This window comes from bacterium (assembly GCA_035308905.1).
In the GTDB taxonomy this organism is placed as follows: domain Bacteria; phylum Sysuimicrobiota; class Sysuimicrobiia; order Sysuimicrobiales; family Segetimicrobiaceae; genus DASSJF01.
Genome location: DATGFS010000031.1, coordinates 1 through 57,671, shown reverse-complemented (window position 1 = coordinate 57,671; position 57,671 = coordinate 1). Strand labels below are relative to the sequence as shown.

At 69.9% G+C, this 57,671-nt stretch carries 53 protein-coding genes (1 of these 53 running past the window's edge); 34 read left to right on the top strand and 19 right to left on the bottom strand.

The window, feature by feature from the left end; all coding sequences use genetic code 11:
• The 4 genes in view from VKT83_09760 to VKT83_09745 are tightly spaced (at most 4 nt apart) and all read left to right on the top strand, a layout consistent with a single transcriptional unit that may run on beyond the window.
• On the top strand, positions 1 to 1,359 hold the 3' portion of the coding sequence (locus VKT83_09760) for a gamma-glutamyltransferase (GenBank protein HLY22737.1). 252 nt of this gene lie to the left of the window's left edge; only the last 1,359 of its 1,611 coding nucleotides appear in the window; its start codon lies beyond the left edge, outside the window; its stop codon occupies positions 1,357 to 1,359.
• Positions 1,356 to 2,504 (top strand): CapA family protein, encoded by a 1,149-nt coding sequence (locus VKT83_09755; GenBank protein HLY22736.1) that lies wholly within the window; start codon positions 1,356 to 1,358, stop codon positions 2,502 to 2,504. The genes VKT83_09760 and VKT83_09755 overlap by 4 nt, the downstream gene beginning before the upstream one ends.
• Positions 2,498 to 3,301, top strand: a complete 804-nt coding sequence (locus VKT83_09750; protein HLY22735.1) for an aldolase/citrate lyase family protein — start codon at positions 2,498 to 2,500, stop codon at positions 3,299 to 3,301. Before VKT83_09755 ends, VKT83_09750 begins: the two co-directional genes overlap by 7 nt.
• A gap of 4 nt (positions 3,302 to 3,305) precedes the next feature.
• Positions 3,306 to 3,986, top strand: coding sequence for a cyclase family protein (locus VKT83_09745; protein HLY22734.1), 681 nt, complete (start codon positions 3,306 to 3,308; stop codon positions 3,984 to 3,986).
• 174 nt (positions 3,987 to 4,160) lie between these two features.
• Here VKT83_09745 and VKT83_09740 read toward each other — a convergent pair whose 3' ends face one another.
• The 7 genes from VKT83_09740 to VKT83_09710 form a co-directional block, all read right to left on the bottom strand.
• Positions 4,161 to 5,267, bottom strand: coding sequence for a M24 family metallopeptidase (locus VKT83_09740; protein ID HLY22733.1), 1,107 nt, complete (start codon positions 5,265 to 5,267; stop codon positions 4,161 to 4,163).
• Positions 5,264 to 6,988 (bottom strand): ABC transporter permease subunit, encoded by a 1,725-nt coding sequence (locus VKT83_09735; GenBank protein ID HLY22732.1) that lies wholly within the window; start codon positions 6,986 to 6,988, stop codon positions 5,264 to 5,266. Before VKT83_09735 ends, VKT83_09740 begins: the two co-directional genes overlap by 4 nt.
• Positions 6,985 to 8,076, bottom strand: coding sequence for an ABC transporter ATP-binding protein (locus VKT83_09730; protein HLY22731.1), 1,092 nt, complete (start codon positions 8,074 to 8,076; stop codon positions 6,985 to 6,987). The genes VKT83_09735 and VKT83_09730 overlap by 4 nt, the downstream gene beginning before the upstream one ends.
• A gap of 13 nt (positions 8,077 to 8,089) precedes the next feature.
• Positions 8,090 to 9,181 carry an extracellular solute-binding protein gene (locus VKT83_09725; protein ID HLY22730.1) on the bottom strand — a complete coding sequence of 364 codons (1,092 nt, stop codon included), beginning with the start codon at positions 9,179 to 9,181 and terminating at the stop codon, positions 8,090 to 8,092.
• A 40-nt stretch (positions 9,182 to 9,221) separates the two neighbouring features.
• Positions 9,222 to 10,211: a succinylglutamate desuccinylase/aspartoacylase family protein gene (locus VKT83_09720; protein HLY22729.1), complete on the bottom strand. Its 990-nt coding sequence runs from the start codon at positions 10,209 to 10,211 to the stop codon at positions 9,222 to 9,224.
• Positions 10,208 to 10,399 carry a hypothetical protein gene (locus tag VKT83_09715; GenBank protein HLY22728.1) on the bottom strand — a complete coding sequence of 64 codons (192 nt, stop codon included), beginning with the start codon at positions 10,397 to 10,399 and terminating at the stop codon, positions 10,208 to 10,210. The genes VKT83_09720 and VKT83_09715 overlap by 4 nt, the downstream gene beginning before the upstream one ends.
• A gap of 81 nt (positions 10,400 to 10,480) precedes the next feature.
• Entirely contained in the window at positions 10,481 to 10,951 is a 471-nt protein-coding gene (locus VKT83_09710; GenBank protein ID HLY22727.1) for an amidohydrolase family protein, read from the bottom strand.
• A gap of 344 nt (positions 10,952 to 11,295) precedes the next feature.
• Here VKT83_09710 and VKT83_09705 point away from each other — a divergent pair, with 344 nt between their 5' ends.
• The 8 genes from VKT83_09705 (at position 11,296) to VKT83_09670 (ending at position 20,374) form a co-directional block, all read left to right on the top strand.
• Positions 11,296 to 12,849 (top strand): NAD(P)/FAD-dependent oxidoreductase, encoded by a 1,554-nt coding sequence (locus VKT83_09705; GenBank protein ID HLY22726.1) that lies wholly within the window; start codon positions 11,296 to 11,298, stop codon positions 12,847 to 12,849.
• Between the two features lie 13 nt (positions 12,850 to 12,862).
• Positions 12,863 to 13,849 carry an aldo/keto reductase gene (locus VKT83_09700; protein HLY22725.1) on the top strand — a complete coding sequence of 329 codons (987 nt, stop codon included), beginning with the start codon at positions 12,863 to 12,865 and terminating at the stop codon, positions 13,847 to 13,849.
• Positions 13,735 to 14,985, top strand: coding sequence for a Gfo/Idh/MocA family oxidoreductase (locus tag VKT83_09695; protein ID HLY22724.1), 1,251 nt, complete (start codon positions 13,735 to 13,737; stop codon positions 14,983 to 14,985). Before VKT83_09700 ends, VKT83_09695 begins: the two co-directional genes overlap by 115 nt.
• 24 nt (positions 14,986 to 15,009) lie before the next feature.
• Positions 15,010 to 15,939 (top strand): ABC transporter permease, encoded by a 930-nt coding sequence (locus VKT83_09690; protein HLY22723.1) that lies wholly within the window; start codon positions 15,010 to 15,012, stop codon positions 15,937 to 15,939.
• Positions 15,940 to 15,946: 7 nt separating this feature from the next.
• Complete coding sequence (locus VKT83_09685; protein HLY22722.1) at positions 15,947 to 16,843, top strand: ABC transporter permease; 897 nt, start codon at positions 15,947 to 15,949, stop codon at positions 16,841 to 16,843.
• Between the two features lie 157 nt (positions 16,844 to 17,000).
• Positions 17,001 to 18,533: an ABC transporter substrate-binding protein gene (locus VKT83_09680; protein HLY22721.1), complete on the top strand. Its 1,533-nt coding sequence runs from the start codon at positions 17,001 to 17,003 to the stop codon at positions 18,531 to 18,533.
• A 33-nt stretch (positions 18,534 to 18,566) separates the two neighbouring features.
• The gene (locus VKT83_09675; protein ID HLY22720.1) at positions 18,567 to 19,541 is read left to right on the top strand and encodes an allantoinase PuuE; all 975 of its coding nucleotides are present in this window, start codon (positions 18,567 to 18,569) and stop codon (positions 19,539 to 19,541) included.
• Positions 19,538 to 20,374, top strand: a complete 837-nt coding sequence (locus VKT83_09670; GenBank protein ID HLY22719.1) for a glucose 1-dehydrogenase — start codon at positions 19,538 to 19,540, stop codon at positions 20,372 to 20,374. Before VKT83_09675 ends, VKT83_09670 begins: the two co-directional genes overlap by 4 nt.
• Here VKT83_09670 and VKT83_09665 read toward each other — a convergent pair.
• The 4 genes from VKT83_09665 to VKT83_09650 all read right to left on the bottom strand — a co-directional run bounded on the left by VKT83_09665 (position 20,371) and on the right by VKT83_09650 (position 23,058).
• Positions 20,371 to 20,769: a hypothetical protein gene (locus tag VKT83_09665; protein ID HLY22718.1), complete on the bottom strand. Its 399-nt coding sequence runs from the start codon at positions 20,767 to 20,769 to the stop codon at positions 20,371 to 20,373. The genes VKT83_09670 and VKT83_09665 overlap by 4 nt on opposite strands.
• Before the next feature lie 27 nt (positions 20,770 to 20,796).
• A complete protein-coding gene (locus tag VKT83_09660) occupies positions 20,797 to 21,513 on the bottom strand; it encodes a M23 family metallopeptidase (GenBank protein HLY22717.1) in 717 nt (238 codons plus the stop codon).
• Between the two features lie 152 nt (positions 21,514 to 21,665).
• Positions 21,666 to 22,424, bottom strand: coding sequence for an SDR family NAD(P)-dependent oxidoreductase (locus VKT83_09655; GenBank protein ID HLY22716.1), 759 nt, complete (start codon positions 22,422 to 22,424; stop codon positions 21,666 to 21,668).
• A gap of 1 nt (position 22,425) precedes the next feature.
• Positions 22,426 to 23,058 (bottom strand): mismatch-specific DNA-glycosylase, encoded by a 633-nt coding sequence (locus VKT83_09650; GenBank protein HLY22715.1) that lies wholly within the window; start codon positions 23,056 to 23,058, stop codon positions 22,426 to 22,428.
• Between the two features lie 129 nt (positions 23,059 to 23,187).
• On the opposite strand from VKT83_09650, the gene VKT83_09645 reads away from it, so the two are divergent.
• From VKT83_09645 to VKT83_09600, 10 genes are all read left to right on the top strand, one after another.
• Positions 23,188 to 24,852 carry an ABC transporter substrate-binding protein gene (locus VKT83_09645; GenBank protein ID HLY22714.1) on the top strand — a complete coding sequence of 555 codons (1,665 nt, stop codon included), beginning with the start codon at positions 23,188 to 23,190 and terminating at the stop codon, positions 24,850 to 24,852.
• 59 nt (positions 24,853 to 24,911) lie between these two features.
• On the top strand, positions 24,912 to 25,844 hold the full coding sequence (locus tag VKT83_09640; protein HLY22713.1) for an ABC transporter permease: 933 nt from the start codon (positions 24,912 to 24,914) through the stop codon (positions 25,842 to 25,844).
• Positions 25,837 to 26,748, top strand: coding sequence for an ABC transporter permease (locus VKT83_09635; protein HLY22712.1), 912 nt, complete (start codon positions 25,837 to 25,839; stop codon positions 26,746 to 26,748). The genes VKT83_09640 and VKT83_09635 overlap by 8 nt, the downstream gene beginning before the upstream one ends.
• On the top strand, positions 26,745 to 28,097 hold the full coding sequence (locus VKT83_09630; protein HLY22711.1) for a M20/M25/M40 family metallo-hydrolase: 1,353 nt from the start codon (positions 26,745 to 26,747) through the stop codon (positions 28,095 to 28,097). Before VKT83_09635 ends, VKT83_09630 begins: the two co-directional genes overlap by 4 nt.
• A 44-nt stretch (positions 28,098 to 28,141) precedes the next feature.
• Positions 28,142 to 29,503, top strand: coding sequence for an MmgE/PrpD family protein (locus tag VKT83_09625; protein HLY22710.1), 1,362 nt, complete (start codon positions 28,142 to 28,144; stop codon positions 29,501 to 29,503).
• Positions 29,504 to 29,527: 24 nt separating this feature from the next.
• The gene (locus VKT83_09620) at positions 29,528 to 30,910 is read left to right on the top strand and encodes an MmgE/PrpD family protein (protein HLY22709.1); all 1,383 of its coding nucleotides are present in this window, start codon (positions 29,528 to 29,530) and stop codon (positions 30,908 to 30,910) included.
• Entirely contained in the window at positions 30,907 to 32,274 is a 1,368-nt protein-coding gene (locus VKT83_09615) for an MmgE/PrpD family protein (protein ID HLY22708.1), read from the top strand. Before VKT83_09620 ends, VKT83_09615 begins: the two co-directional genes overlap by 4 nt.
• 89 nt (positions 32,275 to 32,363) lie before the next feature.
• Positions 32,364 to 33,284, top strand: a complete 921-nt coding sequence (locus VKT83_09610; protein ID HLY22707.1) for a hypothetical protein — start codon at positions 32,364 to 32,366, stop codon at positions 33,282 to 33,284.
• 61 nt (positions 33,285 to 33,345) lie between these two features.
• A complete protein-coding gene (locus VKT83_09605; protein ID HLY22706.1) occupies positions 33,346 to 33,747 on the top strand; it encodes a VOC family protein in 402 nt (133 codons plus the stop codon).
• Positions 33,748 to 33,784: 37 nt separating this feature from the next.
• Positions 33,785 to 35,500, top strand: a complete 1,716-nt coding sequence (locus VKT83_09600; protein ID HLY22705.1) for a thiamine pyrophosphate-binding protein — start codon at positions 33,785 to 33,787, stop codon at positions 35,498 to 35,500.
• On the opposite strand, the gene VKT83_09595 is transcribed toward VKT83_09600, so the two are convergent.
• On the bottom strand, positions 35,484 to 37,007 hold the full coding sequence (locus VKT83_09595) for an aldehyde dehydrogenase family protein (protein ID HLY22704.1): 1,524 nt from the start codon (positions 37,005 to 37,007) through the stop codon (positions 35,484 to 35,486). The genes VKT83_09600 and VKT83_09595 overlap by 17 nt on opposite strands.
• A 122-nt stretch (positions 37,008 to 37,129) precedes the next feature.
• Here VKT83_09595 and VKT83_09590 point away from each other — a divergent pair, with 122 nt between their 5' ends.
• Positions 37,130 to 37,984, top strand: a complete 855-nt coding sequence (locus VKT83_09590; GenBank protein HLY22703.1) for an amidohydrolase family protein — start codon at positions 37,130 to 37,132, stop codon at positions 37,982 to 37,984.
• A 28-nt stretch (positions 37,985 to 38,012) separates the two neighbouring features.
• Positions 38,013 to 38,717: an AroM family protein gene (locus tag VKT83_09585; GenBank protein ID HLY22702.1), complete on the top strand. Its 705-nt coding sequence runs from the start codon at positions 38,013 to 38,015 to the stop codon at positions 38,715 to 38,717.
• Between the two features lie 15 nt (positions 38,718 to 38,732).
• Here VKT83_09585 and VKT83_09580 read toward each other — a convergent pair whose 3' ends face one another.
• Entirely contained in the window at positions 38,733 to 40,334 is a 1,602-nt protein-coding gene (locus tag VKT83_09580; GenBank protein ID HLY22701.1) for an ABC transporter substrate-binding protein, read from the bottom strand.
• Between the two features lie 184 nt (positions 40,335 to 40,518).
• On the opposite strand from VKT83_09580, the gene VKT83_09575 reads away from it, so the two are divergent.
• From VKT83_09575 to VKT83_09560, 4 genes are read left to right on the top strand one after another with little or no spacing between them, the layout of a single operon-like run.
• Complete coding sequence (locus VKT83_09575; GenBank protein ID HLY22700.1) at positions 40,519 to 41,532, top strand: LLM class flavin-dependent oxidoreductase; 1,014 nt, start codon at positions 40,519 to 40,521, stop codon at positions 41,530 to 41,532.
• Between the two features lie 11 nt (positions 41,533 to 41,543).
• On the top strand, positions 41,544 to 42,464 hold the full coding sequence (locus VKT83_09570; GenBank protein HLY22699.1) for an ABC transporter permease: 921 nt from the start codon (positions 41,544 to 41,546) through the stop codon (positions 42,462 to 42,464).
• Complete coding sequence (locus tag VKT83_09565) at positions 42,457 to 43,308, top strand: ABC transporter permease (GenBank protein ID HLY22698.1); 852 nt, start codon at positions 42,457 to 42,459, stop codon at positions 43,306 to 43,308. Before VKT83_09570 ends, VKT83_09565 begins: the two co-directional genes overlap by 8 nt.
• A gap of 34 nt (positions 43,309 to 43,342) precedes the next feature.
• Positions 43,343 to 45,127, top strand: a complete 1,785-nt coding sequence (locus tag VKT83_09560; GenBank protein HLY22697.1) for a M28 family peptidase — start codon at positions 43,343 to 43,345, stop codon at positions 45,125 to 45,127.
• Position 45,128: 1 nt separating this feature from the next.
• Here VKT83_09560 and VKT83_09555 read toward each other — a convergent pair whose 3' ends face one another.
• From VKT83_09555 to VKT83_09540, 4 genes are read right to left on the bottom strand one after another with little or no spacing between them, the layout of a single operon-like run.
• A complete protein-coding gene (locus tag VKT83_09555; GenBank protein HLY22696.1) occupies positions 45,129 to 46,544 on the bottom strand; it encodes an amidase in 1,416 nt (471 codons plus the stop codon).
• A 39-nt stretch (positions 46,545 to 46,583) separates the two neighbouring features.
• Entirely contained in the window at positions 46,584 to 47,441 is an 858-nt protein-coding gene (locus VKT83_09550) for an ABC transporter permease (GenBank protein HLY22695.1), read from the bottom strand.
• A complete protein-coding gene (locus VKT83_09545) occupies positions 47,438 to 48,388 on the bottom strand; it encodes an ABC transporter permease (protein HLY22694.1) in 951 nt (316 codons plus the stop codon). The genes VKT83_09550 and VKT83_09545 overlap by 4 nt, the downstream gene beginning before the upstream one ends.
• Positions 48,389 to 48,409: 21 nt before the next feature.
• Complete coding sequence (locus VKT83_09540; protein HLY22693.1) at positions 48,410 to 49,855, bottom strand: ABC transporter substrate-binding protein; 1,446 nt, start codon at positions 49,853 to 49,855, stop codon at positions 48,410 to 48,412.
• A gap of 409 nt (positions 49,856 to 50,264) precedes the next feature.
• Here VKT83_09540 and VKT83_09535 point away from each other — a divergent pair, with 409 nt between their 5' ends.
• Complete coding sequence (locus VKT83_09535; protein ID HLY22692.1) at positions 50,265 to 51,848, top strand: amidohydrolase; 1,584 nt, start codon at positions 50,265 to 50,267, stop codon at positions 51,846 to 51,848.
• On the opposite strand, the gene VKT83_09530 is transcribed toward VKT83_09535, so the two are convergent.
• Entirely contained in the window at positions 51,790 to 52,404 is a 615-nt protein-coding gene (locus VKT83_09530; GenBank protein HLY22691.1) for a methylated-DNA--[protein]-cysteine S-methyltransferase, read from the bottom strand. The two genes, VKT83_09535 and VKT83_09530, sit on opposite strands and share 59 nt — an antisense overlap.
• A complete protein-coding gene (locus tag VKT83_09525; protein ID HLY22690.1) occupies positions 52,404 to 53,246 on the bottom strand; it encodes an isocitrate lyase/phosphoenolpyruvate mutase family protein in 843 nt (280 codons plus the stop codon). The genes VKT83_09530 and VKT83_09525 overlap by 1 nt, the downstream gene beginning before the upstream one ends.
• A gap of 137 nt (positions 53,247 to 53,383) precedes the next feature.
• On the opposite strand from VKT83_09525, the gene VKT83_09520 reads away from it, so the two are divergent.
• From VKT83_09520 to VKT83_09500, 5 genes are all read left to right on the top strand, one after another.
• A complete protein-coding gene (locus tag VKT83_09520; GenBank protein HLY22689.1) occupies positions 53,384 to 54,166 on the top strand; it encodes a 3-oxoacyl-ACP reductase family protein in 783 nt (260 codons plus the stop codon).
• Positions 54,163 to 55,053 (top strand): DMT family transporter, encoded by an 891-nt coding sequence (locus VKT83_09515; protein HLY22688.1) that lies wholly within the window; start codon positions 54,163 to 54,165, stop codon positions 55,051 to 55,053. Before VKT83_09520 ends, VKT83_09515 begins: the two co-directional genes overlap by 4 nt.
• On the top strand, positions 55,053 to 55,970 hold the full coding sequence (larE, locus tag VKT83_09510) for an ATP-dependent sacrificial sulfur transferase LarE (GenBank protein HLY22687.1): 918 nt from the start codon (positions 55,053 to 55,055) through the stop codon (positions 55,968 to 55,970). Before VKT83_09515 ends, larE begins: the two co-directional genes overlap by 1 nt.
• The gene (gene larB / locus VKT83_09505; protein HLY22686.1) at positions 55,967 to 56,776 is read left to right on the top strand and encodes a nickel pincer cofactor biosynthesis protein LarB; all 810 of its coding nucleotides are present in this window, start codon (positions 55,967 to 55,969) and stop codon (positions 56,774 to 56,776) included. The genes larE and larB overlap by 4 nt, the downstream gene beginning before the upstream one ends.
• Positions 56,757 to 57,671: LarC family nickel insertion protein (locus VKT83_09500; protein ID HLY22685.1), on the top strand; the 915-nt coding region annotated here is incomplete at its 3' end. The genes larB and VKT83_09500, both read left to right, overlap by 20 nt.

The window sequence follows — 57,671 nt, the reverse complement described above, 5'->3', positions numbered from 1 at the left end:
GCGTTCATGGGGCGCAGCGAGCGCGCGGGCCGCTATCTGATCGCGGACGACCGCAACCAGCTGGGCTACGAGTCGATCATGACGCCCGGGTTCGTGCGCGGGATGGACGCGCTGCTGGGCCTGGGGGACGGCCGCCTGCGGTGGCCGGCGCTGCTCGAGCCGGCCGCCGGCATCGCCGCGGACGGATTTCCGGTCTATCCGTATCTCGAGACCTATTACACGTTCGAGGGCGGCGACCGGCCCGGCTACCCGGACGTCTTCAGGAAGCTCGGCCCGGACGCCGCGGCCCGGGACCGGTATCTGCCAGGCGGACGCCCGATGCGTACCGGTGAGACGATGCGGCAGCCGGAGTACGGCCGGACGCTCGCGCGCGTCGCCGGCGGCGGACCGGACGAATTCTATCGCGGCGCCGTCGGCCGCGAGATGGCCGCCGATTTCGCCGCGCGGGGCGGATTCGTGACGGCCGACGATCTCGAGACGTACCAGGTGCAGGTTGTCGAGCCGGTGCAGGGCACCTTCCGTGGTCTCACCCTGTACTCCGCTCCGCCGCCCGCCCACGGGGCGGTGCTGGTGACGATGCTGAACCTGGCGGAGGAGATGGATCTCGGCCGGCTCGAGTGGAACAGCCCCGACTACGTGGAGGCGGTGGCTTGGGCGACCCGCGCGGCCTTCGCCGACTGCATGCCGTACCTGTCGGACCCAGCCTTCGTCAGCGTCCCGGTGGGGTGGCTCGTGTCGAAGGAGCGCCTTCGCGGCATCCGGCGCGACTTCGCGCTGGAGACGGGGCACGCCGGCGGGATCCCGGCCGACGGCCATACGACGCACGTGTCGGCGCTCGACACCGACGGCGACGTGGTCAGCATCACGCATTCGATCGGCTCGATCGCGGGCGCCGGTGTTGCGACGCCGGGACTCGGGTTCCTCCACAACAATTTCCTGGGGCACTTCAATCCGCTGCGCGGCTATCATAATTCGATCGCGCCCCGGAAGCGCATGGGCGGCGGCTGTCCGACCATCGTCTACCGGGACGGCGCGCCGTGGATCGCGATCGGGTCCTCCGGCGGAAGCCGGCTGATCAGCGCGGTGTTTCAGACGCTGCTCAACATGGTGCTCTTCCGGATGCCGCTCGCCGCGGCCCTCGCGGCGCCGCGGATCCACAGCGAAGCCGGACGGAAGATCTACGTGGAGCCGGCCCTTGCGGAAACGGTCGCCGAGCCGCTTCGCCGCCGGGGATACGAGATCGAAGCGACGATCTATATGGGCTGCAATCAGGCGGTCGAGTTCACGCCGAACGGTCCGGCCGCCGCGTCGGATCCGCGCGGCGGCGCCGGCATCGGCCGGTGGCCGCGCGAGGAGTGACACACCGCGTGCCGGACGGCGACCACGTTTCGCTCTGCTTCACCGGCGACCTGATGTTGGAGCACCCGCTGCTGCGCAGCGGCGCCGATGCGACGGGGCCCGCGACCCTCGAAGCCTACGCGCTGCTCCAGCAGGCGGATCTCGGCGTGATCAATCTCGAGGTCGCGCTGACCGATCGCGGCACCCCGGCCAGCAAGCTGGTTACGATGCGCGCCGATCCGAATCTCGCGAGCGAGCTGTCGCGAATCGGCTGCCGCGTCGCCACCGTGGCCAACAACCACGCGCTCGACTACGGCGCGGACGGTCTGTTGCGGACGCTCGACGTCCTGGCGGAGGCGGGGATCGCCGCGGCGGGCGGCGGCCGGGACCTCGACGCGGCGATGGCTCCGGCGATGGCGCGCGCGGGCGGCAGGCGCGTGGCGGTCCTGTCCTTCGCTACGACGCTGCCGCACGGATTCGCGGCCCGTCCCGGCGCCCCCGGGATCGCGCCGATCAGGATCAGGACGAGCTACCTGTACGACAGCGAGACGCTGGACGAGGTGCCGGGGATGTCGCCGTACGTGCAGACGGAAGCCAATCCCGACGACGTCGAGCGCGCCTGCGGGGCCATCCGGTCGGCGCGCGAAGACGCCGATCTCGTCGTCGTGGCGATGCACTGGGGAATCCCGAACGGCTGGATCGCCGCCCACCAAGGCCCGCTGGCGGCCTACCAGCGCCCGCTCGGCCGCGCGCTCATCGATGCGGGCGCCGACGCGATCGTCGGTCACAACGCCCACATGCTGCACGGCATGGAGCTCTACCGCGGCCGTCCGATCCTGTACTCGATCGGCGACTTCGTGTTCCACACGCACGCCGAGGGCCGCACGATCGTCCTTCGCCGGACGTTTCCGCCGTACAACACCGCGCCGCTCCACGCCCCGGTGACGAAGCTCACGTGCGCCGTCCGGCTGCTTGCCGGCGCCGCGGGCATCGCGCGGGTCGAGGTCGTGCCGGTCGTGCTGAACGCGTTGGGGGAGCCGGAAGTGGTCCGCGGCGATCGCGCAGAGGCCGTCCTCAATTTCCTCGACGAGCAGAGCGCGCCGCTCGGCGCGCGGCTCCGGCGCGACGGCGGGCGAGGAGTGCTGGTGGAGGCGGAGGCATGCTGAAGCCGAACCGCGTTCGCGCCGCGTTCCGGGAAGGACGGCCGTCGTTCGGCGTCTACGCGCGCATCCCGTCGACGGCCACGATCGAGCTGCTGGCGCACGCGGGGCTCGACTTCGTTCGGATCGATCTCCTGGAAAACCACATCGGTCCGGAGATGCTCCGTGCCATGATTCAGACCGCCCACGCCGAGGGCATCACCCCGTTTGTCCGCGTGCCGGCGGTGGACCCGCAGGCGATCCGGATGGTGCTGGATCTCGGCGCCTCGGGCGTGATCGTGCCCGAAGTGGAGAGCGCCGCCGACGTCGCAGCCGCGGTGCGCGCGGCCAAGCTGCCGCCGCACGGCGCGCGGCGGGTCGGGCTCACCGGCCTCGACGGACATGGACGCGTCGCACCGGACGAATACGCGGCGTGGGCGTCCGAGCACGTGCTGCTCGGAGTCCAGATGGAAACTCCCGGCGCCCTTCGGGACATGGACGCGATTCTCGCGATGCCGGGGCTCGACATGGTGCTGGGCGGCCGCGGCACGCTGGCCTCCCATCTCGGCGTACCCGGACAGCGCGACCACCCGAAGGTGCTGGAGGCCGAGGCACGGCTGATGGAGCGCGCCCGGCAGGCCGGCAAGATCATCTCCGTGACGTATCTTCCGGTGCGCGATCCCGCCCAGGTCGAGCCGGTGCGCGACTGGGTCGCGCGCGGCATCCACAGCGTGGCGCTGGGCCTCGACGCCGACTTCGTTCACGTGTACCGGCGGCTGCTCGCCGCGGTGGCGCCGGCGGCCTCGGGCGAGCGGCAGAGCTGAGCGGATGGCGACGCGCTGCGTGAACCTCGCTCAGCCCTGGTACTCCGGGATGCCGCACGGCAAACACCACGATGTGCCCGTGTTCGAGCCGAAGCCGCACACGATCACATTTCCCGGCGGATCCGCTCACGTGTCGATCACGGAGATCCGGACCGCGGCGCACGTCGGCACGCACATCGACGCGGCGCGCCACTTCTTCCCCGACGGGCCGGCGATCGACGCCTATCCGACCGGGCGCTTCGTGGGGCCGGGGGTGGTCCTCGACGCGACGCGCGAGGGGCCCGTGCCGCTGACCGCGCCGGAGCTGCGCGAGATGCGCCCGGAGATCCGGCGGGGCGACATCGTGTTCGTCTATTTCGGGTACGCGGAGCGCTTCGGGCGGGACGACTACCGCACGCACCCGTATCTGTCGGTCGACGCGGCCGAGTTTCTCATCGAGCGCGGCGTGAGCATCGTGGGCACGGACACGATCACGCCCGATCTGCCGGTCGTCACCCGGCCGCCGGGGTTCGACCATCCGATCCACCGGCGCCTGCTCGGGCACGACGTGCTGATCGTGGAAAACCTCGGTCCGGGCCTCAAGGAAGTGCTGGGACGGCGGCTGACGCTCGCCGTGCTGCCGCTGCGCATCGTCGGCGGCGACGGCTCCCCGGTCGCCGCGTGCGCGTTGCTTGACGAGGGGTAGCCGGCAATCAGGTAGTCTGCTCGACCACGTAGACCACCTCGCCTCCGTTGCCGGGATCGATCACATGGGCTTCGGCGCGGACTTCGGAGTATGGCACGGTCATCACGTGCCGGCCCTTGAACCGTGGGTGCGGGGGACGCGCTCGACGCCGCAGCGGGCCGGCAGTCGTGGACGCTACGCTATGATCAGCGGTGCGTCGGGCGCATGGTTGCTGAGCAGCGTCGCGCCGGACGTCCCGACCGCGGCGATGTCCTCCAAGTAGAGATTGCCGACATTCGGGACCGGCGCGACCGTCACCAGGATCAAGACCATGCCGGCGGCCACCTCGTCCATGGAGCCCGGCCGGAGCCGCGGCGGCTCCTGGTATTCGAGGCCGATGCCGTGGCCGACGTGGGCGGTTCGAAGCTCCAGCCCCACCGACGTCCGGAAGCGCGCGGCCCGCGTGTACACTTCGTCGCCCGTGACGCCCGGCCGCAGCGACGCGACCAGGTCCTCGCGGGCCGACACCAACCGTGCGTAAAGATCGGGCAGCCCCGGTCGCGGCGGCGCCGCGAGCGCCGTGCGTGCCACCAGCGCGTGATGGGCGCCGAGCATGGCGCGGCAGCCGACGCGGGCGACGGCGCCGCCTTCGATCGGCGTGCCGTCGGCCACGTGGTGTGTCGTCAATAGATTCCGGCCGCTCGCGACGAGGCCGACCGCCGTCCTCACGTCCGCCCCCGCGATCTCGTAGAGGTTCGAGACGATGGAGGCGGCGAGCTGCGCCTCGGGGGTGCCGGGGGCGCAGCCCGCGACCGCGTTGCAGATCGCCTGGTCCAAAGCGCGCGCCCCTCGAGCGTACAGTTCCAGCTCCGCGGCGGACTTGACCGACCGCAGCGTGCGCAGGCGCTCGTCCACCGCGGCGACCCGCACGGAACCGAGCGCCGCGCGCAGCCGATCGTAGTCGCCCGCCGGCAGGTGCTCCATTTCCAGGCCGAGGGTGCCGCCCGCTTTCAGCAGCGGCGCGAGCAGCGGCAGCGCGAGATCGATCGCCGTCTGCTCGAACTCCCGGTAGGCGAGCAGCTGGGACAGGCGGTTGTGCCTCGCCGCGAGGCCGCGCTCGACTTCCGCGACGATGAGGGCGCCGTCGCCCGCGGCGCCCAGGACGACCATGGCCTGCCGGCGCCGGATCAGGCTCTGCGTGTGCACGTGCGCGCCCGACGCGTAGAGCACGTTCTCGGGCGACGACAACAGCACGGCGTCCCACCGCTCTTCGCGCATCGCGCGTCCCAGGACGTCGTTCACGTCCCCGTCACCGATGCCGCGAGCGTATTCGCGAAACGGCCCCGCCGGATCAAAACCACAACGGCCGCGACCGCGAGGACCGAGATCCCGACCAGCAGCGACGCCAGCGCCGCGATCGTCGGATCCTGATACTGGAACATGTAGGTCAGCATGGCGATGGGGATCGTCTGATTGCCGGGGCGGACGAGAAACAGCGACGTCTCCAATTCGTCCAACGACGTGACGAACGCAAACACCAGGCTGACGAGCACCGCCGGGGCCACCTGCGGGACGACGACCGACAGGAACGTTCGGACGGGCCCGGCGCCGAGATCCATCGCCGACTCTTCGAAGACGCGCGGCACCGCCACGAACGCGGCCGACATGATCGCGGCGGCGAACGGGAGCGTGATCACCGCGTGCGCGACGATGAGGCTCGCGAGGCTGCCGTAGAGATGGAGCCGCAGCATCAGGATGAAGAAGGCCAGCCCGATGCCGATCCGCGGCATCAGGAACGGCCCGAAGAAGATCGCCCGCACGAACTCCCGGCCCGAGGCCACGTAGCGGGCCATCGCGTACGCCGCGAGCGTGCCGGCGGCGACCGCGATCGTGCTCGCGGAGCACGCGATGATCAGCGAATTCCGCAGCGCCGGCCGCCAATCGAGCGCGCTGAACAGATGCTCGTACCAGCGCAGCGAGAAGCCCGGCGGCGGAAAGACGCTGTAGGCGACGGAGTTGAACGAGTCGACGATCACGATGGCAATCGGCAGGACCATGAACGCGGCCACGAGCGCGAGCCACGCGTACATCGCGGGGTGGCGCGACGAGGCCGGCGCCGTGCCGGCGCGGCCGGTCTGCTCGTGGGCGAAGATGCGGCGGCTGAGGACGTTGACGGCGAGCAGGACCACGAGCGACAGCACCAGCAGCACGAGCGTCATCACGCCGGCGAGCGGCCAGTCGATGTCGATCGTCGCCTGATAGATGGCCGGCGCGAGCACGAGCACGTGGCCGCCGCCCAGGAGGGCCGGGGAGACGTAGGCGCTGATGCACAGGCTGAAGACGATCTGGATGCCGGCGATCACGCCGGGCAGGCTCAGCGGCACGGTCACGCGCCGGAAGGTCTGCCACGGTCCACTGCCCAGGTCGTGCGCCGCCTCCTCGAGCGACACGTCGATCTGGCGCAGCACGCTGAAGAGCGGAAAGACCATGAACGGCATCAGGATGTGGATCAGCGAGACCTCGACGCTCCAGGGCGTGTACAGCAGCCGGAGCGGCTCCCGGATGAGCCCCGCCCGCTCGAGCGCGAAGTTGATGAGCCCCTTGCTGGAAAACAGCACCAGCCAGCCGTAGGCCCGGATCACCACGCTGACGAGGAGGGGGGCGAAGAGCGCGAGGGAGACCGCCAGCACCAGCAGCGGATTCCGCAGCCGCGCCAGCGCGTAGGCGGTCGGATACCCCACGATCAGCGTGCCGAGGGTGACGACCGCGCCGAGCACCAGCGTGTTCCGGGTGAGGAGCCGGGCGTAGGGGTCGGTGAAAAACCGCGCGTAGGCGCTCAGCGTCAGCGGGTGGGCGACGGTGACCGACGGGCGGACCGTGTACGAGAGCAGGATGCCCAGCGCCGTCAGGAAGACCAACATCAGCACGGTGGAGGGCAGCAGCAGGGCGGCGGCCGGGAGCCGTCGGCCGAGGTCCCGCCATACGGACGCGGGCCCGTCGTGGGCGGGCGGCGCGGCGCTCACCGGCCGGCCGCTCCGACGGCCACGGGGTCCGACGGCTGCCAGCCCAATTCGACCTCTTCTCCGGCCGCGAAGACCTGGTCGCCGCGGGTCTTGACGGTCAGGCGCGTGTTGCCCGCGGCCACCACGTACTGCACGTCCGCGCCGACGTAGACGGCGTCGATTACGCGTCCCGCCGCGCGCTGCGCGCACGCTTTCGCGGCCGCGCCGGCGCGGATCCGCTCCGGCCGCAGGGACACGACGGCGCGATCGCCGGACTCCCGGAGCGCGAACGCGAGCGCGCCGTCCGGCGTGGCGTACCGCCCCGGCTCGCGCCGGACGACCTCGATCAGGTTGGTGTCTCCGATGAAACCCGCCACGAACGGCGTCTTCGGATGCTCGTAGATCTCGCGGCCGGTGCCGGTCTGTTCGAGCCGGCCGTCGTTCATCACCGCGATCCGGTCGGACATGGTCAGCGCTTCGATCTGATCGTGCGTGACGTAGATGAACGTCGTGCCGACGCGCCGCTGCAGATTCTTCAACTCCAGCTGCATCTGCAGGCGCAGCTTCAGGTCGAGGGCCCCGAGCGGCTCGTCCAGCAGCAGGACTGCGGGCTCGTTGACGAGGGCGCGGGCGATCGCGACGCGCTGCTGCTGGCCGCCGGACAGCGACCGGACGGCGCGCCGCTTGAACGGCCCGAGCGCGACGAGGTCGAGCGCGCGCTCGACGCGCGGCCCGATCTCGTGCGCGGGCGCACGCTTCGCCCGTAGCCCGAAGGCGACGTTCTCGTAGACGTCGAGGTGCGGGAAGAGCGCGAGCTGCTGAAAGACCATGTTCGTATCGCGCTTGTATGGCGGCACGTCGTTCGACGGCGTGCCGCGGATCGAGATGGTGCCGGCCGACGGACGCTCGAAGCCGCCGATCATGCGAAGCGTCGTGGACTTGCCGCACCCGCTCGGCCCGAGGAGCGAAAAGAACTCGCCCTGCCGGATCTCCAGCGAGAGATCGGCGACGGCCACCGTAGCGCCGTAACGCTTCGTGACGCGGTCGAGTGTCACGACGGCGGGGCGGCCTGTGACGACGGCCGCCCCGCCGTCCGTCCGTGCTGCCACCTGGATGCGCCGCCTACAGCTTGGACTTCACCTCGGCGTTCCACAGCTTCGTGTAGTTCGGGCTGTTCGCGGCGATCGCCGCCTCGTCGAGCAGGATCGCCTTGCTCAGGACCCGCTGGCTGAAAGCCGGGTCGTTGGCCAGCGCGGCCGGAATCCGCACTTCGTCCGAGACGGGCGAGGTGTAGCTGCTGGCCGCGTAGAGGCCCTGGTAATACGAGCTCAGCAGCAGGTTGATGATGTCCTGGGCCGCCCGCACCTGCGCCGGGGACGATCCTTTGACAACCGTCAGGAAGAGCGGGAAGGCGACGGCGCCCTCCTTGGGGACGGCGAAGGCAAACGGCAGGCCCTGCTTGGCCCAGACAGCCTGGTTGGCCTTGGGCCACGCCGTCAGCCACGCGTCGCCGGTCTGGAGCAGGTTCTGCATCTGGTCCGTCGAGGTGATCAGCGCCCGGATCTGGTCGGCGTGCTGGCTCCACACCTTGATGCCCGGCTCAATGTTCGTTTCGCTGCCGCCGTTCAATCTGGCCGCCATGACCAGGCCGTTGTACTCCCATAGATAGTCGAACAGGACGACCTTGTGCTTAAAGGCGGCGTTGGCCCACAGATCGGTCCACGACGTCGGCGGCGTCTTGACGTACTTCTCATTGTACAAGAGCCCGATCAGGACGATGCCGACGCCGACGCCTTTATCTTGGGCCCGCCGGTACTGCTTGATCACGTGCAGCGCGTTCGGCACGCGCGCCGTGTCGAGCGGCAGCCACATGTCCGCGGTGTACCCTTTCGGCCACGTCGGCGCGTTGATGTAGGCCATGTTGAACAGCGGCTGGTCGGGGGTCGTCTGCATCGCCGCGAGCATCTTGGGGTAGTAGTTGGCGTTGCTGCCCGCGACGATCGTCACGCTCACGTTGGGGTGTTCTTTTTGGTACACGGCCACGGCCGCCCTCGCCGCGACGTCCTGGCCGGGCCCCTCCGGAATGAGGAAGTTCAGGTGCACCGCGTCCGCGGCCTGCGACAGCGTCCCTCCGCCGAAGGCCGCGATCGCCAATCCCGCCAGCACCGCCAGTGCGAGCGGGCGCAGTAATGTTTCGGTTACGATGTGCCGCATGTCGGCTCCACCTCCGCTTTTCTTCAAAATGCCGGGTGCTTCAGGAGCGACGCGCCGGGTCGTGCGTGATCGCGCCGAGCGAGATGACCCACTCCCCCTGGGCGACGCGCTTGAGCCGACGCGTCGTCAGCACCAAGGCGTTGTCCACGGGGCTCACGCCCGTGTGGAGCGTCCCGCCTTTGGCGTCGAGCACGTCGAACAGCTTCGCGCCGCGGTTCACGCGGGAGCCGGGCGTCACATACTGGACCACGACGCCGCCGCGCTCCGCCACCACCCAGCGCGGATCGAGCACGGTGTAGGGCTCGCGCGCCTCGAGGGCCGGAACGGGCAGCATCTCGGCGAAGGCCAGCATGTTGAGTCCGCCGGCGACCGACCCCTCGAGACCCGGCGCGACGTCCAGGTCCCCGACGTCCAGCAGCGCGGTCGGGACGCCGTGCTGGACGGTCCAACAGTACAGCGCGTTGGCCATGTAGTCCCCGGAGCTCTCCCAGATCACGTCGACGCACGCACGGCGCGCGAGCGCCTGGGAGCGCCGCGACACCTCGGTGTCCGCCGCGAAGTAGAGCGCGTGCGACAGGGCAAGAAACGTCTCCGTCGACGAGTGGACGTCGATCACGTAGTCGGCGTGCGCCTCGATCGACGACCGGATCGCGTCCGCGAGCTGCTCGCTGTACGAGCCGTCGGCCCGGCCTGGAAATTGACGATTTGAGTCCTTGCGGTCGGCCGGGCTGTCGCGCTGACAGGCCACAAAGGCGGCGTTGTTGACCACCGGGACGGCGATGAGGGTCCCGCGCAGCCGCGCGGGGTCGATCGCCTGGATGAGCTTCTGCACAAAGATGGCCGAGTCGATCTCATTGCCGTGGATGGCGCCTTCCAGCCACAGCGTGGGGCCGGGCCGGCTGCCGGCGACGATCGCGACCGCGACCTCGCTCGTGGGATCGCCGGCGAGCGGGTGCCAATTCTTCCAGACGACCCCGCCTCGAACGGCGCCGCCGGGATCGAACCTGGACGTGACGGCCGCCGTGCTCAACGGCTGGGTTGAGCGCTGCGCGGGCGCGACTGCTGGGCGGCGGCCCGGCGACGCAGCCGGGCACCGAGCTTGAGCGCGCCGGCGACGACCATCGCCGCCGCGATCGCGACGCCGGCGACAATGCCGACCTCCACCGAGCCGTTGCCTCCGTCCGGCGCAACGTGAAAGAGCCTCTCGATCCAATCCATCGTGTTCTCCCCCTTCAGCTAGTGCAATCTGCGGACGTCCCGCCTATGGGATTGGGAGACGCCGGTGGTTCTCCTGTAGGCCTAGGGCAGCGGCGGGACGGGCGGTTCGGGAACGTAGTGCACGCCGGCTTTGAAGACGTGACGGATCCGCCGCGTCGCGCTGATATCGTCGAGCGGATTCCCGTCCAGCAGGACGACGTCGGCCTCCTTGCCGGGGGTCAGCGTGCCGAGCCGGTCCGACCACCCCAGCAGGTCGGCGCAGCTCACCGTCGCGGCCCGCAAGGTCTGCTCGGGCGTCAGCCCGACCTGCACCATCAGTTCGAGCTCGAGCGCCAGCTCGTGGTGGAAGACCCGCGGCGCGCCCGTGTCGGTCCCCGTCGCGAACTTGACGCCGGCCTTCGCCGCCCGCATGAAATACTCCATCTTCCTGTCCCACACCCGCCCGGCGAGGTCGACGAGCCCCTGGTCGAGGCCGATTTCGCGCCCTTCGCGAGACAGCTTCCAGTACGCGGCGAACGTCGGGACGATGTACGCGCCGCGCGCGAGGAGCAGGGATGCCCGAGTCCTGGTCGATGGCCGTTGCGCTCACGCATGTCCTCCGATGGTCGACCGGCTGCGAAACCCGCGGCGATCGCGCCGCGCACGTCCACGGCTTCGCGCGACCGAAGTATGGCGGCCCGTTGCGACGCTCCTTGAGAGATGGCCGAGGGGTCCGGATATGGTTCCATGGCGGCCCCTCTGTTGCCTCTGCGCCGACGCGCCGCCCCGAGTTGCCTCCAGAATGTCAGAAATATCTACAGAATGCTGTGGGGCGGGGGCAAGGGGACCGCCGATCCGTGCGCGAACCGCGTCAGAACTTACGAGTGGACTCCTTGGCGTCGGAGGGCGGGCGGACGATGACCGATGCGTATGACGCGATCATCGTCGGCGCGGGGCACAACGGCCTGGTGTGTGCGGCGTATCTCGCGAAGGCCGGGCTCAATGTGCTCGTCCTGGAGCGCCGGGACATCGTGGGCGGTGCCTGCATCACGGAGGAGCTGTTTCCAGGCTTCCGGTTCTCGGCGTGCTCCTACTACTGCTACCTGCTGCAGACCAAGGTGATCGAAGACCTCGAGCTGCGCCGGCACGGGTTTCGGGTGTCGCCGCTCGATCCGTTGAAGTGCTGCCTCTATCCGGACGGCCGCGCGCTGATGACGTGGGACAGCGTCGAGCGGACGCAGGACGCGATCGGGCGCTTTTCCAAGCGCGACGCGGAGGCCTATCCGCGCTGGGTGGCGTTCTGGGAGCGCGCCGCGAGCCTGATTCACCCATATTTTCTCGCGCCGCCTCCGACGCTCGCCGAGCTGGCGGCCGGGCTGCGCACGCCGGACGATCGGGCGTTTCTTGACCGGCTGCTGACGGCGAGCGTCGAGGACGTGGTCACCGAGTTCTTCGAAGACGAAGCGATTCGCGGCGCGTTCATCCACGCGCACGACGCGGGCGACGCGGCCGCGCCCGGCAGCGCCTGGTGCTTCACGTACATCCGATCGAGCGCGTTCACCCCGCGGGAGAACACCGGCATCGTCCTGGGCGGGATGGGCACCATCACGCAGGCGATGGCGGCGGCGGCGCGGTCTTACGGCGTGACCATCAAGACGGGCGCCGCCATTTCGAAGATCCTCGTCGAAGACGGCGCCGCGGCCGGCGTCCGTCTGGCGGACGGCACGGAGATCCGCGCGCGGGCCGTGGCGTCAAACGCCGACCCCAAGCGCACGTTCCAGCAGTTCGTGGACCAGGACCATCTGCCCGCGGACTTTCGGCGAAGCGTCGGGCGGCTCAAGACCAACACGGCCTACTTCAAGTTCCACGCGGCGCTCAGCCGCCTGCCCGACCTGTCGCGATACTTCGGCGGCGACTTCGATGTGCGCTCCCTCGCCTACACGAAGATCTCGCCCTCGATCGAGTACTTCAAGCGGGCATGGGATGACGCCAATCACGGCCGGCCCCCGCGGGGACCGGTGATGGATATCCAGATCCCATCGGGCTACGACCCGACGATGGCGCCCACCGGCAAACACGTGATGTCGATCTGGGCTTCCTACGCGCCGGTGCACCTGGCGGAAGGGACGTGGGACGAGCGGCGCGGTGAGATCGGCGAGCACTTCATCGACACGCTGGCGGGCTACGCGCCGGACATCCGGGACTGCCTCGTCGATTGGCAGCTTTTCACGCCGCCGGACATCGAAGCGCGCGTCGGTCTCACCGACGGCAACATCCGGCATCTCGACATCGTGCCCAGCCAGTTTCTGGCCGCCCGTCCGATACCCGGCTGGGCGCACTACCGGACGCCGATCAAGCACCTATATCTCTGCGGCGCAGGCACGCACCCGGGCGGAGAAGTCACGGGCGCGCCCGGTCACAACGCGGCGCGGATGATCCTCGTGGATCACACGCGCAAAGCGGCACACTAGGAGGCAGCATTTCGTGCAAACGCGGCGGCTCGGCAAGGAAGGGCCGGAGATCACGGTTCTCGGCTTAGGATCCTGGGTGTTCAGCGGCGCCGGCGGGCTTGGGCTGGGGCCGGCCGACGATCAAGAGTCGATCCGCACGGTGCACCATGCGCTCGGGTCCGGTATCAACTGGATCGACACCGCGCCCATCTACGGAATGGGGCATTCCGAAGAGGTCACCGGCCGCGCCCTCCGTTCCTGGAAGGCGCGCGAGGACGTCTACATCTTCACCAAGTGCGGCCTGACCTGGCCGGCCGGCGGTGGTCCGGCCGCGCTCGCCGCGGTCAAGCGCGACCTGCGTCCCGCGTCGATCCGCGCGGAGTGCGAGCAGAGCCTCCGGCGCCTCGGCATCGAGCGGATCGACCTCTACCAGTTCCACTGGCCCGACGACGCGACGGGAACGGCTGTCGAGGACTCATGGGGCGTCATGGCGGAGCTGATCGGCGAAGGTAAAGTCCGGTGGGGCGGCGTGTCGAACTTCGACGCCGTGCTGCTGGAACGGTGCGAGGCAATCCGCCACGTCGACTCCAATCAGGTGCCGCTCAACCTGATCAACCGCGCCGCGCTCGCGCAGACGATCCCGTGGTGCGCGGCGCACGGCACGGGCGTCATTACCTACGGGCCGCTCGCGACGGGTCTCCTCACCGGTACGCTGGACCGGAGCCGGATCGGCGATCTCACCGAGGACGACCGGCGCCGGAGTCTGCCCCGCTTCCAAGAACCGGCGCTGTCGGCGAATCTCGCGTTCGTCGAGTCGCTGCGGGAGACGGCGCGCCGGCTTCGCGCCGGCCTGCCGCCGCTGGCGGTCGCCTGGGTGGTCTCCAGACCCGGCGTCACCGGGGCGATCTGCGGTGCGCGGCGGCCGGATCAGGTGGACGGCTGGCTCCCGGCCGCGGGCCTCCCGTTGAGCGACGCGGACTTGGCGGAGATCGACGCCGTCATCAGCCGTTCTGGGATCTAGCGCTCGGGACTGAGAAGGGGGGTACGGACATCTCGAACTCACGGCTTCGCGTTGCCATCGTCGGCGCGGGATCATGGGGCGTGCGGGCGCATCTCCCCGCGCTCGCCGCGTCCGACGGGGTCGAGGTGGTGGCGCTGGTGGACCCGCGCACGGATCTCCTCGGCGAGGCGGCGGCGCGGTATCGCGTGCCCGGGACCTTCCGCGATGTCGACGCGATGCTGCGCCAGGTGGAGTCGCTCGACGCCGCGGTCGTGGCCGTCCCGACGGACGCGCACCACGCCGTCGTGATGCGGCTGCTCGACGCGGGCGCGCACGTGTTGTGCGAGAAGCCGCTCGCGTACACCGTGGCGCAGGCCGAGGAAATGGTGGGCTCGCTCCGCGCCCGCGGACGCATCGGCAAGATGGGTTTTCTGTTCCGGTGCTCGCCGGTGGTGTCGCGGATGAAGCAGCTCGTCGACGAGGGCTACATCGGCGGCGTCGTGGCGTTCGAGAGTTCGGTCGTGAACGCGCAGTTTGTCGACCCGGAAAAACCGCTGCACTGGAAGATGCGCCGCGAGCGCGCCAACGGCGGCGTCTTCATGGAGTACGGCGTGCACAGCATCGACCTGGCGCTGTGGCTGGGCGGTCCCATGACCCGCGTGGTGGCCCACGGGCTGACCACGGTACCGAAGCGTCCCGCGACCGACGGACACTCCGTCGTCGACGTGGACGACATCTCGGCGTGGATCGCCGTCTATCGGAACGGCGGACAGGCGCTGTTCAAGGCCGGCTGGGCGTCGCTTCCCGTCGGCGGCGGCGGCCTACGCGTATACGGCCGGACGGGCTCGCTCGCCTGGCACCTCGATCCCACGACCCGCCGCACGGAACGGCTTCTCGTCTCGACGGTGGCCGAGCCCGAGCCGCGGGTGCTGCTGGAGTTCGACGCGCCGCCGGTCCCGGAGGACGAGACGGGGTGGGCGCCGCTGGGGCTGCTGGCTTACTACAACGCCCGTCTCGACGCGGGGTTCATCGGCGACATCCGGAGCGGGCGGGCAACCGGCCCGACCTTCGACGACGGCCTGGCGGCGCAGCGGGTGGTCGCGGCGATCCGCACCTCCCTCGACGAAGGCCGCTGGGTCGACGTCGGCGCGGCCTGACGGCCCGGCGGATCGGCGCGCGAGATGGGAGCATACATCGTCCGGCGGCTGGTGGCGACGGTGCCGATCCTGCTCGGCGTGTCGGTGCTGGTCTTCGGGATCCTGCACGCTGTGCCGGGCGATCTCGTGCGGCTGATCGCGGTGCGCGAATCCGCCGCGATCACGCCGGCGCAGGAAGCGCGCATCCGCCATCAGCTGGGGCTCGATCGTCCGCTGGCCGTGCAGTACGCCGGATTCCTCGGCCGCGCGGCCGTGGGAGATCTTGGGCGCTCGTTCTACACCAACCGGCCCGTTGCCAAGTCCGTCCTCGAGCAGTACCCCGCGACGCTGGAGCTCGCCGGCGCGGCGCTGGTGTTCGCGGTGGTGGTCGGCGGCGGCCTCGGGCTCGCGGCGGCGGTGCGCCACAACACCTGGATCGACAACGCCGCCATGGTGTTCTCGCTCGGCGGCCTCTCGATCCCCATCTTCTGGTCGGGCCTCTTGCTGATCTACCTGTTCGCCGTGCAGCTTCGGTGGGTGCCGATCGTCGGCGGCCTCGGATGGAAAGCGCTTGTTCTGCCGGCGGTCACGCTTGGCTACGACGCGGCGGCCTTCATCGCGCGGATGGTGCGTTCGAGCGTGCTCGAGGTGCTGCGCCGCGAGTACGTGCTGATCGCGCACGCTAAAGGCCTCAGCGAGCGCACCGTCATTTTCCGGCACGTGCTCAAGGCCGCGATGATTCCGATCGTGACGCTGATCGGGCTCCACGCCGGCCGGCTGCTCGGCGGCGCGGTGGTCGTCGAGACCGTGTTCGCCCGCCAGGGCATCGGCCGGCTCGCGGTCGACGCGGTGTTGTACAAGGACTATTTCCTCGTTCAGGGGATCGTGCTGCTGGCGGCATTGACCTACGTGCTGCTCAACCTGGCGATCGACGTCTCGTACGCGTGGTTCGATCCACGCATCCACTACCAGTAGCCGCGCGATGAGCACCGATGTGACGGCCTCGGGAATCCCCACGGCATCGCGGCCGGCCCGCGCGCCGGCGGGACGCCTTTCGATGTTTGTCCGCCGGCTGCGGCGCAACCGGGCCGGCCTGGCCGGCGGTATCATCGTGCTCGCGGTCTTTCTCTCCGCGATCTGCGCGCCGGTAGTCTCGCCCTACGCGCCGAACGGCCTGGACTTTGCCGCGTATCTGACCCCGCCCGGAGTCGCGCACCTCTTCGGCACCGACGAGCAGGGGCGCGACGTGCTCTCGCGGGTCATTTACGGCGGCCGCATCTCCCTGCGTATCGGGTTCATCGCCGTGTCGATCGCGATGGCGTCGGGCGTCGCGCTGGGCCTGATCGCCGGTTATTACGAAGGCTGGACCGGCACCTTCATCATGCGGTGGATGGACGTGATGCTCGCCTTCCCCAGCATCCTGCTGGCGCTGGCGATCGTCTCCGTGCTGGGCTCCGGGATCACACCGTTGATGGTCGCCGTGGGGATCGCGTCGATCCCGCAGTTTACGCGGGTGGCGCAGGCGAGCGTGCTCTCGACGAAGGAATTGGACTACGTCCAGGCCGCCCGGGTGGTGGGCTGCTCGCCGGCGCAGATTCTCGTCCGGCACATCCTGCCGAACATCTTCGCCCCCATCATGGTGCTCGCCACGACGGGCGTCGCGGCGGCGATCATCACCGGCGCGGCGCTGTCGTTCCTCGGCCTGGGAGCGCAGCCGCCGACGCCCGAATGGGGCAGCATGCTCAGCAACGGCCGGGTGTATATGGAGAAGGCGCCCTGGATGATGGTGTTTCCGGGGCTCGCGATCATGGCGACGGTGATGTCGATCAACCTGTTCGGCGACGGCCTGCGCGACGCGTTGGATCCACGGCTCAAGTAGGTCAAAAAACGGGCCCGGGATGGCCCCACGGGGAGGGACTCGAGTGAGCGATGCATCATCGAGGATAGGAACCGGTCGGCGGTTGACCCGGCGCGCGGCGATTCGCGGGGCCACGGCGTTCGGATTGGCGGCCGCCGGCGCCGGAGCGTTGAGCGCCGTGCCGTTGCCCGTCAGAGCGGCGGACTACCGAGGCGGAAAGCTGACCGCGTGCATGTTCCTCGAGCCGAACAGTCTCGACCCGGCGGCGGCGACCTACATCCCCGGTATCGTGGTGCTCAAGAATGTCATCGAAGCCCTCATCGAGCTCGACACGCAGGGACGGGCGCATCCGCGCCTGGCGACCAACTGGCAGGTGTCCAAGGACGGACGCGAGTGGACGTTCAAGCTGCGCACGGGCATCGCGTTTCACGACGGAACGCCGTTCGACGCCGAGGCGGTCAAGTTCAGTTTCGACCGTATCCTGGATCCCGCGACGAAGTCCCAGACCGGGCTGTCTGAGATCGGCACCTACCAGTCGAGCCAGGTCCTCGACTCCAGGACGATCAAGATGACCTTCAAGGAACCGTACGCCCCGTTTTTCAACAACCTGCACGACGTCGTCCTCGGCGTCGTGTCGCCGACGGCCGTGAAGAAGTACGGCGCGGACTTCGGGTCGAACCCCGTCGGCACCGGCCCGTACCGGCTCCAGGAGTGGGTGCGCGGCGACCACGTCACGCTCGTCCGAAACGACAAGTACGTGAACACGTCCGACCTCGTCTCCCACAAGACCCCGCCGTACCTGGACACGCTCACGTTCCGAATCATCATGGAAGACGCGACGCGGCTCAACGCGCTCCGCAGCGGCGAAGCGGACTTCATCTATCGCGTCCCGGGCATCAACGTTGACAGCGTGCAGAGCGACCCCCGGTTCCAGGTGTACAAGAACATGTACGCCGGGGAGCCGGTCATGTTTCTGATCAACCGGTCCAAGTTCCCCACGGACGACGTCGCCGTGGCGCGGGCGATGCAGTTCGCCGTCAACAAGGAAGTGGTCACCCGCATCGCCACGGGCGGCATCTCGCCGGTCGCGTACGGTCCGCTCAAGCCCGTCGTGTGGGGCTACAACGCCGAGGTCGAGAAGATGTACCGGTATGATCCGCCGAAGGCGCGCCAGGTCCTCGAGGAGGCCGGCTGGAAGGCCGGCGCCGGCGGCGTCCGCGCGAAGAACGGGCAGGCCTGCAAGATGGTCTGCGCGGTCAAGTCGGACCCGGTTACGGTCTCGATGCTGACGGCGATCCAGGGGATGTTGCAGGCCGTCGGGATCGACCTCGAGATCCAGACGATGGCGCTCCCGGCGTCCGAGGAGCTCGCGCGCCAGGGCAAGAGCAACATGACGTTCATGGAGTGGCGCGGGATCGATCCGGACATTCTCACCGTGCAGTTCCACTCGAAGAACATCGGCGGCTGGAACATGGGGCACTTTCGAAACGCCGCGGTGGACCGGATGCTCGACGACGGCCGGGCGCTCGTGGACCCGAAGCAGCGGCTGCCGCTCTACCAGAAGGTACAGATGACGATCATGGACCAGGCCGCGACGCTGCCGCTCTACAATCTGATCGCGGTCGACGGCGCGAAGGCGTCGCTGACCGGCGTGCGGTACGACGTCTACCATTACTATCCCGAGTGGTACGATGTCCGCTTCAAGTCCTAGGCGCGCGCGGGCGGTCCCGACGAGGGGCCGCCCGTGACCGAATCGCTGGCGGGTGCCGGGCGCACGCGCAATTTCGTCGGCTACGGGCGGGTCCCGCCCACGATCGAGTGGCCGGACCGGGCGCGTGTGGCCGTCAACATCGTCGTCAACTACGAAGAGGGCGCGGAGCGCAGCATTCCGGACGGGGACAAGGCATCGGAAGGCTTCGGCGACATCCGGTATCCGGTGCCGGACGGCGTCCGCGACCTCGCGGCCGAATCGAACTACGAGTACGGCAGCCGCGTCGGGGTCTGGCGCCTGCTGGACGTCTTCGCGAAGCACGGCGTGCGGACCACGTTCTTCGCGTCCGGACGGGCGTTGGAGCGCAATCCGGAGCTGGGTCCGTCGCTCCGTGAACTCGGTCACGAGCCGTGCAGCCACGGCTACCGGTGGGACGATCACTTCCGGATGAGCGAAGTGGAGGAGCGGCAGGAGATTCAGAACGCCGTCTCCGCGATCGAGCGCTGTACCGGCGAGCGGCCGGTGGGCTGGTACTGCCGGTACGGCCCGAGCGAGCGGACCCGAGGATTGCTCGCGCAGGAGGGCGGTTTCATCTACGACTCGGACGCCTACAACGACGAGCTTCCATATTATGTGCCGGTGTTCGGACGCCCGTGGCTGGTGGTGCCGTACGCCACGGACACCAACGACGCGCGCTACTTCACGGCGCCGGGATTTGGCACGCCCGACGATTTCTATCAGTACCTGACCGTCTCGCTCGACCGCCTCCACGACGAGGGGGCCCGCACGCCGAAGATGATGTCGATCGGCCTGCACTGCCGGATCTCGGGACGGGCCGGCCGCGCGACGGCGCTCGACCGGTTCATCGAATACGCGAAGAAGCGCGGCGACGTCTGGTTTGCCCGGCGCGACGAGATCGCGCGGCACTGGCTGCAGCGCTATCCGCCCGACGCTCGCGGCCGCGTGCGCGCCGAGGCGCCCACGTCGTTTGACCGGGGGGATGGATGATGTTTTCGCTGGCCGGGAAAGCGTGCGTCGTGACCGGCGCGAGCCGGGGGCTCGGCCGCGCGATCGCGCTGGCCTTCGCCCAGCAGGGGGCGAGCGTGCTGCTGGCGGCCCGGAGCCGCGCGGACTTGGAGACGGTCAAGGGCGAGATCGCGGCGGCCGGAGGGCGCGCGGTGGCGCAGCCGACCGACGTGACGGACATGGCGCAGCTCTCCGCCGCCGCCGCGGCGGCGGTCCGGGAGTTCGGCACGATCGACGTCTGGGTCAACAACGCGGGCGGATTCACCGCGGAGCCGGGCAGCACGTCGGAGTGGCTGGATGTTACCCACGCCGGGTGGGAGCAGATGCTCCGGCTGAACCTGACGGCGCAGGTGTTCGGCGCGCAGGCCGCGGCGCGGGTCATGCGCGGACAGCCCGCCGGCGGCGTCATTCTCTTCATGTCGTCGATCGACGGCCTCTACGCGGCGCCGGGGGGCGAGGGAATCTACGGCGCCTGCAAGGCCGCGCTCAACAACATCACTCAGACGATGGCGGTGGAGTTGGGGCAGTACCGGATTCGCGTCAACGCGATCGCGCCGGCGGTCGTCGAGACGCCGCTCACCGCGCCCTGGCTGGCGACCGAAGAAGACCGCCGTTCGCGCGCGGCCCTGTATCCTCTGCGCCGGGTCGGCCGGCCGCAGGACGTGGCCGCGGCCGCCGTCTATTTCGCGTCGGACGAAGCCGCCTGGGTGTCCGGCGCGGTCTTGTTGGTGTCGGGAGGCGCGGTCGTCACCAGCGATCCGTACCGGTATCTGATGCGCGTCAACCAGGGACCATCCGCGGGCGAGGGTGATTAATCCGACGAGGGCCGCACGCTCTCTGTTTTGATGGTCCGCACGCCCCGCCGGGCGTCGTGGAAATGGCGGATGGCCTGGATGCCGAAATAGACGGTCCCGAGGGTGAGCGCAAACAGCGCCCACACAAGCGCGACCGTCTTGTTGCTGAGCTCCTGAGTCAATAGTGAAATGAGAAATGCCAGCGACGCCCCGAACGCGATCCCAAAGAAGACGAGGTGGACCGCGAGCGAGCCCGACGCCCGGCCGAGTTGTTCCAGTTCGTGCTCGCTGACGCTGTACATCTCAATGACACGTGAAACCGGCACGATGGTGACGTCTCCCACCGACGTGCGCTCCGGAAAGTGCGGGTGGACTTTCGACGTCAATTCGCCGTTGATTTGCGGCTCCACGGCCATCTGCTCTCCTCCTTTGGCCCCGCATCCTCAGTTCAAATAGCCGGCCGGATCCCGCGCGACGCCGTTCTCGAAGATTTCGAAGAGCAGGTGGGGCCCGGTGCTCCATCCGGTGCTGCCGATGCGGCCGATTTCCTGCCCTTGCTCCACCCGCGCCCCCGGCTGCACGGACGCCGCGGAGAGGTGAGAGTAGGCGGTCTCGAGCCCATTGCCGTGATACACGATGACCAGTTGGCCGTACCCGCCCTTCCATCCAACGAACCGCACGGTTCCCGGATACGCCGCCGCCACGGGTGCCCCCAATGGGCCGGCGATGTCTATCCCGGTGTGAAATTCGCGCGTCCCGAAGATCGGATGGATTCGCCACCCGAAGGGCGACGTCACGATCCCGCGCGTGGGCCACACCAGCCGCAGCCGTGTTCCCACGTGCCCGAGCCCGGCCGCGCGCGTCGCGGTGGTTGAGGCCGCCGCCCGTGCCGCTCCGATGGGCGAGGGTCCCTGCCGGGACACAACGGCTCCCGCCGTGGGCGCGGCCGCCGCGTGGTGCGGCGGCCGCGCACCTGTCAACGCATCCGGAGCGACATCGAGTGAAAGGTTGATCTGACGCAGCCGGGCCCGATCGGGGTCCGGCCGGGCGGCGGCAGGTGCGGCGCTCCCGGCGCTGGTCGCCGACAGCGTGAGAGGAAGGACGCCGAGGATGACGACCAGCAGCATGCCCGCCGGCGCAAACAGCGCCGCGCAGGGCATCGGACTCCCCCGGAGCCCGGGAACGTAGGTTCGCCTGCCTGTTCCGTCGCGCATGAGTTGCAAACCTGAATCGGTATCATGCACATCGCCGAGGCGGATCATGACACGCGGTCGAGTAGCAGTTGCCCGCGCGGGAGAGTGTTCCCGGAGTCTTAGTGGAAGATCAGTCCGCCTTCCACGTTGATGGCCTGCCCGGTGATGTACCGTGCGTCGTCCGAGCAGAGAAACGCGACGGCATCCCCGACCTCTTCGGGCTTTTCCATCCGTCCGAGCGCAATCGTGCTGACGCGATTCCGCGTGAACTCTCCCGCCTGCAGTCCCATCAAGGGAGCGGCCTCGCGATCGATCTTCGCCCACATCTCGGTGTCCACAATCCCCGGGCACACGCAGTTCACGGTGATGCCGCGCTTGCCATAGGCCACGGCCAGATTGCGCGTGAGCGCGACCACGCCGGCCTTGCTGACGTTGTAGTGGATGAACGCGGTGCTGCCCGCTTTGGCCGCGATGCTGGCGAGGTTCACGATTCTGCCGGCGCCTCGCTCGAGCATGTGCGGCAGGACGGCCTGGCAGGTGAAGTAGGTCCCTTTCACGTTGACCGCCTGGATGAGGTCCCACTCTTCCTCGGTAATCTTGAGCGGATCGCTGACTCGGACGATCCCGGCGTTGTTGACGAGGACGTCGATCTTCCCGAACTTCGCGAGCGCGGCGTCGACGAGCGCGCGGCGGTCCTTGTCCCGGGCGACGTCGGTGCGCACGACGAGGGCCCTGCCCCCGACGGCCTGCACTTCATCCGCCACCGCGGACGCCGTCGCGGAGTTCAGATCCCCAATCACGAGGTCCGTGCCTTCCTGCGCCAGGCGCAGCACGATCGCGCGGCCGATCCCTTGGCCGCCGCCGGTCACGATTGCCACCTTACCTCTTAGACCGCGCACATCGCTCTCCCGGGATTGACGTAGCGGTGCTCACACGAGGTCCGTCGCCTGAGAACTTCGCCAACCGATCGTACCATCGGATCTGGTCCGCGACCGTGAAGTGCGCGTTTGCCGGGCTCGGGTTTGGTGCGACAAACAACCGAGAGCGTCCGACGGTCAGCCGCTGCGGTCCCAAGACGATGCCCTTCGGATCTCCGCCGAGCGCAAACTGGACGAACGGGCGGAACCCCGTGAGCCCGTGGAAGCAGGCCACGCGCGGCTGGTATTTCTCGAGGCGCCGCAGCAGCCGCGGCGCCCACTCGCGGAACATGCGCGGCGAGAGTTCGGCCGCGTTCCGGCTCGGGACTTTGACCACGTCCGTGAACCCGATGCCGAACCGGAGGAGGGCGCCGTCGTGTTCCGGCCCCAGCACGTCCAGGCCCAGCGCCCCGCGGATCGGCGCGGAGAGGACGGAGCGCGAGAACGCCGGCCAAAACCGGCTCGTCGTCCGCGCGAAATAATGCCCGCGCTCCACCGAATAGACTCCCGGGTTGATGCCCACGAACACGATTCGAAGGCCCGGCCCGAGATAGTCCGGCAGCGTGCGGAACGGAGAGCGATCGGCGGCCGTCACCACGAGCCTCGCTTCTCCGTATTCTCGGGACGTCCCTGGCCGCACGGTTCCGCGGGGACAGGGCGGTCTTCGCACGGCGTTGAATTCAGTATTGGGGAACAGGTTCCAGAAATCGGGGGTGGCTTGGCGATGGGCAAACGCACCAGCGCGCATTCACTGTCCCGCCGCAAGTTCGTGAAACTGCTCGCGGCCGGCGCCGGATCGGCGCTTCCGCTCTCGGCGCTCGGAGGTCCCGGCCGGCTGCTGCGCCCGAATGCGGCGGCCGCCGCGGCGGCTCCGCCTCACCCGGGCGGCGAGCTGACCATCGGCATGTACCGCACGCTCGACAAGCTCGATCCGGCCGTCTACTGGGGGCCGCCCGAGACGATGGTGACCCAGATGGTGTTCGACTCGCTCGTCTATCTGGGCAACGACCTCAGCATCTATCCGGGTCTGGCCACCTCGTGGACCGCCTCCAAGGACGGCACACAGCTGACGTTCAAGCTGCGGCAGGGCGTCAAGTTCCACGACGGGACCGATTTCAACGCCGAGGCGGTCAAGTTCCATTTCGACCGCTGCGTCGATCCGGCCACGAAGTCGCAGTACGCGCGCTCGCTGCTGGGGCCCTACGACTCGACGGTCGTGATCGACGACCACACCGTGCAGCTGCGCCTCAAGGAGCCCTTTGCGCCGATCTTCGACTCGCTGAGCCAGGGGTACCTCGGCATTCCGTCGCCCGCCGCGGTGAAGAAGTACGGCCAGGACTTTCAAAACCACCTGGTCGGGACGGGGCCCTTTACGTTCGTGGAGTGGCAGCGCGACACGCATATCACGCTGGCGCGGAACCCGAACTACAAGTGGGGCACGACGTTCCCCGGCAAGACCAACGCGGGGCCGCCGTACCTCGACCGCCTGACGTTCAAGTTCGTGCCGGAGCAGGGCACGCGGGATGCGCTCATGAACGGCCGCAAGGAGCTGCGCGTCGAGGCCTGGCCGGGGCCGCTGCGCCTGCGGGACTGGCGGCGCGACTCGGCGTTCGCGATGTACGAAGGGGTGTCGCCGGGCACCACGTGGTTCAATTTCATCAACACACAGAAGCCGCCGACGAACGAATTGGCGGTGCGGCAGGCGATCAACTACGCGGTCAGCAAGGACACCATCGTCAAAGTCTTCTACCCCGGGTTCGCGCGGCCGACGTGGAACCTCATCGGTCCGACGAGCTTCGGCTACGATCCGGCGCTCGACCATCTGTACGCGTTCAATCCGGGGAAGGCGAGACAGCTGCTCGAAGAGGCCGGCTGGAAGCGGGGCCCGAACGGCGTCCGCGTGAAGGACGGCACTCCGCTGCATCTCGACGTGTTCACGAGCGGGTTCATGACGGAGAACTACAAGCAGCTCATGCTGACGATGCTGCAGGACGTCGGTTTCTCGACCAAGCTGATCGCGGGCACACCCGCGGATCGCACCGTGGCCGGCAGCAAGGGTCTTTACCACCTGGTCAACCGCGAGTTCGAGGCCAGCGACCCGCACTACCTCGTCGACCTCTTCGCCTCGAAGAACGTGGGCAGCTTCGCCTGGTCGATGAACAAGGACCCCGAACTCGATCAGGTCCTCGCGGAGCAGGACCTGACGGTCGACCGGAAGGCGCGCCAGGCGCTCGTCTCGCGCGCGACCCGGCGTATCCTCGAGCAGGGGTATGTCGTCCCGATCTACATCACGCTGTTCGTCTGGGTGACGGACGCGAACGTCAAGAACTTCCACATGGACGCGCGGTCCTGGTATCCGTACTTCCAGGATGCGTGGATCCAGTCGTAGGCGGCGCGAGGCGAAGGTGTGACGCCCGGGCACGGGCGCCGCGTCCGTAGACCGCCGCCGTGTTGAAATTCATCGGCCGGCGCGTGCTGACGACGCTGCCGGCGCTGCTCGGCGTCTACACGCTCGTGTTCGTCGTGCTGCACGTGCTGCCGTCCGACCCGGCGCTCTTGATCTCCGAGGGCAGCGCGTCGAAGTCGCAATTGGAATCGCTGCGGCACGAATACGGCCTCGACCGGCCGCTCTGGCGCCAGTACACGGACGAACTCGGGTCGCTCGCGCGCGGCCGCCTCGGCCGCTCCATCCGCTACGGCGAGCCGGTGAGCCGCCTGATCGGCCAGTTTCTGCCGCCGACGCTCGAGCTCGCGCTGGTGGGGCTCGGCATCGCCGTCGCCCTCGGGGTCGCGCTCGGCACGCTGGCCGCGCTGCGGCCGCACGGCTGGGTCGACAATGTGAGCACGATCGCCGCGCTGTCCGGGGTGTCCATTCCGAGCTTCTGGCTCGGGCTCATGCTGATCTTCGTGTTCTCGCTCTGGCTCGGCTGGCTGCCGGTGACGACCGGATCGGGGTGGCAGCAGCTCGTGATGCCGGCGGTCACGCTCGGCCTCTATAGCACCGGCGTCATCAGCCGGCTCGCGCGCTCCAGCCTCGTGCAGACGCTGCATCAGGAGTATGTCGTGACGGCGCGGGCCAAGGGCCTGCCGCCCCGGTCGGTCGTCTTGAAGCACGCGCTGCGGAACTCGCTCATCCCCGTGGTGACGATCGTCGGCGTCGAGCTCGGCAACCTGCTGTCCGGGACCGTCGTCGTGGAGACGGTGTTCGCGCGTCCCGGGCTCGGCCGGCTGATCGTGGAGTCGATCACCTACCGCGATTACCCCGCGCTGCAGTCGACGCTCCTGGTCGCGGCCTGCGGCTACGTCCTCGCCAATATGCTGGTCGACGTCTCCTACTGCTACCTCGATCCGCGGATCCGGGACGCCGGGGCCTATGGCTGAGGTCCTCGCGGCACACGCGATCCCCGAGCCGGTGCCCGCGCCGCCGCGCCCGCCCGCGACGTCCGAGTCCCGCACCGCGGAGGTCGCACGGCGGTTCTGGCGCAACCGGAAGGCCGCGCTCGGGGCGGTGCTGCTCGGCGTGATGGTGGGCGCGGCGCTCCTCTCGCCGCTCGTGAGCCCGTATCCGCCGACGCGGCCGTCGCCGGAAGACATCTTCTCACCGCCCGGGCCGCGGCACTGGATGGGGACGGATGAGATCGGCCGCGATGTGTTCAGCCGGGTGCTGGCAGGGTCGCGCATCTCGCTGGTCGCGGGGCTCGCGGCGAGTGCCTTGACGTTGACGGCCGGGGTGGTGTTCGGGCTGCTGAGCGGCTACCGCGGCGGATGGATTGACACGGTCATCATGCGTGCCGTCGACGTCATGCTGGCGGTGCCGACGCTCCTGTTCGCGCTCGCCATCGCCGCGGCGCTCGGCTCGGCGCTGTCGAACGTCGTGTTGGCGGTGGGCATCGCGAGCGTGCCCCGGTTCACGCGGTTCGTGCGCGGCTGCGTCATCTCCGCGCGCGAGAACGTGTACGTGGAGGCGGCGCGGGCCGGCGGGTGCAGCGAGGCGCGGGTGGCGGTGCGGCACATCCTGCCGAACATCTACGGGCCGGCGCTGATCCTCGGCACGCTCAACGTCGGCGTGGCCATTCTCACCGCGGCGACGCTGAGCTTCCTCGGCATGGGCGCGCAGCCCCCCACCCCCGAGTGGGGTCTGATCTTGGCCCAGGGACGCGACTATCTCCAGAACGCATGGTGGATCAGCACGTTCCCCGGCGTGGCGATCGCGCTGACGGTGCTCGCGGTCAACCTGTTCGGGGACGGGCTGCACGACGCGCTGGATCCGAGGCTGCGGCTGTGACGGCGAACGCGCTGCACGAGTACGTCGAGGGTCACCGGGACCGCTACGTGGAGACGCTGCGGACCTTCTGCCGCATCCCGAGCGTCTCCAACCAGGCCGTGCCGGAGGCGGTGGGGTTCCTGACCGGGCTGCTGCGCGGCCTCGGCGCGGACGTCGTCCTGCGCGAGACCGCGGGCGCGCCGCCCCTGATCGTCGGCACCATCCCCGGCGCGTCGGCGAGAACGCTGCTCCTCTACAACCACTACGACGTCGTGCCGGCGGAGCCGCTCGACGCCTGGACGTCGCCGCCGTTCGCCGCGGAGATCGTCGACGGGCGCCTCGTCGCGCGGGGCGCGAGCGACAACAAGGGCGAGCTGGCCGCGCGGTTGTGCGCCGTCGACGCCTGGCGGGCGGTGCACGGGACCCCGCCGCTCACGATCAAGTTCGTGATCGACGGCGAGGAAGAGCTCGGCAGCCCGCACCTGCGCGAGCTGGTGCTGGCGAACCGTGACCTGCTGCGCGCGGACGGGGCGCTCGGCGAGGGCGGCGGCCGGGACGATCTGGGCCGGCCGACGATCAGCCTCGGCTGCCGGGGCCGCATCCTCTTCGAGATGGAGCGCACCGGCGCGCGGCAGACCTTTCACAGCAGCCTGACGTCCGTGGTGCCGAATCCGGCCTGGGAGATCGTGTGGGCGTTCACGAGCATGAAAGGGCCCGACGAGCGGGTGACGATCGCCGGGTTCTACGACGACGCCGTCCGGCCGTCGGAGGCGGAGGTGAAACTGCTGGACGACCTGCGCTTCGACGACGAGGGGCTCAAGCGGCGCCTCGGACTCTCGAAACTGACGCTCGACGTGCGCGACCGCGACGCGATCCGGCGTCTTTTGTTCGAGCCGACGCTCGAAGTTTCAGGGCTCGGCGCGGGGCGCACCTTCGACGGCAGCAGGGGCATGCCGCGGCGCGCGGTCGGTGTGGTGCGCTTCGGGCTCGTCCCCAACCAGGATCCGGCCAAGATGGAGGGGATCTTAAGACGGCACCTCGACGCCCACGGGTTCACCGGCATCACGCTGCGCCCGCTGAGCGAGCGGTATCCGGGCAAGGTGCCGCTCGAGCATCCGATGGTCGCGGCGATCATCCGGACCGGCCGGGACTTCTACCGGACGTCGCCGGCGATCTACCCGGTGGCGCCCTGGATCGGGGCGCCGTACCACGAGCTCGCGGACCCGCTCGGGATTCCGCTCATCAACGCCGGCATGGGCTCGGCCGAGTCGCAGTTTCACGCGCCCGACGAGGGCATCAAAGTCGACGACTACTGCGCGGGCGTCGAGTTCACGGCGCGCCTCATCGGCGAGCTGGCCGGCGCGATCTAAGCACGCGCACGAAGCACGCGCACGAAGACAAGGGGGAGGCACCGATGACCGGCGTGACCGAACGGCTCGCGGCATACGCGGGCGGGCTCCGCTACGAGGACCTGCCGGCGGGCGTCGTGGCGCGGGTGAAGGATCTGGTCCTGGACACGCTCGGCACCCTGCTCGGCGGCGCGCGGTACCCGGCCGGCCGGCTCGTCACGCGCTACACGGAAGGGCTCGGCGAGTCCGGCCCGTGCACGGTCGCCGGCTCGGCGCTGCGCGTCTCGCCCGTCGCGGCCGCGTTTGCGAACGCGACGATGTCGCACTGTCTCGAACAGGACGACAACTACAATCCGGCCAACGCCCACGTGGCCAACGTCGTGCTGCCCGCCGCGCTCGCGATCGGCGAGGCGGACCACGCGGGCGGGCGCGAGTTGATCGCATCACTCGTCGCCGCCTACGACGTGGAGGGCCGGGTGGGGATCGCGCTCGATCCCGTCCGCCTGTACGCCCGGTCGTTTCACCCGTCGTCGATCGACGGCAACTTCGGGGCCGCGGCCGCGGCCGGCCGCATGCTGCGCCTTCAGCCCGCGGCGATGGTGGACGCGTTCGGGCTGGCGGGGTGCCAGGCGTCGGGCCTGCTCGCCTGGGTGACCGAAGCGTCGCAGCTCAGCAAGGCGTTCCAGATCGGGATCGCCTCTCGGAACGGAGTGACGGCGGCCCAACTTGCCCACCTGGGATTCACCGGGCCGCCGCACATCCTCGAAGGCAAGCACAACCTGTTCCGCGCCTTCAGCGGTCTCGAGGACGATCAGGCCGCCGTACTGACCGACGGGCTCGGGGAGCGGTTCGAGCTCATGCGCACGAGCCTGAAGAAATACGCGGCGTGCCGGCAGATTCACGCGCCCCTCGACGGCCTGTTCACGATCATGCGCGAGCACGGCGTGGCCGCGGACGACATCGCCGAGGTCCACACGCGGGTCGCGACGTCGATGGCGGACATCATCGACAACAACGAGCTGCCGTCGCATAATGCGCAGTACGTACTCGCCGTCGCGGCGTACGACGGGCGGGTGGCGGTCGACCAGCTCGACGGCCGCCGCCTGGAGGATCCGCGCATCGCCGCGCTGTCCGCGCGCGTCCGGGTCAGCGGCAGCGACGAGCTGGAGCAGCGGTTCCCCGAGCAGTGGTCCGGGATCACGACGGTCCGGACGAACGACGGCCGCGAGTTCACGGAAACGGTCTACTATCCGACGGGCGATCCGGAAAACGCGCTCAGCGCCGCCGATCTGAAGGCGAAGTTCCGCACGCTGTCGCGCGGGGTCGTGCCGGACGGGCGGCTCGACGAGATCGAGACGCTCGTCGCCGGACTCGACTCGCTGGACGACTGCGCCGCGCTGGCGCGGTGCCTGGCGGCCGGGCGCTGAACGAACACTGAGAGGAGCCGGCAGATGCCGACGCAGGATCCGCAGCACGGGCCCACCGCGGTGCTGACCGCATACGCCACGCAGTTCACGTTCGCCGATCTTCCCGCCGCCGCGGTCGCGGAGGCGAAGACGGTCGTGCTCGATACGCTCGGGGCGCTGCTGCTGGGATCGGCGCCGCAGTACACCGCGTCGTGGCTCACCGGCGAGCTCGGGCGGCGCGCCGGCGGCATGCCCGAGTGCACGGTGATCGGCCGCGACTTCAAGACGTCGTGCGAAAGCGCGGCGCTCGCGAACGGGACCATGGGCTACGCCGCCGACATCGAGGGGGCGAGCGTCTCGAGGCAGCACGTGCCGGCCGTCCTCGTCCCGGTGGCGCTCGCCGTCGGGGAGCGCGAGCGGTCGGACGGCAAGGCGTTCCTCGCGGCGCTCGCGGTGGGCTACGAGATCGCGAGCCGCGCGGGTGAAGCGTGCCGGACCGCGCACTCGTACCCGCATTCGTTCCATCCCTCCGCGGTCTTCGGCTACTTCGGCGCCGCGGCCGTCGCGGGGCATCTCTTGCGCCTCGACCGGCCGAAGTTCGCGAACGCCCTCGGCATCGCCGGCAGCAACGCCTCGGGCCTGATGACCTGGGTGGACGATCCGACCGAGAACTCGCGTCCGCTGGTCATCGGGATGGCGGCGCGCGGCGGGGTCACCGCGGCGCTGCTCGCGCAGATGGGATTCGGCGGGCCGCCGGCGATCCTCGACGGCGGCAAGTACAGCATCTACGACGCGTACGCGGGCGAGATGCATCTCGACCGGCTGACCGAGGGGCTCGGCGAGACGCTGTGGATCACCCAGCACTACGGGTACAAGCGGCATCCCTGCTGCGGGGACATCCATACGGGCGTGGACGCGCTGCTTGCGATCCTCGACGAGCACCGGATCACCGCGGACGACGTCGCCGCGGTCGTCCACCGGGTCAAGGCGGACCGCGCGCCCGTGATCGACGACAATCCGTTGAAGTCCCACTGCGCGCAGTACATCATGGCGGTGGCGGCCGTCCGCGGGAAGATCGAATCGGCCGACATTCTGGAGGACCGCCGTGCCGATCCCCGGATCAAGTCGCTGTCCAAACGGGTGCGCCTCGTGGGCGACGCCGCCATGGACGCGTGGCCGGCGCACGCGCCCGCGGTCGTCGAGGTCACGACGCGGGACGGGCGGACGCTCACGGCGCGCGTGGACGAGGCCAAGGGCCGCCGCCAGAACCCGATGACGAAGGCCGAGCTGGAGCAGAAGTTCATGGATCTCGCGACGACCCGCATCTCCCGGAGCAACGCGACGCGCCTGATGGAGCTGGTGTACCGTCTCGACCGCGTCGCGGACGTCGGCGAGATCGCGGCCCTCTTACAGGTCCACGCGCGATGAGCGCAGCCGCCGGCATGACCGACCGCTTCGCCCGGTTCGTCGAGACGTTCCCGTACGAGCGCATCCCGGCGGACGTCGTGGACCGCACCAAGGAGATCCTCTACGACGGCCTCGGCGCGCTCCTGTCCGCGACGTCCCCGCGCTACGACATCGGCGCGGTGCTGCGGCGCTTCGTGCAGGAGACGGGGGGGACGCCGGAGGCCCAGGTCTTCGGCACCGATCTCCGCACCAACTGCGCCACCGCGGCGCTCGTCAACGGCACGTTCGGCTACTACTGCGACATCGAGAGCCACCACGCCGGCGCGATCATGCACGCGATCGCGGTCGTCGGACCGGCGGCGCTCGCCGTGGGCGAGCGCATGCACCGCTCGGGCAAGGACGTGCTGGCGGCGATCGTCGTCGGGATCGAGAGCGCCTGCCGGGTCAGCTACGCGCTCGGCGGCGCGGCGCTGTACGCGCGCGGGTTCCACCCGACCTGCGTCGCCGGAACGTTCGGGTCGCTGGCCGCCGCGGCGCGCCTGTACGGCCTCGAAGGGCCGCCGCTGCGCCACGCGTTCGGGCTCGCCGGCACGGAGACCTCGGGGCTCCTCGCCTGGGTGAGCGACGACACCGAACACTCCCGTCCGTTCAACATGGGCCTGGCGTCCCACCACGGGGTGTCCGCCGCGCACCTCGCCTCGTGCGGGTTCGGGGGCCCGCCGGCGATTTTCGAAGGCAAGTATCCGCTCGGGCACGCGTTCACCGGCCGGTGGGACGAGGCGGCGCTCTTCGACGGGCTGGGCACGACGTTCAAGGTGATGGAGATCGCGATCAAGCAGTACGCCTGCTGCGCGTTCATCCATCCGGGTCTCGATGGGCTGCTCGACATACAACAGACGGAGGGCGTGCGCGCCGCGGACATCCGCCACATCACGCTGCGCTATCCCGCCGGCGGCTACCACGTGATCGACGGAAACCCGCTGCGATCCCACTGCGCGCAGTACGTGCTGGCGCTCGCCGCGCACAAGGGGGTCGTCGATTTCGAAGATATCCTGCACGACCGCCGGACGGACCCGGGGATTCGGGCGCTGTCCGAGCGGGTCGACGTGGTCGGCGACAAAGAGCTCGACCGGACGTATCCTGATCTGTATCGTTCGATCGTCGAGGTCGAGACATCCCGCGGCCGCTACAGCCGCGACGTATCCCACCCTAAGGGCGCGCCCGAGCGGCCGCTGCCGCGCGACGAGGTGCACCGCAAGTTCGCGCGCCTCACCGAGGACGTGATCAGCGCGCGGCGCCGCGGCGAGATCGGTGAGATGGTCGGCAGGTTCGAAGAGGTCGCCGACGTCGCCGACCTCGCGCGCCTGCTCCGTCGCGATGGATGAGGCGTAACGGTTGACGTGTGATGGCTGACGGGGCCGGCGGTCGTGCCGCCCCGGTCCTTTGGCTATCCCGCGACGATGTGACGGCGGCGTTGCCTGCGGTCGAGGAGCGCCTCGCCTGCATCAAGGAAGCGCTCGTCTGGCACGCGCAAGGTCTGGTCGAGATGCCGCCCAAGTTCGGCGTCCACCCGCCGGGCGCGCGCCACGCGCACGCGATGCCGGCGCTCCTTCCCGAGAATCGCGGTCTCGGGATCAAGTGGCTCGGCGACTATCCGAAGAACAAGGCCCTCGGTCTTCCGACGATCCCGGCGTTGATTGTGCTCAACGACCCGCCGACCGGGATGCCGATCGCCGTGATGGACGGGACCGTGGTGACCGCCGCGCGCACGTCCGCGATGACCGGAGTCTCGCTCGAAGCCTGCGCGAGGTCCGGGACGGCGGTCGCGGCCGTGGTGGGGGCGGGCGTGGAGGCGCGGGCCCACCTCGAGGTGCTGCCGCGCGTGCTGCCGTCGCTTGCCAGGATTTGGGTCGTCGGCCGCGAGACGCCGGCCGCGGAGCGGCTCTGCGCCGTGATGGCGCCGCGCGTCGTGCCGGCGCTCGTCCCGACGGCGAACCGCGAAGAGGCGGTGCGGGAGGCCGACGTCGTCGTGACCGTGACCACCAACACGACCACCCCGCTGCTCGAGATTGCGTGGCTCAAGCCCGGCGTGACGACGGTCGTGCTCGACAACGGCGGCAAGGAGACCGGCATCCTGTATGCGGTCGACCGGGTCCTGGTCGACGACCGCCGCGCCTTCGGCACGCCCGAGGTGATCGGCCGGTTTCCGTCGGGCGTGCCCTCGTTCGCCGCGGAGATCGGCGAGGTGCTGCTCGGGCGCGCGGCGGGCCGCGCGAGCGAGCGCGAGCGGATCCTGGTGCTCAATCTGGGCATCGCCGCGTGCGACATCGCGATGGCCGCCGCCGTCTACGAACGCGCGAGAACGCTCGGCCGCGGCACGCCCCTTACCCTGTGAGCCGTCTCCGGAAAGCGCCGACGATCTTCGTCGCATCCGTCCCGATCGCGAGGTGCCCGTAATGGTGGTTTTCGATCACGTGGCCATAGCGGTTCGCCGCATCCTGGACGCGGAGCCGTTCTTACAGGATCTTCTCGGCGCCACTCCCGGCGAGAGCGGAGCCGGGAACAGGTTCACGTTCCAGCAGTATGTGCTGCCGGGCGGCGTTGTCGAGCTGCTGGAGCCGAAGGGGGACGACAGTTTTCTCCTGCGGTTCCTGCGCGACCACGGCGAGGGTCTGCACCACATCACGTTCAAGGTCACGGGGCTGCGCGCGTGGGCGGCGAAGCTGCGCGCCGCCGGATACCGCGTGGTGGGCGAAAACTACGACAACCCGGCGTGGCGGGAGCTCTTCGTTCACCCGAAGAGCGGGCACGGCGTGCTCGTTCAATTCGCGGAGACGCTGGAGACGCAGGACAGGTAGAATCGGCGGCCGGGTCCGCCGGCGGGAGGGACCGGACATGCCAAAGATGACCGGGTGGCAGGCCGTCGTGGAAGCGCTTCGGTCGGAGGGCGTCCGGCGCGTGTACGGACTGCCCGGCGATCCCACCCACCTGTACGACGCGCTCTACGACGCGCCTGAGATCGCGCCGATTCTGGTTCGGCACGAAGGCTCCGGCGCGTTCATGGCGATGGCCGAGGCACGCCTGACGAACCGCGTCACGGTCGCGCACGGCAGCCCCGGGCCCGGCATGACCAATCTCGTCTCCGGGATGCTCGAGGCCTACTCGGCGTGCGCCCCGGTCATCTTCATCGCGACCGGCGCCCCGAGCCGGTTGACCGGCATGGGGGCGTTTCAAGAGAACGACGCGGTCGGCATCGCCCGGCCGATCACCAAGTGGAACGTGCGGGTCGAGCGTGCGGACCGGATTCCGTGGACGATGCGGCGCGCGTTCTCGGTGGCGGGCACCGGCAAGCCCGGGCCGGTGTTCGTGGAGATCCCGTCCGACGTCGGCACCGCGTCGGTCGAGATGGAACCCTACCGGCCGTCGCCCAGGCCGCTTCGCTGCGCCGCGGACCCGGAGGCCTTGACGCGGGCGGCCGAGATGATCGCCGCCGCGGAGCGTCCGGTGCTCGTGGCGGGCGGCGGGGTCGTGCTCTCGGCCGCGGGCGCCGGCCTCCTGGCGCTGGCGGAGCAGGAGCATCTCCCGGTGATGACCACGTTCTCAGGCCGCGGCTCGATTTCCGAGGAACATCCGCTCGCGTTCGGCCTCGTCGGACTCTACCGGACCCGTCCCGGCAGGGACGTGTTCAACGGCGCGGATCTGTTGATCACCGTCGGGTCCCGCATGGAAGGCTTCCAGTCCGGCGATTGGAAGATCTTCCCCGACCGCGCCCGTTTTCTGCAGATCGACATCGACCCGTTCGAGATCGGCCGCAACTGGGTGCCCGACGCGGCGGTGATCGGCGACGCGTCGGTGGTCCTCCGGCAGCTGCGCGGGGCGCTGGCGGAGTCTCCCGGGGCGCGCCGGAGCCGTAAGGCGCACGCCGACGAGCGCGTGCGCGACAAAGACGCCTTCGCGCGCGAGGTCGACGCGGAGTGCGCGGCGGCGAGCTCGATCCCGCTCAAGTCGAAGCGCATCGTGCACGAGCTGAACGCGGTCTTCGGGCGCGATACGATCCTCATCAACGAGAACGGCGGCCAGGACTTGTGGAGCTACTTCCACCCCTACTACCGGGTGCTCGACGCCGGCGACCACGTGGCGATGGGCGAGCAGACGTGCATGGGCGCCGGCATCACCGGCGCGATCGGCGCCAAGCTGGCGCGGCCCGGGAAGAAGGTCGTCTGCGTCGCCGGCGACGGGGCGCTGTTCATGATGCCCCAAGAGCTCTCGACCGCGGTGCAGTACAAGGCGCCGGTGACGTGGATCGTGCTCAACACGCGCAGCCTCGGCTGGCCGAAGTGGCACCAGGAGCTGCACGGACGGCGCTACATCGCCACGGACTTCACCGCGGCGCCCGACATCCCGGCGCTCGCGCGGGCGCACGGCTGCGCCGCCGAGCACGTCGAGCGGCCCGAGGAGATCACGCCGGCGCTGCGGCGGGCGCTGGACGCCAATCGCGCCGGCACGCCGGCGGTGGTCGAGTTTGCCGTCGACACGTTCGACTACTACGTCGGGTTCAAGAACTTCCCGAACAAGGAATGGACGGAGGAGGGCCTTACTCCCCGAACTTGATGCCTTGCGCCAGCGGCAGCTCCCGCGACCAGTTGATCACGTTGGACTGCCGCCGCATGTAGCCTTTCCAGGCGTCCGACCCCGCCTCGCGGCCGCCGCCCGTCTCCTTCTCGCCGCCGAACCCGAGGCCGATCTCCGCCCCGCTGGTCCCCACGTTGACGTTGGCCATCCCGCAGTCCGAGCCCACGGTCGAGAGGAACCGCTCGACCGTCAGGAGGTTCGTGGAGAAGATCGCGCTCGACAGTCCCTGCGGCACCTCGTTGTGCAGGGCGATCGCCTCGTCGAGCGTCTCGTACTCGATGAGGTAGAGAATCGGCGCGAACGTCTCTTCGAGTACGATGGGCGTCTGCCGCGGCATCCGCACGAGCGTGGGGGCGGCGAAGCAGCGGCCCTTCTCCGGCAGGCGAGTGCCGCCGAACAGCACGTCCCCGCCCTGGGCCTTGACCGTGTCGAGGGCCGCCATCATGGCGTCGACGGCCGCTTCGTTCACCAGCGGCCCCATCAGGATCCCATCCTCGAGCGGATTGCCGATCGTCACCTGTTCGTACGCCTTGATCAGCCGGCGCGTGAGGGCGGGGGCGATGCCGCGCTGCATGATGATGCGGCGGGTGGACGTGCACCGCTGGCCCGCGGTGCCGACCGCGCCGAAGACGATGGCCCGCACCGCCAGGTCGAGATCGGCGTCCTCGGTCACAATGATGCCGTTGTTGCCGCCCAGTTCCAGGATCGTGCGTCCGAGGCGCCCGGCCACGGTCTCCGCGGCGTGCCGGCCCATCTTCACCGAGCCGGTAAACGAGATCAGGGGGAGGCGGGCGTCGTTGAGCATGCGCTCGCCGACGTCTTCGCCGCTGCCGACGACGACGTTGAACACCCCGCGCACGCCGTGGTCGGCGGAGACCCGGTTCGTGATCTGCTGGACCGCGAGGGCGGTCAGGGGAACGGCTGAGGCGGGCTTCCAGACCATGGTGTCGCCGCACGCCGCGGCGATCGCCGAGTTCCACGACCACACCGCGCACGGGAAGTTGAAGGCGGTGATGATGCCGACGACGCCGAGCGGGTGCCACTGCTCGTACATCCGGTGCCCGGCGCGTTCCGACTGGGTGGTCACCCCGTAGAGCTGTCGCGACAGCCCGGCGGCGAAGTCGCAGATATCGATCATCTCCTGGACCTCGCCCATGCCTTCGACCTTGATCTTGCCCGTCTCGAGCGACACCAATTCGCCGAGCGGTTCCTTGGCCTCGCGCAGCGCGTTGCCGAGGTCGCGGACGATCTGTCCCCGCACCGGGGCGGGCGTCGCGCGCCAGGTGCGGAAGGTTTCGCCCGCGGACTGCACGACCGCGTCGTAGGTTGCCGCGGTGGCCTGGATCACCTGGGCGATCGGTTCGCCGGTGGCCGGGTTGTACGAGACGAGCGCCTTGCCGCGGGGGTCGTTGAGCCAGCCGTCCGGGCCGGTGCACGCACCGGGGTTCACGTCGCTGAGGTGGAGCTTGTCCAGCAAGGCCCTCATGGTTTGCCTCCTCGGAGACGCCGCCGATATCAGTCTAATCCTAATCTTCACCAAGGAAAGGCTCCGGCCGCGGCGCCCCGAACCATTTGTCACCATTCCTCACCACGGCCGCGAGGACGCCCATGATCCCAACCGACCTGCTGGCGATCGACGTCCACGTCCATCCGATGAGCGCGGAGGCGCGCGGCGTCTTCGGCGACGAACTCGCGTCGATGGCCAAGTATTTCAGCCGCGAGATCCCGACGGTCTCGATGGACGAACTCGCGGATCAGTACCGGTCGCGCAAGATGATGGCCGTGCTGCTCGGGATGGACACGTCGACCGCGTCGGGGAAGCCGCCCGTCCCGAACGACCACATCGCCGCCGCGGTGCGCGCCCACCCCGACGTCTTTGTCGGCTTTGCCGGCGTCGATCCGTGGAAGGGGGCGTCCGCCGTCGACGAAGCGCGGCGGGCCCGCGAAACGCTGGGCCTGCGTGGGCTGAAACTGCATCCCGGTCTGCAGAAATTCGCACCGAACGACGAGCGGTTCTCTCCGCTGTGGGCGGCCGCCGCGGAGATGGGCCTCGTCTGTCTCTTTCACTCCGGGACGATGGGCAGCGGCGCGGGCGAGCCGGGCGGCGGGGGCTACAAGCTCAAGTACGTGAACCCGATGCTGGTGGACGACGTGGCCGCGGATTTTCCGTCTCTCCAGATCATCCTCGCGCACCCCGGCTGGCCGTGGCAGGCGGAGCAGCTGGCGATGGCGCGCCACAAAGCCAATGTCTTCATCGATCTGTCCGGCTGGTCGCCCAAGTATTTCCCCGCGGAGCTCGTCGAGCAGATGAACGGCCCGCTCCAGAACAAGTGCCTCTTCGGCTCGGACTGGCCGTTTCTCACGCCGGAGCGCTGGATGTCCGACTTTGCGACGCTCGCGGTGAAAGACGCGGTGCGGCCGAAAGTGCTGCGCGACAACGCGCAGCGCCTGCTGCTACAGTGATAGCGGACGCCCCACCTAGGAGGATCCCATGGCACGGATCGGCATGGTGACGGTCGGCCAGGCGCCTCGCGACGACCTGGTGCCGGCGATGTCGGAACTCTTCTCGCATCCGGCGGAGATTCTGCAGGCCGGTGTGCTCGACGGCCTGGCCGAGGCGGAGATTCGTGCGTTCGGGCCGGAACCGGGCGAGCCCGGGATCGCCGCGCGGCTCCTGGATGGCACGGAGCGGCTGCTGTCCCACGCCAAGATCTTCCCGAGCGTGCAGCGGTGCGTAGACGGGGTCCGGGCCGGCGGCGCCGAGTTCGTGGTCATCCTGTGCGGGGCAGACTGGAGTGGCATTCGCTCCGACGTGCTGGTCGTCAATCCCGGGCGCGTGTTTCCCGCTCTGATCACGGCGCTCGGTTCCGGACGGCGCCTCGGTGTGATCAAGCCATCGTCCGGACAGATTGACGGCGCCCGCCGCCAGTTCGCCGAGTGCGGTATCGACGCGGTCGTCACGGCGGCATCGCCCTACACCGGCACGCGCCGTCTCGAGGACGTCCGGAGGGCCGCGGAAGAGCTGAAGGCGGCGAAGGTCTCGATGGTGTGGATGACGTGCGTCGGGATGGACGAGCCGATGCGGCGGGTAGTCGGCGAGGTAACGGGGGTGCCGGTCGTGCTCGCACGGTCGCTGCTGGCGCGCCTCGTCGACGAGCTGCTGGCCGCGGGGCGCATCCCGGCCGCGGCGCGTTAGCGTCGGCGTCGCGGCTCAGCAGACCTTGGCGTTCTTGATCAAATTGGCGTCGTCTCCTCGGACCTCTACGCCGCAGATGTCCGCCCGCGTGCCGCTGAACGAGACCGCGGTCTGCAGCAGCAGGTACGGCACGTCCTTCGCGAGCAACGCCTGCAGCCCGTCGTACGTCTTCGCCCGGACCTTGGGGTCGATGCTGGAGCGGCCCTGGACGATCAGCGCGTCGGCCGCGGAGCTCGAGTAGCGGCCCGCGTTGTTGAAGCCCTTGCTCCACGTAATCGCGGTGAAGGTCCCGTCGGCATCGAGGTTGCCGGGCGCCCACGCGGTCAGGTAGAGGTCCCAGTCCGTGCTGTGGGCGACGACGGTGTTGTACTTGGCCCAGTCACCGGAGAGGTGGATCTGGGGGGCGAGGCCCACCGCCTGCAGGTAACCGGCGACCGCCTGCACCATCTCGGCGTCTCCGGGCCAGCGTCCCTGTGGGCCCTCGATCACGATGGGCGTCCCCGGCTTCACCCCGGCCTCGGTCAGCAGCTGTTTGGCCTTGGCGGCGTTGTAGTCGAACCGGTACATCGGCTGGTAGAACTCCATGTTCGCGCCGAGGATGGAGCGCTCGCGCCGGCCGTACCCGTTCAGCACCGACGTGATGATGGCGTTCACGTCAACCGCGTAGTTGAGCGCCTGGCGCACCCGCACGTCGGTCATCGCGGGGCGGCCCATCTGGATGCAAAAGAACGTGGAGCGGATCGAGTTGCTCTCGATGACGCGCACGGCGGAGTTTTTCTTCAACCGCGGGACGTCGGCGAGGGGGAGCACGGTGGCCACGTCGGCCTGTCCCTTCTCCAGCATGATGGAGCGGGTGGACGCGTCGGGCACCGGCTTGTAGACGATCCGCCGGAAGTACGGCTTGGGCCCCCACCACGCCTCGTTGCGCTCGAGGACGAGCTCCTCGCCGGGCTTCCAGTCCGCCAGCCGGTACATGCCGCCGCCGGCGTCCACCGGCTTGGAAAGGTCGTTGCCGTGCGCCTGCACGACCTTGGGGTTGAGGATCGCGAGCGCGATCTGGTGCCCGACGTTGCGCATCATCGGCCCGAGCGGTTCTTTGGTGGTCAGCCGCACCGTGCGCGCGTCCGGGGTCTGCACGTCCGAAATCGCGGCGAGGTAGGTCTTGCTCAGTGAGGCGCCGGTCCCCGGACCGATCGCGCGCTCGATTGTGAATTTGACGGCCTCGGATGTGACCGGCGTGCCGTCGTGGAACTTCGCATCGCCCCGCATGTGGAACGTCCACGTGCGGCCGTCGGGTGACGCCTCCCAGGACGTCGCGAGCCACGGCTTGATCTTGTTGTCGTAGTCGAGGTAGACGAGGCGGTCGTACATGTCGGCGACGGCGACGATCGCGTCGATGCCGAGTGTGCGCTGCGGGTCGAACGTGGGAACGTCGACCGTCTGCGCGACCGTGAGGGTGTCCCGCGCCGCCGCCACCGCGAGGCCGGCGGGATCGAGGCGGCTGAGGAGGCCGCCGAGCGCGGTCGCTCCCGCCCCATATCCGAGCAGCTGGGCGAGCTCTCTCCGCGTCAAGGTGCCGTGCCGCTTCATCGTGGGGTCGTCTCCTTTTCCCGCCACGGTTCGCCGCCGCGAGGTCGCGGCGACGATCGCTGGTTCGGGGCACCGCCGTGCCGGCCCTTCCCAGGGCAGGAACCGCGCGCGCTCGGACGAGAACGGAGCCGTGCCCGGGCCGCGCAGAACGCCCGGGCGCGTTTTGCGGGCGCGCTCTCGAGCGCGGCATGCCGGCTGGTCCGATGAGGGTATGATGGCGGCTCCGGTGGGCTTCGCAACCGGGTACGAGGCAGCGGTGGGCGTCCGCGGCATGGCCGAGGACGTCCGGCGGGCCGAGGACCGCGGCTACGACGTAGGCTTCTTCTCGGAAACCAACAACCTGATGCGCGACGGCGTCAGCGCGATGGCGGCGATGGCGCTCGCCACGCGGCGCATGACCCTCGGCTTCACCCAGATCGTCCGGCTGCGCAGTCCTGTCGTGATGGCGCAGTCCGCGGCGACGCTCGACGAGCTGACCGGCGGACGGATCGTGCTTTGCGCGGGCGCGTGCACGCGCGGCCAGGCCGTCCACCACGGGCTTCCCGAACTCGATCCGCCGCGCGCGCTCGCGGAGTGGGTCGAAGCGATCCGTTTGCTGTTGACGGGCGACGCGGTGACCTATGCGGGTGAGGTGGTGCGCCTCAATGGCGTCCGCCTCGGATGGACGCCGGTGCGCCGGCGCGTGCCGATCTGGATCGCCGCGATGAGCCCGACCGGTCTCCGGCTGGCCGGCCGGATCGGGGACGGCGTGCTGCTCAACGCCGTATCGTCGCCCGAGTACACCGCGAACGCGGTCGCGATCCTTCGCGAGGCGGTGCGGGCCGCCGGACGGTCGTGGGACGATTTCGAGGTTGCGCAGATCGTCAACTGCTCGGTCGAGGACGGCCACGAGGCCGCGATCGACGCGATCCGGTGGGAGGTCGCGAGCAAGTTCCATCCCGGGAAGCCGTCGTCGCAGATCGGGCCGCGCACGCGGGTTGGCGAGCCGCACATCCACGAGGAAGACCTGCCGCTGCTGCGTGAGGCGTACGAACGGGGCGGCCTCGAGGGCGTGACGCGGGCGTTTCCCGCGTCGTGGATCGAGGGGCTGACCGCGAGCGGGACCCCGGATGAGGTCGTCCGGCGGGTCGCGCGCTACCGCGAGGCAGGGGTTACACTGCCGATCCTCCGGCCCGCCGCCCGGCGTCAGGCGGCCAGGCTGATCGAGTTGTTCGCGCCGCAGTAGGGACGGCCGCATTGGGAGCCTACGTCGTCCGCCGTCTCCTGCACATGGCCCCCGTGGTGCTGGTCGTGGTGACGCTGGTGTTTCTCATGCTGCACCTGATCCCCGGCGATCCCGCACAGTTGATGCTCGACCCGTCGGCCACGCAGCAGGAGGTCGCGGCGCTCCGCCATCAGCTCGGCCTCGACCAGCCGCTCGGCCGGCAGTACGCGGCGTTTCTCGGCCGTCTCCTGCGCGGCAGCATGGGGACGTCGTTCAAGACGGGCCGCTCCGCGCTGGCCGATGCGTGGCCGTCGTTTCAGCACACCGTCGAGCTCGCGGCGGCGAGCGTGGTGTTCGCCGGGCTGGCCGGCATCGGGCTCGGGGTGCTCGCGGGGGCGCGGTCCCGGTCGCCCGTGAGCGCGCTCGTGATGGTGCTGGCGCTGCTCGGCGTGTCCGTGCCCACCTTCTGGCTCGGCCTCCTGCTCATCATCGTGTTCGCGCTCAAGCTCGACCTGCTGCCCGCCGGCGGCGCCGGTTCCTGGCAGGCGCTCGTGCTGCCGACGATCACGCTCGGATCGTTCTCGCTCGGCGTCATCGCGCGCATCACGCGGGCCGGCGTCGCGGAAGTGATGCACGCGGACTACGTGCGGACGGCCCGCGCGAAGGGCGCCTCCGAGCGCGCCGTGGTGCTGCGGCACGCGCTGCGCAACGCGCTCATCCCGGTCATCACGATCACAAGCCTGAGCTTCGGCTACGCGCTCGGCGGCGCCGTGGCGACGGAAACCGTGTTCGCGTGGCCGGGCCTCGGCCGGCACATCGTCGACGCGATCCTGGCGCGGGACTATCCCGCCGTCCAGGCGAGTCTGCTGCTGTTCGCGATTTCCTTTCTGATCGTAAATTTGTTGATGGACCTCGCCTACGCGCTCGCCAACCCGAGAATTACGTATGGCTGAGCCGGCCCGCGTGGGCCTGCTTCGGCGGCTGCTTCGGAACCGCGCCGCGCTGGCAGGTCTTGCTGTGATTGCCGCGTACGTTGCGCTGGCGGTCGGGGCGCCCTGGCTGGCCGCGTACGATCCGAGCCAGAACAACCTGGCGCTGCGGCTGCATCCGCCGTCGCTCCGCCACCTCCTCGGCAACGACGAGTTGGGGCGCGACATCCTCAGCCGTTTGGTGTGGGGCGCCCGCACCTCGCTGGCGATCTCGTTGGGGGCGGTCGCCTTTGCGGCGGCGGTGGGGGTGCCGCTGGGACTGGCCGCCGGCTACTACGGCGGCCGGCTCGATGGCTTGATCAGCGGCGCGGTCGAGGTATTGATGGCGTTTCCCGGCATCCTGCTCGCCCTCGCCGTCGTCGCGATCTTTGGCTTCGGGGTCTTCCGGCTGATCCTCGCGATCGGCGTGTACTCGGTGCCGACGATGGCGTGGCTGGCCCGCGGGAGCACGCTCGACGTCGCGCACATGGAGTACGTGGAGGCAAGCCGCGCGATGGGCGGCCGGAACCGCCGGATCATGCTCCGGCACGTCCTCCCGAACATCCTGACCCCGATCATCGTGCAGGGGACGCTGCGCCTCGCCACCGCCGTGCTGACCGCGGCCACGCTGAGCTTCCTCGGCCTGGGGGTGCAGCCGCCCGAGCCAGAGTGGGGCGCGATGATCGCGTCCTCGGTCGCCTACATCCGCGTGGCGCCGCACGCAACGGTCATCCCGGGGATCGCGCTGATGCTGGTCGTGCTCGGGTTCAACGTGGCCGGCGACGGCCTGTCCGAAAGCCTGGATCCCGCGACGTCACGGCTCGGTTGAAGGAGGCTGGAAACATGATGGGGAGGCTACGGACGTGACAGGGACGCGGAAGAATGGGGTCTCGCTCGACGACGTGCTGCGCGAGTTGTCGGTCGACAACGCGTACGCGCACATCGTGCACATCACGAGCCAAATTCCCGCGCGGCTGGCCGGATCGCCCAACTCGCGGCGGATGGCGGAGTACGCGCATGAGGCCTTCACCCGCGCGGGACTTGAAGCCCGGATGCACGAGTTTCCCGGGCTCGTCTCGTTTCCGGAACCGGGTGAAGTGCGCGTGCTGGCGCCCGAGGCGCGGACGATCGCCGCCAACACCCTTGGCCATTCGGCCTCCACGGACGGCCTCGAGGGGGACCTGGTCTACGTTGCCTCCGGCGCCGACTCGGAGTACGAGGGCAGGGACGTGCGCGGGAAGATCACGCTGTCCGAATTGTCGTACTCGCCCGCCCGGCACGAAAAGGCGTACATCGCCTGGAAGCGCGGATCCACCGCGCAGATCATGATGAACTGGGGCGACGAGACGAACTCGGTGCTGCCGTTCGGCTCGATGAAGTCCGCGTGGGGCAACCCCACTCCGCAGACGCTGGCTTCCGAGATGCCGGATCTGCCGTGCGTCGGGATCGCCCGCACGGAGGGCCTGCGCCTCAAGCGGCTGTGCGGGGCGGGACCGGTACGCGTCCGGGTGCGCGCCCGCGCTGAGAACGGGTGGAAACGCCTGACGATGACCACCGCGGAATCCGGAGTCTCCGCGGACCGGCAGTTCCTGCTGCTCGGCGGCCACATGGACTCGTGGCCGGGTCCGCAGGCGACCGACAACGCGGCGGGCGACGCCTGCATGCTGGAACTGTCGCGGGCGTTCCACCGCGTCCGCGACGGGCTGCGCCGCGGCCTGGTCACGGGCTTCTGGATGGGCCATGAGACGGGTACGATGATCTCGTCGTCCCGTTTCGCCGACGTCGGGTGGGACCGGCTGCGCCGCGCGTGCGTCGCGTACCTCCAGATCGACCAGCCCGCGATGGCCGGCTCGTCGACGTGGCACCTCCACTCGACCGACGACATCCAGAACTACGTCGTGGGCGCCACCCGCGAGATCGCCGGCGAGATGCCGATCCACTGGCGGCGTCAGCAGAAGAACGGCGATTCCTCGTTCTTCGGCGTGGGCCTGCCTTCGCTCGCGGGAGAGATGTCCTTTACGGACGACGAGATCAAGCGGACCGCGCTCGCCAACCTCGGGTGGTGGCATCACTCGATCGAGAACACCCTCGACAAGGTGGACAAGGACCGCCTGGCGCTGCACCTCCGGGTGTACGCACGCTGGATGTGGGGCCTGCTGACCGAGCCGGTGCTCCCGTACGAGTTCCGGCCGATCGCGGCGCGCTTCGTCGAGCGGCTGGAGCAGCTCGCCTCTCTCGACGTGCCCGACATCGACATGCGGGGCGCCGCGGAGCGCGCCCGCGAGTTCGCGCATCTCGCGGAGCGGCTCGACGAGGCCCGCGGCCGGGTGCGCGAGCAGGCCGCTTCCGGCGGCGACGGCGCGGCCGACCTCCTCAACCGGACGATGCTGCGACTCTCGCGCCTGCTCGTTCCCGTCGCGTCCACCGCCGTCGGCGCCTATGGACAGGACCGGTACGGCCACGCGTGGCAGACGCAGATGATCCCGTCGCTCGCGCCGTACCCGGCGCTCGCGGCCTACCCGAGGGATTCCGAAGCGTTCCAGGTGTGGTGGGTCGCGATGATCCGCGCGCGCAATCGCGTCGCGGACGCGCTGCAAGAGGCGAGCGACCTCGTGAGGGAGATGTTCGCGGCGCTGCCCGTGCGCTGATTCAAGCTCCAGCCGACGCCGGGGGACGCCGGAGGTGCCAGTCCGTCCGCGTCTGGAACGCGTGTCCGGCCCGAAGCACGAGGCCGTCTTCGAAGTCTCGTCCCACGATTTGGAGGGCGATCGGCAGCCCTTCGGATGAGAAGCCGCAGGGCACCGACAGCGCCGGTGTGCCGAGCAGGTTGAACGGCGCCGTGCGGCGCATGCGGGCCTTCAATTCCTCGACGTCGGGCGGCGCGGACGCGGATCCGCCGAGCGGCGGAGCCGGCATCGGCGTGGTGGGCAGCACGAAGAGGTCGATCTCCTGTTGGAGCGCCCGGATCCGCGCGCGCAGACGTTCCCTCATCCGCAGCGCGGCGACATAGGCGACGGCCGTCGTTCGCGTTCCGGCCTCTAACCGCGTGCGGACCGCATCGGTGTAGTCGGCGGCGCGCGTCGCCAGCCAGTCCCGATGGCAATAACTCGCTTCAGGCAGCAGGATCCTCATGTGCGCCTCGAGCGCCTCCCCTGCGAGCTCCGGCACGGCGATCTCGCGAATGCGCGCGCCGGCGCCGGCCAGCACGTCCACGCTCTGCCGGACGGCCGTCCGGATCTCCGGGGCCGCATCCGCGTCCATCAAGTTTGTCAGGACGGCGACGGTGACGCCGTCGAGGCGCTCGCCGAGGGGAGCCGGAGCATCGACGGGCGGCGCGGCCGACGTGCTCTCATCGCGCGGGTCCCGGCCGGCCACCCCCTGCAGCAGCAGGGCGACGTCCGCCGCGGAGCGGCCGAGGACTCCGGGATGGTCCAGCGTCCACGACAGGGGGACGAGACCAAAGCGTGAGACGAGCCCGTACGTCGGCTTGAGTCCGGTGAGGCCGCAGAACGCCGCCGGGATTCGGGTCGATCCGCCGGTATCGCTGCCGAAGGAGCCGAAGTCGAGCCCCGCGGCGACGGCGGCCGCGGACCCGCTGCTCGAGCCGCCGGTCGCGCGGGTGGTGTCCCACGGGTTTTTCGGCGGACCGAAGTCGGGATGCACGGAGGCGTACGCGAACTCCATCGTGTTCGCCTTCGCGACCAGGATCGCTCCCGCGGCGGCCAGCCGGTCCACCACGGCCGAGTTCTCCGCCGGGACGAAGTCGGTCAGGATCCGCGACCCCGCGGTGGTGCGAACGCCGCGCGTCCAGTAGATGTCCTTGACCGACACCGGAATGCCGTGCAGGGGTCCCCGGTAGCGGCCGGCTTCGATGTCGCGCTCCGCGGCGCGCGCCGCGTCCAGCGCGGCCTCCCGTACGACCGTAATGTAGGCGTTGAGCACCGGGTTGAGCCGGTCCGCGGCCCGCAGCGCGGTGTGGACCAGCTCGACCGGAGAAATTTCGCGGCGGGCGAGGCCGCGGGCGGTGTCCGCCAGACTCGGTAGCGCCGTGTGCCGCACCGACATCGTGTCACGTCCCTCCTTGTCGCGATACCTGTCTTGACGTCAGCGCAACCGCGGGTCGAGCGCGTCGCGCAGTCCGTCCCCCAGCAGGTTGAATCCGATCACGGTCAGGAACATCGCGAGCCCCGGGAACGTCGCCAGGTGCGGCGCGACCGCGATGTAGCTTCGCCCGCTGGCCAGCATGTTGCCCCAATCGGCGACCGGCGGCTGAGTACCCAACCCCAGGAAGCTGAGTCCCGAGGTGGCGATCATCTTCGCGCCGATGTCGAGGCTGAACATGACGATGGTGGGCGCGAGGACGTTCGGCAGCACGTGCCGGCGGAGCACGCGGCCGTCGGTGGCGCCCGCCACGCGCGCCGCATCGACGAACTCCTGCTCCCGCAACCCCAGCACGGTCGCCCGGGACAGCCGCGCGTACGGCGGGATGCCCACCAGCGCGATGGCAAGCATGGCGTTCACGAGTCCTGGGCCCAGCGCGGAGACGATCGCCAGCGCCAGCAGAATGTACGGGAACGCCATCACGACGTCGATCGTCCGCATGATCAGTGTGTCCGCGCGTGCCGCGAGGTAGCCAGCCAGCAGTCCCAGCACGACGCCGGCGGCGAGCGCGAGCACCGCCGCGCTGGCGCTGACGATCAGGGAGATCCGGGCGCCCCAGATCACACGGCTCAACAGGTCGCGGCCGACCTCGTCGGTGCCGAGCACGTGTCGCGGAGAGAACGGCGGCTGGAGCGTGTTCAGGGCGTCCACGCTGTACGGATCGGCGATCGGAAGGAGCGGGGCGCAGGCGCCCAGCCCGATGAACCCGGCGATCATCGCGGCGCCGATCAGCGCAAGGCGGTGACGCTGGAAGCGGCGCCAGACCCGAGTCCGCTCCGAGACGGGGGCCGCCGCGCTCATTGGTAGTGGATCCGGGGGTCGAGGTACGCGTACAGCACGTCGACGACCAGATTCACGAGCACGAATGTGCACGCGACAAACAAGACGGCGCCCTGCACCAGGGGATAGTCTCTGGCCAGGATGCCTTTCAAGATGAGCGAGCCGAGGCCCGGCCAGGCGAATACCGTCTCCGTCAGGACCGCGCCCCCCAGCAGGTATCCGGCCTGCACGCCGATGACCGTCAGGACGGGGATCAACGCGTTCTTGAGCGCGTGGCGAAAATTGATCGTGCCGGTCGAGAGCCCTTTCGCCTGCGCCGTTCGCACATAATCCTGCCGCAGCACCTCCAGCATGCTCGAGCGCGTGAATCTGGCGACGACGCCGATCGACGCAGCTCCCAGGGTCACGGCCGGCAGCGCGAGATGCTTGAGCAGGTCGCCGGTCCCGCCGCCGGCCGGAGCATGCATGCCGGACGCCGGCAGCCAGCCCAGCGTGACGGAAAACACCATCACGAGCATCAGCCCCAGCCAAAAGACGGGCAGGCTGACTCCGGCGAGCGACAGCAGCATGACGAGGTAGTCGAGCAGGGAGTACTGCTTCGTCGAAGAGACGACGCCGGCGAGAATGCCGAGGAACACCGACAAGAGGAGGGCGCCGAGCGCCAGAACCGCGGTGGCTTTGATCTTGAGGATGACCTCGGGCAGCACGGGCGACCGCAGCGCAAGCGAGCGGCCGAGGTCGCCGTGCAGCGCGCGCCACACCCAGGTCGCGAACTGGACGTGCAGCGGCTGGTCGAGTCCCAGTTGATGGCGGAGTTGCGCCACATCCGCATCGGTGGCCGGGGATCCGGCGAGCATGATGGCCGCCGGATCCCCCGGCGTGATATGGATGATCAGGAAGACGACCACGGTGATCCCGAAGAGTACCGGGACCAGCATCCACAGCCGCTGAGCGATGTAAGTCTGCAACCGCCCGCCGGTCGAACGCCGCTATCCGGGGTAGGCTGTCTCCGTCCTCAGGTCGTAGTTGGCGATGAGCTTCAGCCCCTGGACGTTCTTCTTGGTCGCGACGATCTGAATGTCGTGGTCGACCGGGATCCACGGCGCGTCCTGCGCCAGAATCTCCTGGACCCGCCGGTAGATCGCCACGCGCTTTGCCTGGTCGAGCTCCGCGCGCCCCTCGTCCAGCAGCCGGTCGACCTCGGCGTTGCTGTAGCGGTTGAAGTTGGGCGCCGGCGCGGACTTGGAGTGCAGGTTCGGGTACAGGGTCAGGTCGGGATCGTCCGTGCGCGGGAACCATGAATCCTCGTACATGTCGGCCTCGCCGGATCGGAGCTTCACGAGGTACGCGCCCCATTCAAAAGTCTGGATCTTCGCCCGGACGCCCACGGCCGCGAGGTTGGCCTGGATGAGCGTGGCCATCTCCTGGGGCCGCTGCATACCGGACCCCGATTCCGGCACCCAGAAGTCCATCTCGAAGCCGTTCGGATACCCGGCGTCGCGGAGCAGCTGCTTTGCCGTGGTCGGGTTGTACGTGTAGCGGTCGACGCCCGTGTGGTAGAACGCTCCGGGGAAGCCGTATCCCTGCTCCACGGTTGCGGTGCCCTTCAAGATGCCTTGGACCAGGGCGGGGCGGTTGACCGCGTAATTGAGCGCGCGCCGCACGCGGGCATCGTTCAACGGTTTCTTGTTGACGTTCAGGCCGGCCCACCAGAAGTGGAGGCTCTGCTTCTTCAACAGGGCAAACCTGGAATCTCGCGCCAGTTTCGGCAGCGCGTCCGGCAGCACGTTGACGATCACGTCGACGTTGCCGGTGAGCAGTTCGTTGACCCGCGCCTGATCGTCGGTGACGAACCGGAAAATAAGCGCTTCGGCGCAGCCCTTGCCGCCCCAGTAGTCGGCGTTCCGCTCGATCACGATGCGGTTCCCGGATTCCCACTTGGAGAAACGGAACGGCCCCGTGCCCACCGGGTTCCGGACGAAGTCCTTGCCGTACTTCTGCTGCGCCGCCGGACTCACGATCGCGGTCGTCAGCGTGCCGAGATACGCCAGGAACGGCGCGACGCGCGCCTTCAGCGTGAGCCGGACGGTGTAGGTGTCGACGACGTCGATGGACTTGATCGGGGCCACGTAGTTCGTAAACGACCAGGCGCCCAGTTGATGGAACGGGTTGTCAGGGTCGATGGCGCGGCCGAGACTCATCTTGACGGCCTGCGCGTCGAAGGCCGTGCCGTCGTGGAACTTGACGCCGCGCCGCAGCTTGAACGTGTAGACGAGGCCGTCGCCCGAGATGGTCCACGATTCCGCGAGCCGCGGCGTAATCTTGAGGGTGTCCGTGTCGAACCAGGTCAGGCCCTCGTAGATGCGGAACATCGGCCGGTAGCTGTGAAGGCCGAGGTATTGACCCGGATCCAGGTTCGGCGGCTCCGCCTCCATGCCCACGACAAGCGTCCCGGTTCCGGGACACGCCGGTGCCGCGGCGTACGCAACCGACCGGACCGTGTCCCACGCCGCCGATGCGCCGATGCCGGCGGCAGCGGCCAGTCGAAGCGATTGGTCGAGGAACGTTCTGCGCGTTGTCCGTGTAACATCCGCACCGCCGTGGGCCCGTGGCACGCTTTTCCGACGCACGCTCCTCATTGAAGTCCCCCCCGTTGTGCCGGTGTGTGTGCGGTTCGCGACGCGCGGGCCGTGTCCCCCTCACCGCCCGCGCGTCGCATTCGCCGGACCGTAGGACATCCTTTTCGAACGCTGGAACCACGAATCACAGATGGCGCCGGCGCGCGGCCACGATCGGCGGACGGGGCCGCCCGACGGGCTCAGTCACCGATTGAGGAGGGACGCGATGGCGCAGGTATCGGTGGAAAGGCAGACCGCACTCGCGTGGGTGGAGGCGAACCGGCCGCGGCTCTCGCGCTTCTGCGAGGAGATCTGGCGCTACGCCGAGCCGGCGTGGCGAGAGTACAAGTCCGCGCGCGCCTACCGCGACCTGCTGCGGGCCGAAGGCTTCCACGTCGAGGAGGGCAGCGGCGGGATGCCGACGGCGTTTCTCGCCACATTCGGCGAGGGCCGGCCCGTGCTCGGCTCGTACGCCGAGTACGACGCGGTGCCGGAGAACTCGCAGCAGCCGGCGCCCCGCCGGGCGCCGCGCGAAGGCCTGCATCCGTACGCGGCGGGGCACACCGATCCGCACTCCGCGCTCGGCGTCGCTGGACTGACCGGCGTGCTCGCGGCCAAGGCCGCGATGCAGACGCACCGCCTGCGGGGCACGCTCCGCTTCTTCGGGGAGCCGGCGGAGAAGGTCTGCGGCTCCAAGCCGGTCCACGCGGCCAAGGGCTACTACGACGGCGCGGACGCCTACATCGCGTTCCACCCGAATCCGAACAACACGGTCGCCTGGGACACGCAGTGCGGCGCCTACTGGAGCGCGCAGTACACGTTCGAGTGCGACGAGCCGGAGACGTGGATCGACCAGTCGCTGATGCCGGTTCGCCACTCGCACGCGACGGCGCGGTGCCCGGGGGCGCTGGACGCGGTGTGCCTGATGTACACGAGCAGCAAGTACTTAAAGGAAGCGATGTTTCCGCACACCGGCACGTGGACGCTCAACGAGTTCATGATGGTGGGCGGGCAGTGCACGTCCGACAACCTGCCGCCGCGCTACGCCGCGATCCAGTACGCGTGGCGCTCGCCGAGCCTCGGCATCCAGGAGCAGATCGCCCGAGTGCTCGAGCGGAACGCGGCCCACGCGGCGGCGATCGCGCACTGCCGGCACGGCGTTCGGTGGATCACCAAGACCCGCGTGGGGCTGCCGAACCGCGCCCTCGCCGATCTCATGTACCGCAACCTGGAACTGGCCGGGCCCCCGGTGTTCGGCGAGGAGGCCCGCCGCTTCGGGCGGGAGATCCAGCAAAACCTCGGGATCGCGCCGATGGAGGATCCATTCATCGAGTCGTGCGGCCGGCTCGTGCCGCCGGCCGAGAACGAAGCGCGACTCCGGGAGGCGCTTCCCGCCTGGCAGGAGAGCTTCACGTCCGACGACTACGTCGACTACACGTGGCACGCGCCGACGGCGCGGCTGTTCGTCGGGCGGCCGCGCCTGCGGCCGGCGCAGCCGGGCTACGAGTATCCGGCGTGGACGTCAAACGCGATCGGCGGTGTGCCGGCGTGCATCGATCCGATGACGTTCACCGCCGGCAAGACGATCGCGGCGAGCCTCGTAGATCTGCTGACGTGCCCGGACGAACTCGCGAACGCGCGGGCGGAATTCGAAGAGCGAACCGGCGGCGGCGTGGGTGGAACGCGCTGGGTCGCGCCGCTCCTGCCGCGGGACTTCGCTCCGCCGGTCGACCTGCGCTGGCCGGAATACGTTACGACACCGCGCGGCGAGGAGTGGTGGATCCCGACGCCCGCGCATCCCGCGGGCTAGTCACCCAGCGTCCTCCGTCGTCAAAGAGCCGGCCGGCGCCGCGCTCGAAGTCGAGCAGCGCGCGTTTGATCGGGAGCCCGCCGCCGTACCCCGTGAGCGACCCGTCGCTCCCGATCACGCGGTGGCAGGGCACGACGATCGGCCACGGGTTCCGGCCGTTCGCGGCGCCGACGGCGCGCACGGCGCTGGGCGCGCCGATCTCGGCCGCGATCGCTCCATAGGAGCGAGTCTTGCCGTACGGGATCGCGGCCACCGCCTCCCAGACGCGCCGCTGAAACGGCGTGCCCTGCGGCGCCAGGCGGACCTCGAACGTCCGGCGGGTGCCGGCGAAGTACTCCGCAAGCTGGGCGGCGAGGCGGATCTCGCGCTCATCGACGAGGCGCCACGCCGGGTCGAACCGGCGACGCCGTCGCATACCGACGGCTAGTCCCGCGTCAGCGGGGCGGCGCCTGCGTCCCTCTTCGAAGTGGATGGCCACCACGCCGTCGTCCGTCTCCGCGACGAGGATGGGGCCGACTGGTGTCGCAAGACGCGCGTATCGCACGTCCGCCGGCATCACCGCCTCCTCCGCTTGGCGTCCTCGGCGAACAACGCGTTCAGCTCACTGCCGGGCGCCGCATCCGCGAAGGCGTCGAAGGTCCCCGCCACAAGGCCCTTCGCGGCGCGGATGAATCCGCCCCAGGCGGCTCGCGCGAGCGCGCCGCCGACGCTGATCCGGCGCACACCGAGCGCGGCCGCGTCCGCGAGCGTGAGCCCGATCGGCGCCCCGATCAGGAGGTTGACCGGCTTCGGCGCCGCGGCGTCGACGACCGCGCGGATCTGCTCGCGGGTGCGGATGCCCGGCGCGTAGAGGCAGTCGGCGCCGGCCGACGCGTAGGCCCGTAGGCGCCGGATCGTCTCGTCGAGGTCGGGTCGTCCCACGATGAAGCCCTCCGAGCGGCCGACCAACAGCACGTCGCCGCCGGCGCGATCGATCGCGGCCCGGGCCGCGCGGATGCGGGCGACGGCCAGGTCGAAGTCGTAGAGCGGCCGGGACGCGTCACCGGTCGAGTCCTCGATCGACAGGCCGGCCACGCCGGTCTCGACGCACAACCGCACGTTATCGCCGACGCCCGCGGGATCGTCCGCGTAGCCCGATTCGTAATCCGCGTTCACGGGCAGGTCCGACGCCTCGACGATCGCGCGGATGTGCGCCAGCATCGGATCGCGGGTGAGCGCCCAGTCCTCATCGGGCAGCGCCATTGACCACGCCGCGCCGGAGCTCGTCGTCGCGATCGCCTTGAAGCCGAGATGCTGCAGGTAGCGCGCGGTGCCCGCGTCCCACGGATTCGGAATGATGAAGCAGCCGGATTCGTGGAGTTGCCGGAACGCGCGGCGCTTCTCGGCGATTGTCGGCATGGCAGGCCGGACCTCCCCGCGGGGGTGGTGCTGGGTTGAGACGCTCTGCCGTTGGCCGTGGTACCTGGCGTCTCCTCCCGTAGGTCGCGCCGTCCGGCTCGCCGAACCTCCCGGCAACACGCGCGATCCACGCGATCGTGGCCGAATCCGGCGCGGTGGAGGGGTTCATGGGCAGGCTTGCCGATCGAGTTGCGCTGATTACCGGCGGCAGCCGCGGCTTCGGCCGCGCGACCGCGCTATGCTTCGCGGCGGAGGGTGCCGACGTCGTGCTCGCCTACCGGGCCGCGGAGTCCGAGGCGGCATCCGTCGTCGCGCAAATCGAACGGACCGGACGCCAGGCGCTGGCGGTGCGGGCCGACGTGGCACATGCCGGCGACACGGCCGCGCTCGCGGAACAGGCGCTCGGCGCGTTTGGGCGCGTCGACATCCTCGTGAACAACGCGGGAATCATGGACGTGGCGCCGTTTGCGACACAGGACCCCGCGACATGGACGGCGATGATCGACGTGAACGTCTACGGCATGCTCACGCTGACGCGGGCGCTGCTGCCCTCGATGACCGGCCGGCGCGCGGGACGCATCATCAACCTGTCGTCCCAGCTCGGCCACGTGGGATCCGAGAACTTCGCCGTTTACTCCGGGACCAAAGGGTTCGTGCTGGCATTCACGCGTTCGCTGGCGCGAGAGGTTGGGCCGCACGGCATTACCGTGAACGCGATCTGTCCCGGCGCGATCGTGACCGACATGAACCGGTCGATCTATCCGCCGGAGCGCCAGCGGACGCGGGCTGCGGAGCTTCCGGTGCGCCGGATGGGCGATCCGGACGACATCGCCAAGGCCGCGCTGTACCTTGCCTCGGAGGACGGCCGGTTCATGACCGGCCAGTGCCTCGACGTGAACGGCGGCTCCGTGATGGTATGAGCCGCCGCTCCGGCGGCCGGTTTCACGTCGAGCCGTTGCTGGCCGTCGTGCTTTGGGGCGGCATCTATCCCGGCGCCCGCTTGGCCCTGCGCGAGATCTCCGTCGTCGACTTCACGTTTCTTCGCCTCGTGCTGGCCACCGCGGTGCTGGCCGCGATATGTCTGCCGCGGCGGCGCTCGGTGCCGCCCGGACTCCGGCAGCCCATCTTGCTCGCCGGGATCGCCCAGGCGGCGTTTCAGATCCTGCTCGTGGGCGGCCTCCGCTGGACGACGGCCGGACAGAGCGCGATCCTCCTCGCGGCGTCCCCGCTCCTGACCGCGGCATGGCTGGCCCTGCGCGGCGGCGAGGCGCTCGACGGCCGCCGGTGGACGGGGCTCGCGGCCGGCATCGCGGGCGTGGCATTCTTGGTCAAGGGAGCGGCGGGCGCGCTCGACGCGCCGCGGATGCTCGGCGACCTGCTCGCGCTCGGCGCGGCCGCCGCGTGGAGCTGGTACAGCTTCGCGGTGAGCCCCGTCGTCGCGGCGGCCGGGACGTGGCAGGCGACCGGGTGGGCGATGGGGATCGCGATGTTGCTCTTTGCGCCGCTCGCGCTGTCCGACGTCGCGCGGCACCCCTGGGGCGCGGTCTCGTGGCCGGCGTGGGCCGGGCTCGTGTACGGCGGCACCGCGGGGATGGTGGTGGCGATGGCGCTGTGGGGCCGGTCGCTGCACCGGTTCGGACAGCGGCAGACGATGGTGTACGTCTACCTGGAGCCGGTCTCGGCGGTGGTCATCGCGGCCATCGTACTCGGCGAGTCGCTGAGTCCTCTGCAGGCGGCGGGCGCGCTGCTCACGCTTGCGGGCGTGTGGCTGGCGTCCGATCCCGCCGGCGCGGTCACGGAGGCGTAGTGCGGACGCCGGTCGAAGGACGTCGAGGGGACGCGGAGGGGATGCGCGGCGTGAACACGCTCGACGATAAGCAGGCGCGGCTCGAGGCCGGTCTGCGGGAGCTCGGCGGCGCCGTGGTCGCGTTTTCCGGCGGCGTCGACAGCGCGTATCTTCTCGCGGCCGCCTTCGACGTGCTGGGCGAGCGGTGCGTGGCCGCGACCGCGGTTTCCCCGTCGCTCGCGCGGGACGAGCTGGCCGTCGCGGAGCGGATTGCCGTATCCCTCGGCGTGCGGCATCTCCGCGTGGAGACCCGTGAGTTCGAGGACGCCCGCTACCTCCGCAACGACGCGAACCGCTGCTATTTTTGCAAGCACGCTCTGTTCACTGAGCTCACGCCGCTCGCCGCGGAGCTCGGTCTGCCGGCGCTCGTCTACGGGGCCAACGCCGACGACGTCGGCGACTACCGGCCCGGGATGCGCGCGGCCGGAGAGTTCGGCGTGCGCGCCCCGCTGCTCGACGCGGGTCTCGGCAAAGCGGAGATCCGCGCGCTGGCGCGCCGGCGGGGGCTCGAAGTGTGGGACAAGCCCGCCGCGCCGTGCCTCGCGTCGCGCCTGCCGTTCGGATCGCCGGTGACCGTCGCCGCGCTCGGCCGGATCGAGGCGGCGGAGCGGATCGTCCGGGGCCTCGGTTTTCGCGACGTGCGCGTCCGCCACCACGGCGCCGCGGCGAGCGTCGAGGTGCCGTCGCCGGAGGTCGAGCGCCTGACCGCGTTGTCGGACCGGCTGACCGATGCGCTGCGCGCGATCGGCTTTGCGACCGTGCGGATCGCGCCGGACGGTCTGCGATCGGGGCGATTTTCCGCGGGACTGGCCGCGGCGGGCGGCGTCCGCCGGGAGGCGGCGGGCGCGGCCGCACCCGCGGACGGACGGGGCGCGTGAACGAAGAGGCGCTTATCCGCCTGCTGGACGACGTCCGCTCCGGGCGGGTCTCCATCACGGACGCGCTCTCGGCACTGCGCTGGCTGCCTTTTGCGGATCTCGGCTTCGCCAAAGCGGACACTCACCGGCCGCTTCGGCGCGGCGCGCCGGAGGCGGTGTACTGTCCGGGCAAGTCCGTCGCGCAGATCATAGAGATCGCGACCGTGCTCCGCCGTGGCGGCGGCCCTGTGCTCCTGACCCGCGCGCCGGCCGACGTCGCGGCCGCGGTCGCCGAGGCGCTGCCGGGCGCCACGTACGTCGCGGACGCGCGCCTCATCGTGCTCGGTGAAGCGCCGCGCTCCCGCACCGGCTGCGTCGGGGTGCTGACGGGCGGCACGGGTGACCTGTCCGTCGCCGAGGAGGCGGCGTGGACGGCGGAGGTGATGGGCGCCGAGGTCGTACGCGCGTACGACCTCGGCGTGAGCGGGCTGCACCGACTGGGCGCGCACCGCGACCTGCTCGAGCGGGCGCGGGTGCTGGTCGTGGCCGCCGGCATGGATGGGGCGCTGCCCGCGGTCGTGGCCGGCCTCACGCGGGTGCCGGTCATCGGCGTGCCGACGAGCGTCGGCTACGGCGCGCATCTCGGCGGCCTCGCGCCGCTGCTCACGATGCTCAACGCGTGCGCCCCGGGGGTCGCCGTCGTGAACATCGACAACGGCTTCGGCGCGGGCTACCTCGCCGCGTGCATCAACGGGAATGCGGCCGGCGCGAATGCGGGCGGTGTGACGGAGGTCTCCGGGGAGGCGCATGCGTCTCGGGTACCTTGACTGCGGGAGCGGCGCGAGCGGGGACATGCTGCTCGGCGCCCTCGTCGGCGCGGGATGGCCGGAAGCGGCGCTGCGGCAGGTCGTTGCCGACCTCGGCGTGCCGGTGCGCCTCTCGGTCGCGCCCGGCGCCCGTCGCGGAGTGCCCGCGTTGCGCGTCGAGGTCATCGAGGAGAATCCGGCCGACGAGCGTCTCTATCCGCAGCTCGCCGCGATCCTCGACGGCTGCCGCGTAGCGGCGCCGGTCCGCGCGCGCGCCGCGGGGGTGCTGCGCCGTCTGGCCGAGGTCGAATCCCAGGTGCACGGCGTGCCGGTCGAGCGGGTGCATCTGCACGAACTGGGCGGCCTCGATACCCTCGTCGACGTGGTGGGAGTGCTTGCCGGGGTGGAGGCGCTCGGCCTCGACCGCATTGTCGCGTCTCCTGTGACGATCGGGCGCGGCTGGGTGCGCATCCGGCACGGCGTCGTGCCGGTGCCCGCCCCCGCGACGCAGGCGCTGCTCGAAGGTATGCCGGTGTCCGCGGGTGAGATCGAGGGCGAGTGGCTGACGCCGACCGGCGCCGCGCTGCTGCGAGAGATCGTGTCCGCGTGGGGGCCGCTGCCGTTGATGCGCGTCGAGCGAATCGGCGCCGGCGCCGGCCGCGACGATCCGGAGCGGGCGAACGTGCTGCGTCTGTTCGTCGGCGAAGCGCAGGAGATCCGGGACGTCCCCGGCGCGGGTGGCCGTGCGGGCGTGATCGGCGACGGCGCGGGGGTGTTCGGGGACGCGGCGCGGACCGAGCGGCTCGTGATGCTGGAGACGTCGATCGATGACATGAATCCGCAGTTGTACCCGCACGTCACGGCGCGTTTAATGGAGGCGGGCGCGCTCGACGTCGCCGCGGTGCCGGCGGTGATG

Coding starts and splice junctions, on each gene's coding strand:
- VKT83_09750 (HLY22735.1), top strand. CDS start 2,498: ATGCTGAAGCCGAACCGCGTTCGCGCCGCGTTCCGGGAAGGACGGCCG.
- VKT83_09745 (HLY22734.1), top strand. CDS start 3,306: ATGGCGACGCGCTGCGTGAACCTCGCTCAGCCCTGGTACTCCGGGATG.
- VKT83_09725 (HLY22730.1), bottom strand. CDS start 9,181: ATGCGGCACATCGTAACCGAAACATTACTGCGCCCGCTCGCACTGGCG.
- VKT83_09715 (HLY22728.1), bottom strand. CDS start 10,399: ATGGATTGGATCGAGAGGCTCTTTCACGTTGCGCCGGACGGAGGCAAC.
- VKT83_09705 (HLY22726.1), top strand. CDS start 11,296: ATGACCGATGCGTATGACGCGATCATCGTCGGCGCGGGGCACAACGGC.
- VKT83_09690 (HLY22723.1), top strand. CDS start 15,010: ATGGGAGCATACATCGTCCGGCGGCTGGTGGCGACGGTGCCGATCCTG.
- VKT83_09685 (HLY22722.1), top strand. CDS start 15,947: ATGAGCACCGATGTGACGGCCTCGGGAATCCCCACGGCATCGCGGCCG.
- VKT83_09670 (HLY22719.1), top strand. CDS start 19,538: ATGATGTTTTCGCTGGCCGGGAAAGCGTGCGTCGTGACCGGCGCGAGC.
- VKT83_09665 (HLY22718.1), bottom strand. CDS start 20,769: ATGGCCGTGGAGCCGCAAATCAACGGCGAATTGACGTCGAAAGTCCAC.
- VKT83_09660 (HLY22717.1), bottom strand. CDS start 21,513: ATGCCCTGCGCGGCGCTGTTTGCGCCGGCGGGCATGCTGCTGGTCGTC.
- VKT83_09645 (HLY22714.1), top strand. CDS start 23,188: ATGGGCAAACGCACCAGCGCGCATTCACTGTCCCGCCGCAAGTTCGTG.
- VKT83_09635 (HLY22712.1), top strand. CDS start 25,837: ATGGCTGAGGTCCTCGCGGCACACGCGATCCCCGAGCCGGTGCCCGCG.
- VKT83_09625 (HLY22710.1), top strand. CDS start 28,142: ATGACCGGCGTGACCGAACGGCTCGCGGCATACGCGGGCGGGCTCCGC.
- VKT83_09620 (HLY22709.1), top strand. CDS start 29,528: ATGCCGACGCAGGATCCGCAGCACGGGCCCACCGCGGTGCTGACCGCA.
- VKT83_09615 (HLY22708.1), top strand. CDS start 30,907: ATGAGCGCAGCCGCCGGCATGACCGACCGCTTCGCCCGGTTCGTCGAG.
- VKT83_09605 (HLY22706.1), top strand. CDS start 33,346: ATGGTGGTTTTCGATCACGTGGCCATAGCGGTTCGCCGCATCCTGGAC.
- VKT83_09600 (HLY22705.1), top strand. CDS start 33,785: ATGCCAAAGATGACCGGGTGGCAGGCCGTCGTGGAAGCGCTTCGGTCG.
- VKT83_09595 (HLY22704.1), bottom strand. CDS start 37,007: ATGAGGGCCTTGCTGGACAAGCTCCACCTCAGCGACGTGAACCCCGGT.
- VKT83_09590 (HLY22703.1), top strand. CDS start 37,130: ATGATCCCAACCGACCTGCTGGCGATCGACGTCCACGTCCATCCGATG.
- VKT83_09585 (HLY22702.1), top strand. CDS start 38,013: ATGGCACGGATCGGCATGGTGACGGTCGGCCAGGCGCCTCGCGACGAC.
- VKT83_09575 (HLY22700.1), top strand. CDS start 40,519: ATGATGGCGGCTCCGGTGGGCTTCGCAACCGGGTACGAGGCAGCGGTG.
- VKT83_09565 (HLY22698.1), top strand. CDS start 42,457: ATGGCTGAGCCGGCCCGCGTGGGCCTGCTTCGGCGGCTGCTTCGGAAC.
- VKT83_09555 (HLY22696.1), bottom strand. CDS start 46,544: ATGTCGGTGCGGCACACGGCGCTACCGAGTCTGGCGGACACCGCCCGC.
- VKT83_09550 (HLY22695.1), bottom strand. CDS start 47,441: ATGAGCGCGGCGGCCCCCGTCTCGGAGCGGACTCGGGTCTGGCGCCGC.
- VKT83_09540 (HLY22693.1), bottom strand. CDS start 49,855: ATGGAGGCGGAGCCGCCGAACCTGGATCCGGGTCAATACCTCGGCCTT.
- VKT83_09535 (HLY22692.1), top strand. CDS start 50,265: ATGGCGCAGGTATCGGTGGAAAGGCAGACCGCACTCGCGTGGGTGGAG.
- VKT83_09530 (HLY22691.1), bottom strand. CDS start 52,404: ATGCCGGCGGACGTGCGATACGCGCGTCTTGCGACACCAGTCGGCCCC.
- VKT83_09525 (HLY22690.1), bottom strand. CDS start 53,246: ATGCCGACAATCGCCGAGAAGCGCCGCGCGTTCCGGCAACTCCACGAA.
- VKT83_09515 (HLY22688.1), top strand. CDS start 54,163: ATGAGCCGCCGCTCCGGCGGCCGGTTTCACGTCGAGCCGTTGCTGGCC.